Here is a 56492-nt window from a genome sequence, read left to right as displayed (position 1 = left end):
AACCAGCCTGCTGCGACAAAGACAGTTGCATGGAATCCAGCAGCTTTCAACACAGGATACGCATACTCCTTCAATGACTGATAGCAATCATCAAAAGTCAGTAAAACAGATTTTTCCGGTAATGGCTGCCCCTGCTCATAAAATGCACGAACCTCAGAAATACTTAAAGAATGGAATCCCTCTTGCTTTAGATAGTTTATTTGTTCCTGAAAAAGAGGTAAACTATCAAAAAGAGGTAACGGCAATGCATCTTCATAGCCGTCAGCGACAACGATTGGACGTTGCTGTCCATTCAGTTCTTCCACAGGACGAATCTCGTGGAATACAAGAGATCTAAACACTACTTTCACCTTACTTTCTTCAAATAATACAGCTATTAGTATATCATAAGTAGGAACACGAGGATATGCGACGAGGATCGCAGTAAGGACCTTCTATTCCTAAGGGTTATACTATTTAGAGATTGATGAGATCGGAATGAAATGAAGTGAGAAGTGTAGAAAAGCGCACCGCTTTAACCGCTTTTCATCGGGTATCGCAGAAGTCCAAGCATGAATGTTGAGAACCATAGATACAGCAGTAAGATGCTAAGGCAATCAATAACCAGATGAGTAAAATGAAGGTAACTACAGAAAATGTTGAATCAAAATGAAATATATAGAAACGACAAAGGCTTAAGCGAATCAATTGCTTAATCGAATAAAAGGAGAATAATCATGGGAATCAGTCTGGAAGATGTATCCTTCAGTTACGGAATGGAAAAAATCATTGAACATATAAACTTTACGTTTGAAAAGGGGAAAACATACGTGTTGTTGGGGTGTTCTGGTGTCGGGAAAAGCACGTTACTGTCTCTGTTAAAGGGTTTTAATCAACCAGAGGCTGGCCGTATCATCTATGAAGAGACAGCACAAGAGCAGGTAGAAGTTGTTTTTCAGGATCAACAGCTGTTTCCGTGGCAGACAGTTTTTCAGACGGTGGAGATGCCGTTGAGAATAAAAAAAATGCCAAAGAATGAACGCAAGACAAAGGTAGAAAATCTCTTGAAGGAGTTAGACTTGATAAACTCTTCCGCTAAATTTTCTGGTAAGCTGAGTGGTGGGCAAAAGCAGCGGACTGCAATGGCGAGAGGGTTAGTTACTGAACCAGATTTCCTCCTATTGGATGAACCGACTTCTTCTCTTGATCCACAGACGAAGGAACGGGCACAGGCATTGATCTTATCAGAGCAAAAGAGAAGAAAAAATACAGTGATCACCGTCACTCATGATGTTGAAGAATCCGCATTTTTAGGTGAAATTATTTTGATTATGACAGCAGCTGGTTTTTCTGTGCTTAAAAATCCGACAGTTCATTTGCCGGAGCGTCGAGAGTCTGTTGCGTTTTATGAATTTTGCATCGAGCTTAGAAGTCTTTTGAAAGAGGAGAATAGGTGATGAAGAGAAACAGAGTTGTATCATTGCTCGTGGGTCTGCTGTCACTGTTTCTTTTGTGGCAGCTATTGACGCTGGTGACGAATAATCGAGCTGTTCCCGATCCAATCAGTACCTTGCACCGGAGTTGGGAAATGAAAGAACTGTTGCTTCTGCATACTGGAGCCAGTACGTTGCGGATAGCAGCTTCATTAGTTCTTTCTTTACTCATTGGTGTTCCTCTAGGGATTATTTTCAGTCGTCATTCGTTCGCAGATAAACTTTTGGGGCCGTTGCTCTATTTCTTATATCCGCTACCTAAAGTGGCTTTTTTACCGGTCTTTATGATATTTTTCGGTTTGGGGAATGTTTCCAAAATTTTGCTGATTTTCTCAATTATTTCAATTCAGGTCATTGTATCGATTCGAGATAGTGTGAATAAAATACCGGAAGGCTATTATCGGGTAATGAAAAATTATGGCAGTAGTAAATTGCAGGAGCTGCAATTTTTGACGTTTCCGGCATTGCTCCCCGGCTTGCTGGCAAGTCTGCGAATCAGCACAGGGATCTCATTGGCCTCTCTTTTCTTTGCGGAAAATTATAATACCACTTACGGACTGGGCTATCTGATTTTGAGTGCGTGGTCAAAAATGGATTATGAAGAAATGTTTGCCGGTATTTTAATGATCGGTCTTTTAGGTTATCTGCTGTTTAGCGGTGTTGATTTTCTTGAAAAAAGATTTTGTCGATACCAGTAAAAAGGAAGAGGAATATGCATGAATCGAATTGAATTATCAAAGGGAGAAAATTCCTCGCGTGAGGTCGCTATGTCAAATGGACTGACAGCAGTGGTGATCACTACTTTTGGGCTAAGCGCTGTTTCTGTTGCAAAGACAGATACACAAAAGTCTTTGGCAGTATTTATACTGGAAAAGGATCAAAGTTATGTCGGACTTGGTGCAGTTGGGTTTTCTCTATCTGAGATGCCATGGAAATTAGAAACTTTTATTCAGGATAAGGAATTCTTCCTACAGGCTTTGGTGGGAATCAAGCAGGAAATTGGCTGGCAAACATTGAATTATGAGCCATCAAAAGATCTGCTCTTTCCGATAATCGATCAATTAACTGGTCTGGTCGGTGAACTGACAAAAGATAAAATTGATGAAGAAGCAGCGGCAGAATGGTTAGCTGCTGCTGAAGAGGATGACCCTGTAGTCGATGGTTTTCCAATGTGTGAAAAACATCGATTGCTCCTAAGTTTATTTGGCTGTCATGCATGCAATGATGAATAACGTATGGAATGTTGTATTGTTCAATGGATAAGCAAAAATTTTGATAAGGGGAATCAAGGCGGTTTTATTAGTCTCTGTGCTATAATTATAGTAGTGATTTTCAAGTAGGAAAGAAGGAATAAGAATGAAAAAAAGGGTTGTATTATTTGTTGGGTTAACATTGTTTTTGACAGGCTGTTCTCCATTAACAGGGGGATCAGGGGGTTCAGATTCGGAACAAAAAACAGAATCATTACTGGGTGCCTTTGATCAGGCTGTTGAAGAAGCGAAGAAGGATTCCAGTGAAGCAAAGGCGAAGGAATCAACAGCTACTTCAAGCAGCTCATCAACTGAAAAAGCATCAGAAAGCTCTGCACCGGCAGTAGAAGTACCAACAGAACCAACGATTGATAAAAGCAGTTATCCATTTGGGGTATCGATGATGGATATTGTGAATGTTGGGACATTTACAAAAACAGGAATGAATGTTCCGCAGACGATCATGGTATCATTTGTTACAGAATCCAACGGCTCCGTTGCACTTGTAAGTAATGGCGGTCGGACAGAATATTATACAGCACAGTATCGGCTGATACCGACAACCACTATTCGTGTATTTTCAGCAAATAGAACAGATAGCAATGATATTCGAACTGTGAATGTGAATACGGAAATTGTTATTGAGTATCTGACAGGTACAGGCGGTGCATATGATGCCGGCAATTTCTATGTGTTCACTAATTCTAGTGGTACGCTTTCGTTAGCTACACCGAACTATGCAGGGAATGTCATGGAATCTGAAAGTGATGTCATGTTGGAGTATCTGCCTTAAAAGTGAACAGAGCAGGAATGATTTTGTTTCTGCTCTGTTTTATTTATTGTGTTTCTCCATTGCTGACTTATTAATCGATGATTAGCATATCATTCTCGTCAAAGGACCAGTTTTTTCCGTAGGCAACTTCCCAGTAATACCCATCAGGATCTCTGAAATAGCCGCTGTAACCGTCCCATGCAGCTGGTTTTTCAGGCGGTTTGACGATTTCCCCGCCATGCTGTTCAACCAATGAAAAGAAGCGGTCAACCTCATCTGTCGATTTCATATTGATTGCCAGTGTGATACCGCTGAAGCCTCCGGAACTGAGAATGGGTGGATGGTCCTCGTTGATATCCTTTGCCAAAAATTCAAGTGGGAAAAGCTCCAATTTTGTTCCCTGATTATCAAAAAATACAATTGGCGGTGCGTCGTTTGTTTCATAGGTTTTGAAACCGATAGCGCGATAGAATTTCAATGATCGGGTCATATCTGTAACACCCAAACAAATAAGGTTGATTCTGTTCATGTAATTATCTCCTTCTTATTGCGTATTTTTGAAAGTGAACTACTGTGAGCTTGTGCTCATGATCAATTGTTGAGAGCGTATCTCCGTTTTATACACTAGTTGCATCGTTTAATTCAAATAGATTTCCTTCGGGATCTCTAAAATAAGCACAGGTCATGTACCAGTCTTCGATATACTGGGGCTCGCCTAAAAATTCTACACCAGCTGCTTTCAGCTTCTGGTAGTCTTCGTCTATATTATCTGAAGGAATAATACTAGCAACTGTATCTGATTGTGCGTGATCTACAGGCTGTTCATAGCCGGAATACATGGTCATGTTCTCCCCTAAAAAGATAGCGAAACAAGGTGGCGCATCGCTAGTTACCGAAAAAGAGGTATAGGGGCCGCTTCGATCGCCCCAAACAGGTACCAACCCTAATTTTTCAGTATAAAAGTCAAAACATGCCCCATAATTTTTTCTTACTAATATACGAGTAGTCATTCTATCAAGATGCATTCTCTTACCTCCATTTTTTATTAAAACCGACTTAGCAAAACGATACCTGAGAGTATTTTCCATAATAGCTTTTATTGAAACGTCCAGTTGTACTCAGTATCAGTGTTGAAAGCTCTTTCTTATATGCTAGCATACGGATAAACCCCTTAACAAGCGAACAGATGTAAAAAGAAAATTCCTTTATTAGAGCAGATTACCATCCAAAATGTCAGCGATACTTATGTACGGTGTTCTGAAACGTTAACATAATCTTAATAGCCGAAACTAGCTATTGCTTTCGTTTTCGTTACAAAGTAAAATTTATTAGAAAGAGGAGATTTAGTATTCTTTTATTCGTTTCATTTATAGATGAAGCAAGGGGGAAATGAGTTGTCAAAAGGGAAAAAAATAGCACTGATTATTGCAGGTATTATTACGGTTTTGGTTATAGGGACCATTGGATTAGCAGCTAAAATATATTCTGATATTTCTAGAACGGCTGCGAAAACATATGAAACAGTTGAAAGACAACAACCAGCAGAAACGAAACGAGAAGTAGCTGCTGATTTGAAGAAAAAGGAATCTTTCTCTATTCTTTTGATGGGGATCGATACAGGGACGGATGGACGTGTAGATCAGGGGAGATCAGACACAATGATGGTGGCGACGGTTAATGCCGAAGACAATCAGACGACGATTGTCAGCATTCCCAGAGACACATATACAGAAATTGTCGGATATGGAACAGAAGATAAGATCAATCATGCCTATGCATTTGGCGGCGCTGCGATGTCAATGGATACGGTAGAAAAAATGCTGGATATTCCAATCGATCACTATGTCTCTATCAATATGGAGGGACTGAAGGAGCTGGTAGATGCCGTTGGCGGAATCAGTGTCAGCAATACATTGGAGTTCACACAGGATGATTATACATTCAAAGTTGGAAAAGTCGATCTAGATGGAGATCAGGCGCTTTCTTATTCCCGTATGCGTTATGAGGACCCGAATGGTGATTATGGACGTCAAGAACGTCAGAGAAAAATTGTTGATGCTATCGTAAGAAAGATGCTGACGATGTCAGGGGTTTCCCAATATCAAGGTGTATTAGATACACTTAGTGAGCATATGAAAACGGATTTGAGTTTTGATGATTTGAAGACTATTGCTCTCGATTACCGTTCTGCTTTAGGAGCAGTAAAGCAGGATCAGCTGAAAGGCGAAGGCTTCATGCAGGATGGTGTTTCTTATCAGGGGATCAACGCTGAAGAGCTGCAAAGAGTTCAAACAGAATTGAAAGAACAGCTTGGTTTAGCTGAATAGGGAGTAAGAAGAATCAGGTGTTGACTCGTGTTTTATAAGACATGTGGTCGAGCCTGATTTTATTATAGGCTGCTTTTGTCTTTAAAGATTCATCACATGAAGGGTGACTTTTTCGCGAAGCGCATAACAAAGGAAGTATAAGCAATGGCTATTTTTTAGCAGGGTTCATCTATAGTAAAAGATCGAGGAAAGGGATGTGAGGGAATTGACGATACTGTTTGTTATTGAAGATGGCTTTCAAACGACATTTTACTTGTATTTGCTGCAGGGCGGAAAGAAAAAACTGCTGCGTTTTTCACCCGATCTCTTTTTGACAGATGGCGAGAGTCTGGCACAAAAATATATGCAGTTGTCGATCGATGATTTTCTAGTTTTACTTAAAGCAATGACTCATCTGGAAATCAAGGGGTATATCATTGGAGCAAAAGAAAAAATCATTGATTTTCTGTTGAAGGACAAAGAGCAGTTGAGTATTGATAACCCAAAAGCCTTTGTTTATGAAAAAGAGCATACTGTTTTTGAACAAGGAAAGCTGATGGTTGATAAAAAAATGCTCCGTGAATTTATTACTTATCAGTTGGATGCGGATAATGCATTGGGAATCTTTGAGAGACAAGAGTACGCATTGCGCTTGATTAGGAACGAACTGCTGAGTGATAAGCGCTTGACTGCGATGCCGAGAAAGTTCAGCCGTTTGAAAAAGAGCATTGAAACGAATCTAAAGCTTTCAGATTTGCTCAAATTTTTCTCAGCTTATAAGGAGCGTGGGGATGAGCGGACACAGCGTTTGACAGTACCGGATAGTCAGATAGGCGTGAAGGTAGATGAGCCGTCAGTTTGGCTCCAGCAAATCAAGCAGTTCTTATCATAGGGTGTGCCTGCGGAAACTAGCAGAAGATCGGTTGTTCCAGCCTGGTGATTTAAAAATAGACGAGAAATTATTAACTAAAAAGGAGTTGGTAAGATGGAGGGAAGAAATCGAAAGCTGTATGCTTTTTTGACCATTATAGTTATGGTGTTGGGGTTGCTGTCAAGGAAGGCCGCGTTTCTACTGCCGGATATTGTGACGATGTATTTGGGTGATGCACTATGGGCATTGATGATTTTCTTTGGTGCAGCTTTTCTGTTTCCAAAGCTGAAAACCAGTCGAATTTGGCTTTTATCATTGCTCTTTTGCTGGTTTATTGAAACGACTCAGCTGTATCATGCGCCATGGATCGATGCAATCAGGGCAACAACCCTAGGCGGGCTGATTCTAGGCTTCGGATTTCTTTGGTCAGATATCATCGCCTATACGATTGGCACTCTTGTTGGTGCGTTATTGGATTACTATTTGGTACGTAAAACAAGAAGCGGCAATTAAGCCGCAAAAGAGTTTGGAAATTGTTTTCTGTCCCGAACTCTTTTGCGGCTTATTTAAATTGAAATAGACTTATTTTATTTTTGTTGAAAGAATGGTCAGGATCATCGAAGCGATTTCCTTTGGTTCGATATAAGAATAGTTTTTTAGCCAGTTCTCAATCAAGCCAATCGTGCCATCAACAAAATAGGTAAAGTACAAATCTAATTTATCCGGCGACGAGTCTTCAAAAATCAAAGCGAAGTTTTCCAACGCTTCCGGCTTGACCCTGCTGAGCATCGAGCTGATCAAGCGACTTTCACTCTTACTGCTTAAGATGATATTGCTGGCATCCTTGTTTTCACTGAGGATGATCAGGATATTTACTAACCAGCTATCCAACTCTTTTTCCTGAATTTTGATATTCCCCATGATATCTTCCAGAAGATCGCTCTCGATTTTTTGAAACAGATCGTAAGGATCAGTATAATATTTATAGAAGGTGCCTCGATTGATGTCTGCCGCTTCACAGATTTCCTTTACAGTGATCCTGGCAAGCTCTTTTGTCTGTAAGATTTGCAGAAATTCTTCTCGTATGACTTTTTTTGTGTATAAGGTTCGACGATTATTTGGTATACCGACCATAACACTTCCACCCTTCATTTTTATTGATTGAACAGATCGTTTATTTATGTCTATTTAATGACAGAACAGAAAAAATTGAGGCTTGCTCGAAAGATACGCAATTAGTATACTAACATCATGTTAAAAAATCAACAGTATGTCTAGTTAATAAACATCGAAAGAGGGATCAAGATGAGTTACGTTGAAGTAAAAAATGAATATAGACGTTACAAGATGGGGGAAACCGAGATTGTAGCGAATAATGATATTTCTTTTTCGGTTGAAAAAGGAGAATTGGCGGTTATTCTAGGTCCGAGCGGCGCAGGAAAATCAACAGTTCTAAATATACTTGGAGGGATGGACTCTCCAGATGCCGGACAGGTGATTATTGACGGCACTGATATTGCTCAGTTTTCAGATAGAAATTTGACTGCTTACCGAAGAACAGATGTCGGTTTTGTATTCCAGTTCTATAATTTGGTGCCTAATCTAACAGCGAAAGAAAATGTTGAGCTGGCGACTGAAGTATCGCCAAATGCCTTAGATCCTGTAGAAGTGCTGACTCAGGTAGGGTTAGAGCACCGTCTGAATAACTTTCCATCTCAGCTTTCCGGTGGGGAGCAGCAACGGGTGTCGATTGCCAGAGCCTTGGCAAAGAATCCTAAGCTGCTGCTTTGTGATGAGCCGACTGGTGCACTGGATTTCGAAACGGGTAAGCAAGTATTGAAGCTGCTTCAGAATGCTAGTAGAGAACAAGGAAATACGGTATTGCTTATTACGCATAATTCTGCGATTGCGCCAATTGCTGACCGAGTGATCCATATCAATGATGCGAAGGTTCGTTCAATCGAAATCAATGAGTCACCGATGTCGATTGACGATATCGTATGGTAGGGAGTCGGTTGAATGAAGAATAAGACATACCTAAAAGCGAGTTTTCGCGAAATTTGGCAATCCAGAGGGCGATTTATTGCAATCATTTTGATCATCCTTTTGGGAACACTGTTGTTTGTCGGTGTAAAAACAACAGGTCCGGTTTTGAATACTTCTGGGAGTGACTATCTGGAAAAGCAAAATCTATCAGATTTACAAGTCATTTCTACTGGTGGTTTAACGGAAGTGGATGAGTCGCTGCTAAAAGAAATTCCGAATGTGGAAGTGGAATCCGGCTACCAATTCTATTATGCAGACGAAGAAAAAGGCGAAGTGGTACAGGTCTTTTCCTATGATGATGCACAAAAACAAAATCAACTAGTAGTTGAAAAGGGGTACCTGCCAAAAGCCGACAATGAGCTTGTCTTGGATGCTGCTGCTGAAAAGCTAGGGTATCAGATAGGCGATACCTTTACACTTGATGACTCAGATCAGTTGGATAAAAAGGAGTACGAAATCGTTGGTTTTGTAAACTCGCCTCTGTTTATCAGTAACAAGGATCGTGGAATGACAAATGTAGGAGATGGCAATGTTGATTATTTTGCCTATGTTCCAGTAAAGAATTTCACCTCTGATATCTTCGGTGTTTTGTATGTGACCTTTGATAATGTCAAGGGGCTCAATACCTATGGCTCTGAATATAAGGATTTGATGCAGAAAAACCAGGAGCTGGTGGAAGAAAAATTCGTTGATCGTCCGAAACAGCGACTGGCAGAGCTGAGAAGCATGATCGAAGATGAAATCGCACCAGCGAAAAAGGAAATTGCAGATGGCCAAACTCAGATTTCAGAGGCTAAAGAGCAATTAACTGCTGCACAGGAGGAGCTGGATGCTAATCGTCAACTGTTGGCTCAGCTTCCAGAAGCACAGGCAGCCGCCGCTTCAGCACAATTGGATGAAGTGCAAAAAGAGCTGGATGAGAACAAGCAGACACTGACTGAACAAGAGACAAAGCTGGAAGATGCAGAAACTGAAGTTAGTGATGCAGAGAAAGAAATGGCCGATTTAAAGATGCCAACCTATCTGTTCAATCAACGAACAGAGAACATCGGTTTTCAGGATTATGGTGATCTCTCTGATCGAATCGCAGCGATCGCCAATGTATTTCCGGTTTTCTTTTTCTTCATTGCAGCGTTGATCACGTTTACGACGATGACACGTATGGTGGAGGAAAATCGTAAGGAAATCGGTACGCTGAAAGCCTTAGGTTACAGCCGTGTTGAGATTTCCCAGAAGTATGTTATTTACGCAGTGCTTGCTGCGGTTATTGGTGTCGCTCTAGGTGTAGTCATTGGCACGAATACGATTCCTCGAATTGTCTTTGAGCTTTCAAGTGATCAATACAATTTCCAAAAAGTTAGTGTGTTCTATGAATGGGGGCCGATTATTCAAGCGGGAGTTGCCTTCTTGTTTGCTACATTGGGCTCAGTGATTATTGTGTTGATAAAAGAATTGACGGAAAAACCGTCTACTCTTTTACAGCCAAAGGCACCAAAACCAGGAAAACGAATATTCTTAGAATACATTACACCGCTATGGTCAAGAATGAGCTTCAATCAAAAGGTCAGCTACCGCAACTTGTTCCGTTACAAATCACGGATGATCATGGCAATCATTGGGATTGCAGGCTGTACAGGGTTGATGGTAGCAGGATTTGGGATCAAGAACTCTCTTGAGGCTGTGACAGATAAGCAGTTTGGACCAATCATCGATTATCAGGCAGTGGTTACTTTAGATGATGGAAGCTTTGATCAGACGGAAGAAATTCTTGAAAAAAATAGCCAGATAAATAGTACATTACCTGTCATAAATGAAGTGTTAGAGCTGAAAAAAGCAGGTCAGGCGACACAGAGTGTGACGATGACTGTTCCAAAGGATGTGAAGGATTTTTCTTCGTATTTACACTTAAGTTCGTTGGATGGCAAGTCTATCGATTTGACGAATGATGGTGCCGTGATTTCTGAGAAGCTTGCTGATTTATTTGATATTCAAGTCGGAGATGAGTTGACTTTCTATGATGAGGATCAAAATGAAGTTAAGATGAAGGTTCAGGAAATCGCACAGAACTACTTGGGTCACTTTGTTTATATCACAGCAGAGTATTATGAGAAAGTAACAGGGAAAGAGTACCAAAACAACTCATTCCTGCTTAAAACAGCGACGATGACGACGAAGGAAGAAAACAGTCTGGCAGAGCAGCTTCTGGCAACGGATGAAGTGAAGAATACCAGCTTCCTGTCTTCTCAAATTGAGACGCAGAAGGGTATGATCAACAACCTTGATCCAGTCGTATTGATCTTTGTTGTTCTATCAGGGTTACTGGCTTTTGTTGTTCTGTATAATCTGACAAATATCAATATTTCTGAACGAGTTAGAGAGTTGTCGACAATCAAGGTTCTAGGCTTCTTTGATAAGGAAGTGACGATGTACATTATTCGTGAGAATATTATCTTTACTTTGTTGGGGATTGTTGTAGGCTATGGTATTGGTTATGTTCTGACAGGGTTCATCGTTAGACAGGCATCGATGGAAAGCATCATATTCCCGTTGGTCATCCATTGGCCGGCCTATGTGATCTCAGCAGTATTGACCATTACGTTTACAATTATTGTTATGATTGTTACCCACTTCAAGCTGAAGCATATCGATATGATCGATTCACTGAAGGCGAATGAATGATAGGTATTTAAAAGGAGATTGGATATGTTTGCTGATTTAAATTTCAAATTAATTGTAATAGATGCTCTTTTAGAAAAAGATCCCGAGTTTTTACCAAAATTAAATGGTTTGAAAAGTACTTTTGTAGATAGCTACGAATGGTATTCTGAAACTAATCCTAAACCAATCCCTGAAATTTTGGAATTTCTAGAAAATGTTATCTTATTAAAAAATGATTTGGATAAAGTTGAAGAGCTTATTTTCGATGGAGGATCAGATATATACTCATTTTTAATTCCAGATTGGGATGGGGAGGATGGAATCTTTGACATTGCCTCAATTCAAGGGTTTGAACAACTTAGGAATTTGAAACGTGTGCACCACATTTCACTATGTCCACAACAGATACTACAACCTATGGTAAAAGTCGGTATTGAAATTTGTTGATTTCAATAAAACGTGTTTTAATATGGATAAATTGCTGTTATCTTGTCGATACTGATAGATAAGAGCAAGGGCTGTTTGTTGAAAGAGGTACTTACTCAAATATATTTGGGTAGTTTATACAAATTTTTACAAAGCTTCAAAATTAATCTTCCCTCTGACACGAGCAAATTGTCAGAGGGAAGGTTTTTTAAGATGTCAATCAAGCTGTTTTATAGGTTCCCTTATATAAGACCAATACAGCTGCTGTTATCAGGAATATACCCATAAAGGCAGGCGCACTGTGCCCTAGAGTGACATAAAGCTGACCACCGATGATTGGGCCGATGATTCTAGCCAGTGATTGTATCGACTGACTGCCTCCTTGGACACGTCCTTGCTCACTGGTATCAACAATTTTTGAGACCATTCCATTGAAGGAAGGGCCGAAGATCGAATCACCGAAACCGAAGACAAACATGCCAATAATGAAGAGTGGATAGAACGAAAGCAGAGAAGAAAGTGTGATAAGGAGGTAACCGATGATTTCTGAAACCATCCCAGTCATTGCAATTTGCTTATCGCTGAATCTCAATAAAAGTCTCGGCATGATCAAGCTTTGTGAGACGATGTCTTGAACGCCCATGATCGAGAATACAAGACCGATCAATGCTGGCTTCCAATTGAAGGAATCAATCGTAAATTGAGATAGAATTGCCTGCAAGGAACCATTGGGAACCCAAAGCAGGAAAGCTGAAATCAGTAACCTGTTCAGATTTTTTATTGATAAGATACTAGAAAGCTGACTAAAAGGATTTAGCTGTGTGATACTGATTTCTTTTAGCTTGTTCTCTTTTTCAAGGCTTTCCGGCATAAAGAAAAATCCGTAAATGACATTCAGTAAAGTGATGGCAGCACCGAAATATAATGGAGAGGCGTACCCGAATCTTGCAGCCAGCAAACCGCCAATTGTGGGACCCATTACGGAACCAGCACCGGCAATCGCACTGACCCAGCCGAAATATTTAGTCCGCTGCTCTCGTGGTGTAATATCAGCGAAGTAGGCAAAAATTGTGCTGATGCTGCCACCGGTGATACCTTCGATGATACGTCCGGCGAATAGAACCCAGAGAGCGCCGCCTAATCCAAAAATAAAGAATCCGACAGAAGCACCAATCAGGCTGATCAAAAGTAATGGTCGACGTCCGTACCTATCACTTAAAGCACCAAGCACTGGAGCTGAGAAAAACATGCAGAATGCATAGACTGAAATCAGCAGAGTAACGATGATTGCCTGATTCTGTGGATTGCTTATATAGGGTTGAACTAAGAAGGGGATGACTGGCGTAATGATGCTGAAGCCTATACCGATAAGGAATACAGAGATAAGACCGAATAATAAGGCGTGTCTATCTATGTTTGATTCTGGATTCAATTTTTTGGTTTGTTTCATTTGTGACATATATGTTCTCCTTTCAAGAGAGGGTTTTGGTTTCTTTGGAAACAAAAATATAATAACGCCATTTTGTTTCCTTGTCAACAAAAACAAGAAGAGAAAAGCAGCTCACGATTTTTATCGTGAGCTGCTTGCCTGTTATTGATGAATGATTCATTGATTTTTTTGTTTTTGTATTTCTTTATCTAAATGCTGATTGTAGCTTTCTATAAACTGAAGGATATTATCGAACTGTTCATCTGTTATCTGGTCAAATACGATTTTATCTCGATCGTGAAATTCCTGATGAAGCTCTTCATGTATGCTGTAAACTTCTTTTCCTTTTTTTGTCAGACGAAAGTAGATTTCCTTTTTATTATCCGGTTTCTGGTAGCTTTCGACAACGCCTTTTTTCATAAGCTTCTTTGTCATTTTGCTCATAGCGCCTCTAGTCATATAAAAGAAATCAGCTAGCTTTGTTACGTTTGGATCGACAGTATTTTCTATATATTCGAGACAATGGACTTCTGATGAGGTGTAGCCCTTGAGGCTGACTTCCATCTTTTTATTGATCCACCCCATTTTTTTATAGAGTTCTCTGGCTCCTGTTCGAAGTCGTTCTTCTTTATCCATGACCGCTCTCCTCTCGCTACTGTATATCAATATCAGTATAAAGAAAGATTGTTTCCGTTTCAACAATAAGATGATCAGAGTCCATACAGAATGGCTAATGAAGGAGCCGATAGTACTGAAATTCATATATGCTAGGTATCCTTATAATTTAAAAAAATGCGAGTAAAATCAGCAGTAAGGAAGTAACACAGGTTATCGCAATCATCATTTGCTCATCTTTCAATGTGCTTTGCTGCTGGTTTTTCTCAGCTCTGGCATCGATGATCGGTACTGTCGGATAGTTGCTGGCAAGAAGCTTTCGATAAGGAGCTGCTGCCGGCGTTAGAGCAATTGTCGTATTTATCGTTTTAGAGTCCAGTTTTTTCTTGAGATCATCGAGAGTGACAACCTCCCAATAGATTGTTGGATACTTCTGCATCAGTAATCGCAGGTCTTCATTTGTGTACGGCTGATATTCTGCATTGACTGGAGTATCCTTGATGGCTACACTTGGAGCTTCTGCCAGAACATAGCCTGTACTCATATTGAAAACAAAACCTCGAGGCGCCATTGCTTCCATGAATTGATCCGTGGGAAGAAAAATCATCTGTAAATCAGGTTTCCAGCGTTGTAGCTGTTTTACGAATTTTTGTGTCAAAGCCGTGCATGCGACCACTTGGTATTCCTGAATATTTTCTTCTGTCAGCTCAAAATAAGCTTTTTTCTCCCACGTGATGTCTCCATGTTCCAACATCAAATAGTTCCTCAGACGCGGTAAATAATTTTGATCCTGGAGTGTATACTGAATCGTGTTATTCTGTTGAACTGACATTGTTAAAATGATTCCTTTTTTCATAGTAACCCCTCCTACTAACCCATTAGCGCTGAATGATTGCATCTTGAAGGATAAACCCTACAATAATCAATACAAGAAAGCCTAAGCATAAATAAATGCCTGGATCAAACATGTTTACTCCTTGGCTATAGAGATTTGACAGTCGGTTTGTCCGTTTCAAGGAGAAGGCTGTAATCAAAAATCCGCCAATTGCGTAAAAGATCATGAAGCTGATTTTTTCTTCTCTCAAAATGATTTGCAGAACAATAGAAAGCAGCGACCAGTAAAATAATAGAAAGGCAAATTTTCGTGTTGGTGCAGGCTTTGGTTTAGGTACCATTGGCTGTTGTGTAGTCATCTCGACAGATTCTCCTTTCAATAATTCATCCAGTGTCGTTTTATACAATTCGCTGAGCATGATCAAATTTTCCAGATCCGGCTGATTCTTCCCATTTTCCCATCCGGAAATTGTCTGTCTGCTGACGTAAATTTTTTCAGCCAGCTGTTCTTGTGTTAGATGATGCTTCAAACGTTTTTCTTTTAAGCGAATCCCAATACTCATCCTCTTTCCTCCTTGAAATCAGTATACTAAATCCCGTTTCTTTTGTCGTGAAAAGAACGAGTAAATGTGGGTAAAAGCTACTTGACATGCTGCTGTATCAAGGTTTTATCTAGAGTTAGAAAAGGAAACCTGTGCTCTGTCAACTAACATAAGAGACGAAAAAAACTCAGCTGCGCTGCTGTGAAGCTAAACGGCTGAGTTGCTTTTTGACTCTGGCTTTACTCCCTTTTCCCATAAATACCATATAGAAACATATTCATGATTTCATCACTAAAAGGGAGGATGTCTTTATAGATTGCTTCATCTTGCATAGAGGTCGTCAACAATTGCATATACAACATCAATGCAGGCATAGAGAGCTCTTTGCTAATCATCCCTTCAGCTTTTCCTTGCTCAAATAGAACTTGATAAAGGATGATACCCTTTTTAAGAAAGGCAACCATGTGTTCATCAGGATGACTGTATTTCAGCATAAGTGCTTCATAAAAATCAGCATGAATATCCTTTGATACTTGCCCTTTCGTAAAAATAAGGTATTGCATTTTCTCTTCAAAGCTTTGCTCAGAATCGATCACCTGCTTAAAATCTTCATATGTACTATCGAAGTAAAGTGAGCAAGTCTGGTCAAGCAGCTTTTCTTTAGAACCAAAATAGTTGAAGACGGTGACAGGAGAGACCTGTGCCTGTTTAGCAATTGTTTGAATAGAAGTACTTTTGATCCCTTGGTGCATAAATAATGTCAGAGCGGTCTGAAGGATGCTCTGTTCTTTGGCTTTTCTTCTGCGGTCAAAACCATTCATAGCAGTCAGCGGCTCCTTTTCGATACATTTTTTTCTACATCTTAAATATATAGAAATCCCCTGAAAGAAACAAGGGAAAGCTCCATTTCTTATATTAGATTTTTATCGAATACTTCGCTAAATTTTTCAATCGATAGCACATATAAATTGTTTGCTTAAAGAAAGGAAAGGGGGTATATTATGAATTATAAAAATAGAAATAATTCATAATTTTTAAAAAATGTTAAGTAGTATCAAGAAGTGTATGCAGGAGGGAAAGAAAATGAATGTGATCGAGCTGAAGGGGATAGATAAGAACTTCGGGCATGTTGAGGCTTTAAAGTCTGTTGATTTGACAGTCAAACAAGGAGAGGTTTTTGGCTTTATCGGACCAAATGGCGCGGGAAAATCAACGACACTTAAGGTACTTTTAGGTATTTTGAAAGCTACCTCCGGAACAGCGACTGTTTTCGGTATGGATGCTTGGAAAGAAATCGTTGAAAGCCACAAAAGAATTGCCTATGTTCCAGGAGATGTGAATTTATGGCCGAACTTGACAGGCGGCGAAGTGATTGATCTATTCATGTCTCTGCAAGGGAAGCCGGATACATCAAAGCGAGAAGAGCTGATTCATCGCTTTGATCTCGATCCCACGAAGAAGTGCAGCAGCTACTCAAAGGGAAATCGCCAGAAGGTAGCATTGATTGCCGCATTTTCAAGTAAAGCAGACTTGTTTGTATTGGATGAGCCGACATCTGGATTGGACCCTTTGATGGAAAGGGTTTTTCAGGAATGCGTGGAAGAAGTAAAGGCACAGGGGAAAACCGTCCTGCTGTCCAGCCATATTCTTTCAGAAGTGGAACGTCTTTGTGACCGTATCACGATCATACGAAAAGGAAAAATCATTGAAACTGGTACATTGAGTGAGCTGAGACATTTGACTCGAACTTTGTTGTCTGTCACAACAAAAAATCCAGTGGAGGAGCTAGCTAAACAGGTTGGGGTCCACGATGTAACAGGAACAGCTACTGAGTTCAAATTTCAAGTGGATTCTGAAAAGATGGCTGAAGTCATCCAGTATCTTGCACCGTATGATGTATTGAAGTTGGAGAGTACTCCACCGACATTGGAAGACTTGTTCATGCAGCATTACGAGGGACAAGACGGAAATCTGGAAGGAGACGAGTAGCATGACTGTCTATTTTTCAGGGTGGCAAAAACTGCTGCGCTTAAATCTGCGCAGAGATCGCTGGCAAATCCTATTCTGGCTGATTGGAATTGCTGGGCTGTCGATTGCTGTTGCTGGGGCATTTCCTGAGCTGTTTCCGACTGCTCAGGAACGTCAGGTCATGGCAGAAACAGTAAAAAATCCGGCAATGATTGCAATGATTGGTCCCAGCAGCAGCTTGGATAACTATACGATAGGCGCGATGTTCGGTCATGAAATGACTTTGTTCATGGCTATTACGACAGCAGTCATGATGATTCTCTTAACTGCTCGTCATACCAGAGGAGATGAAGAAGACGGTCGATTGGAAATGATTCGAGCATTGTCTGTCGGACGTTTGGCACCGCTCATTGCAGTGCTTGTGGAAATGCTTCTTATCAGCGTGCTGATCATGCTGACCAACGGTATTGGCGTTGGCTTATTAGGAATAGAAACAATGCCGATGGGAGCATCTTTGTTATACGGTGCTGCATTAGGAAGTGCTGGTTTGGTTTTTACAGGTGTAACAGCTGTGTTTGCACAACTGGCAGAATCAAAAAGAGGAACCGTTGGATTTTCACTTAGCTTTTTAGGCGCCGCCTATTTATTTAGAGGGTTTACAGATTTGAATAATGAAAGTCTTTCATGGCTATCTCCACTTTCTTGGGTCTATAAAACAGAGGTTTTCGTGACTAATTCATGGTTTCCTATAATACTGAGCCTTGTCTTTTCTTTTATTTTGTTTGGTGTCAGTTTCTATTTAAACAGCATCCGTGATCTGGAAGCTGGATTCATTCCTCAGCGAAGCGGTAAAAGTCATGCTGGTTTTTTATTGAAGAAACCCTTGGGATTCAGCTTTCGCTTAGTAAAAACGACATTGATCAGTTGGCTGGTGGTAATGGTTGTCGCGGGAATCAGCTATGGTTCGGTGTTTGGCGATTTAGAAAATTTCTTCAAATCAAGTGATATCTTGACTATGCTTTTGCCGGAAAAAAGCAATTACTCACTGACTGAGCAATTTATGACAGTACTGATGGTGATTTTATCAATTTTAGGGACGATTCCGGTTTTAACAGTGGCATTAAAAGCATACTCCGAAGAAAAAAAGAGTCGTGTGGAGCAGTTGTTTTCCAAATCTGTTACACGAACTAAGCTGTTGGGTGCCTATCTGTTTATTGCTTTCTGTACATCAATCATTATGCTGATTGCATCGGTGCTTAGCTTGTATGCAGCATCAAGTAGTGTGATGGCTGAACCGATTGCTTTATCTATGATGTTGAAGTCAGGTCTGGCCTATTTGCCGGCTGTCTGGTTTGTGATGGGCGCGGGTTTCCTACTCGTAGGCTGGTTGCCTAAATGGAGTGGTGCAGTCTGGTTTTATCTAGTATTTTCTTTCTTTGTAGATTACTTAGGTAGCTTGCTGGATGTGCCTAAAGTGGTAAAAAATCTTTCTGTTTTCAGCTACATTCCTCGTATTCCGGTGGATTCCTTTGAGTGGCAGCCGTTACTTGTCATTACTGGACTGGCAGTTCTGCTTTTGATAGGCGGGTTCATTGGATACAGAAATCGGGATATTGCCGGTTGAGAGAAGAGTAGTCGGCAATCGAAAATTTTGGTTGCTCTCTTCCGGAGATAGATAAATGTTATTATAAAATGCTCAGTTGAGTCGTTTAGATAGAAGAGCCGTTCGAAACTTGCCCGCTTCGAATGGTTTTTTTGTGCACTTTACTAATTTTTAAACTTTGCGCTAAAAGTCATAAGATAGCATGTGTTTTCTAGTTTTTTAATCGTAAAACAATATAATTTTATCGATTATCGATAAAATTATATTGACTGTCAAAAAGCTCTGCCGTATGATGAATGTACTTGAAGGAGGGACCTAAATGAACTGGACAGGGAAACAGTCAACACGGCTGTCTGCATGGTGTATTTATATTTTAGCAGCGATGATGATTGCTGCAATGATTTTCATGTCAAGCTTCATCGAAGTTATTGTACCGCTGCACGCAGTTGCACCAACGAACAAGCATTTATTCATTTTCACATTGGAAAGCTGTCTGGGGGTAGGGCTAGTGATTCTATTTTTACTGCATCAACTGATCCAGAAGATTGATAATGAGGAAACATTCACTGAGCGAAACATAAAAAATTTGCGGCTGATCAGCTGGTTGTGTTTTCTAGAAGCAGTGATCCTGCTGGCTTCAGGTAGCTATTATTATCCATGGCTCTTTGTTGCAGGATTAGCAGCCTTTGTCGGTGTCATTGTAAGAATAATCAAAAATGTGTTTTGCCAGGCACTTTTGATTAAGGAAGAGAATGACTTTACGATTTAATGGCTATTGTTGTAAATATCGATGTCATGATGGCAAAGCGTAAGATGAGTGCAGGTGAACTGGCAGAAAAAATCAATCTAACACCAGCCAATCTTTCGATTTTGAAAAATAATAAGGCAAAGGCGATCCGCTTCAGTACTTTGGAAGCATTGTGTAAAGCATTGGATTGTCAGCCTGCGGATATTTTGGAGTATCGGGAGGAAGAGTAGATGATGGAAGCGAATCAGGAAAAGGACTTGCATAAGCATTGGGAAGAGAAACAACAGCCCTTGTTTGATGGAAAAGATTTGATATTCAGCTTGGCAAGTATTGTTGTGGCGTATTTTACAGTTCAAGGAGTTGCACAGGATCGTGGGGGATTTTGGACAACAGCATTAGCAGTAGGTTTCACTGGTTCAATCTACACGTATGCTAGAGTTAGAGGAGTAAAAATGAGCTGGTTTCATTACGGCTATTTGGCTTATGTTTTTGCATTGAGTCTTTCCTTCAGCTTGTTTGATAATACAATTTTAATGGGAACGAACTCGTTACTGCTGTTTTTCAGCTGTATGTACTGGGTATTAGTCGTTGCAGGTACTAGAAAAGAAAATCAGCTGAGCAGCTATGTTTTCTTTGATTTTATTGATGGATTCTTGGTTCGCCCCTTCAAAAATGTGACAGCAGGGTTATCAATTTACCGCTTAGTAGGTAAAAAGCATAAAAACGTGAAGCTGGTCATTCTTGGCGTAGTTATTTCGTTTCCAGTTGCTGCAATTGTCATCTCGTTATTGAGTAGTGCTGACAGCATGTTCGAGCGTTTGATTCATTCGGTTGCTGACATTGTCTCTGTTGGTTTTGCTGAGCAATTCATGATTCTGATCATCGCAATTCCGATGGGCATGTATTTGTTTCTATGTGTTTATAGAAACCTGGAAAAGAGTCCGGTCAGTCAACATGTTATCCCGACAGTCAAAGGCCCAGACGTATTCTTTCTAACTGTCCTGGTCATCTTCATTTCAATCTACTTGCTGTTTTTTGCAGCAGCAATTATGGGTTACATTGAATTTCGGAACGGTACAACAATCTATACATTATCAGCTTATGCACGTGAAGGATTCTTCCAGCTGCTGGCTGTATCATTGATCAATGTCTGTATCTTCTCTTTGATCAAGCTGTTCAGTCATAGTTCGAAGGGGATCAAGATCAGCTTAAGTATGATTGGTATCGAAACCTTGGCACTGATTATCCTGGGCTTCGCTAAAATGCAAGTATACATTGAAGCCTTTGGTCTGACGCCGCTGCGCTTCAATACCTCGTGGTTCATGGTTGTGTTGGCAATATGTGTCTGTGTTTTCATTGCTTCTCTGTGGAAATCCTTCAAGTATTTGAGAGCAATTGTTCTCATCGTAAGTATGAGTGTTCTATTCATGAGTTATCGTAATACAGGAAATAGCATTGTTTCTTATAATTACGAAAAATATCAGCAGGGTGAGCTGAGTGAATTGGATATTTCCATTTTTTATATGGTAGGTGTCGAGGGTGTGTCAACAGCTGTGAAAGCCTATGAAGAAACAAATGATACAGAAGATAAGGCGGCATTGGAAGGCTATCTTCAAATGATGCAGCAGCAAATCAACAGCAGCAATATCAGTAACTTGCAGCGTTCAAGAAGCGCTGAACAAATCAAAAAGACAATTGGATAGAAATAAAAGGGAAAAATAAAAAAGGTAATAATAGATATGAATACTGCGGATCAGCAGCAGAAATGACGGTTTCTACGGCATTATACAGCACTTTATAGGAGTAGTGTTTGTGTAATGATTGATTTGACAGGATTTATATAAAGGAAAATGAAAAAGGGTAAATGAAATAAAAGAGTGCAAGACAACAATCAAATTAGAAATTGTCCCACACACTAAGCACGAATAGACGGCGAGCCAAAAGCTGCTCCTTTGGAATTAAGCCGAAATTGCTTTAACACACAGCAACTACTACAGTAGTTCTGATGCGGCAAAGTACCTACTTGGATACTGAAAATAGGAAAAGCTATCTTCGTATATTTCTTCTTAATTCTTGGAGCAGCCCATTTTTGGCCAGCCTCTTTTTTGTTGTAAAGTTGATTTTGGGCTGAAAGAATATTCCTAGCTAACTTTATATTAAAGTTGGGGAAGATTATATTTCAGCTTATTTTTCTTTTTCAACAAATGCTGCGGATTGAACCCCAGCCTGTCTGCCGAATACGATGATTTCACCTACAGAGTTTCCGCCGATACGATTTTCTCCATGAAGACCACCGGTTACTTCACCTGCTGCGTAAAGTCCTGTAATAGCTTTACCATCTTTGTCTAATACTTGTGTTTCTTTGTTGATTTTCACTCCACCCATTGTATAGTGGATTCCCGGTGCGATTTTGATTGCATAGTAAGGTGCTTTTGATAAGTCGTTATCCATACCAGTTGTTCTGCTGAATTCAGTATCATCCTGAGCTTCGACGCTTGCGTTCCATGTTTTCAGTGTCTCTTCAAGGTTCTCCGCCGGCATGTCTAGTTCCTCAGCTAAAGCTTCAATACTTTTTCCTTCAACTACATAACCCTGCTGCTCATAAAATTCAATCGCTTTTGCGCGTTCCTTTACACCAGAATCGAAAATCAGATAAGCTGATTTTTCTGGAAGTGCAGTGATTGCAGCTGAAACTTTATCTCTCGTATCCAGTTCGTTTACAAAGCGAGTACCTTCTTGAGAAACTAGGATTCCGCCTTCTCCACGCACAACTTCACCAATCAATACGCCTTTGTCCTGTTGGACGGTTGGATGGATTTGGATTTGATCCATATCAACTGTTGTTCCACCGACTTCTTCAATCATCTTGATGCCGTCGCCGGTACTTCCTGATTGATTCGTTGTCACATAGCCCTTGAGATCAGGACGGTATTTTTCAATGATATCGCTGTTAGCACCATAACCACCAGTAGTTACGATAACTGCTTTAGAAGTGATATCTTTAGTTGTTTCATCATTGAAGGTTACAGAAACGCCAGTTACTGTACCATCTTTTTCATTGATTTTTGTAACATCCGCATTAACGAATAATGGAATATCATTTTTCTTCACATTTTGGAATAAGCCATCTACCAAGTATTCTCCAATTGCAGAACCGTCTTCTGGTCTATGTGTTCGTTTTTCGCTCATTCCGCCAGTGATCGTCAGGTTGTTCAGCTTGATATCGATAGAATCCAACCAATCGATTGCTGCAGCAGAGTTATCCACAAAGTAGCGTAAAAGCTCTTTATCATTGGTTCCATGTCCACCTTCCAGTGTTTCTTCATAGAACTTATCATTGCTGTCTTCAATGCCTTCTTCTTTTTGGAATGTTGTTTCTGATGCGTTCATCCCGCTTGAAGATTTCAAGGTATTCCCCCCTGCAACAGGCATTTTCTCAAAAATCACAGGATTCATACCCTTTTCTTTTGCTTCGATAGCGGCTGTCATTCCGGCGCCCCCAGCACCGACAATAATGATGTCATAATCGTCTTTCAGCTCTGAAATATCTGTGTAGACCTTTTCCGATGCGCCGGAAGCAACATCTGCTGAACTGCTTTCCCCAGTGGAAGAGGAAGAAGCGCTTGAGCCAGTTGTCTTATTGTCTGACCCGCAGCCGGAAGCGAAAGCCCCAAAAGCAAGTACCCAAGTTAGTAATACCATCGTTTTCTTTTTCATAAAAAAACCCTTTCCTGCTAATAGATTGTGTTGTAATTCACAATCATAGTATACGATTTTTCCCAGTGATTGAAAAACGTTTTATGGTTTAGATTAGAAAATATTGTGAAAGTTTTTAATGGAATCGATTTGTAATAAAAATTTTGATTTTTTCACTCGTAATATAACAGAACAAGAAGGATGGATGTCAGTGGATAGAAATTAATTTTAAGATGGGATCGACGTTTATTGTTAAGAAGGAATAAAGAAATAATTAAGGAATGGTAAAGGTTATTTTTCTTTTATTCATCCTTTTGTAAAAAGTTAGGTTAACCTAAAAACGATAACAGAGACGGTTTGTAAAAATAACGAACATTATTTTTTATTGATTGGCTGTGATTGTTTAATATTTGCTCTGTTGACTTCTACCCCCAGACACTTTATATTTTTGATGAATTGAATGACTTGTTAGGTGAGGCTCCTATGCAAACACAGGCTGCTGCTCAGATTTGTCGAAAGACAGTAATGGGTAGAACAGGGATTGTCGAATTAAGGCTTTTCAAAAAGCAGCTAAAAGCAAAGCTTTTTACGTTGTATAGTGCTAAAACTCAACGAAGAGAAAATCAAGTGTAGTTGAATGGCGGGCATCCAGCCTGTTCAGTCATGCCTTCATTTCCCCTAAGCACTTTCGTTGATCCTTCTCAATGAACGTGTTTTTTGTTTTATCAAAAGTCTTTTGGATAGAGGAGAAATGACTGGGGATTTTATCAAGAAAGAGGCTCTCTTTAGATTGTAGAACAGGTTTTTGATTCAGAGAAGGTGCATCAATAATTGAAAAGTGAGGGATTGGAAATGAACAAACGATGGAAATGGGTAGTGACAGGCTTACTTTCGTTCCTTTTGATCGGGATGACAATTTTTTGTTATTCGGTTGTAAGCTTTCACAAAGGGAAGAAACAGTCACAAGCACAGGTGAATACAAAGAAAAATGAAACTTTTACTGGTGATGAGCGACCGGAAACAGGAGAAATCACTGTTTTACTCATTGGCGATGACGGACGTGAGGATGATGATGACGGCGGTAGATCGGATACATTGATGGTTGTGAATTATGATACATCTGCCAAAGAGCCGAAGGTGATCTCAATCATGAGAGATGTCTATGTTTCAATACCCGACGTTGGCTTGGATAAAATCAATGCTGCGTATGCCTATGGTGGAGCAGCTTTGACTAAGGATGTTCTGAATGACAGCTTTGGGCTATCGATCAATTATTATGCTGCAATAGATTTTAAAGTGTTTACACAATTGATCGATGATTTTTTCCCGGAAGGTGTAGAGATCGACGCCGAAACAGCGCTCGAGCTGGATGGTGTGGAGATAGAACCGGGGGAACAAATCATGGATGGCAATACAGTATTGCAATATGCACGCTATCGAATGGATGGAGAAGGAGACTTTGGACGTGTTCGTCGTCAACAACAGGTAGCCGACAGCTTGATAAAGCAAGCGAAAAGCGGGCTTCCAATCGCACGACTTCCAAGACTATTAGGAGAAGCAGTAGGATATGTAGACACAGATCTTCCGTACGATGTGTTACTGGATGTCGGTACAAGCTTTTTGTTTGGGACGATCAAAGAGCTGCAGACGTTGTCTATTCCTGTTGAGGGAAGCTGGGACTTCAACGACTACACTCCGTCTGGTAGTGTTTTGGAAATCGATGAAGAAAAAAACCGAACCGCTATAGAAATGTTTTTAACTAATGGAGAAGTGCAATGAAGCGACAGATAAAGAGATTCTATTTGGATTGGACGTTGCTCCTGCCTTACTTGATATTGTGTATAACAGGAATAATCTTAGTTTATAGTGCCAGTTCTTATCAATTGTTGTTCAGTGAAGTTAGTACTGGAAGTAAGGGCTGGAAACAGCTTTCTTCGTTTGCTGTGAGTCTTGTTTGTTTATTGGGTGTCTATCGAATGAAATTGAAAATTTTTCGAAGCAAAGGGTTTCTTTTTCTACTGCTGACTTCAAATTTGATTCTCTTAGTCTACACGTTAAGTAAGGGGATCAATGCTGGTGGAGCATCCAGATGGATCAATGTAGGTTTCATGATTTTTCAACCTTCAGAGTTGGTTTCGCTGACCTTACTGCTGTATTTGAGTCGAATGACGTCCAATCGAGAGGCAAATTGTCCGTTTTCCTTTAGCTATTACAAGAAGGCGATGCTTCTCTGTTTCCTATTTATCGTCTTAGTAAGCCTACAGCCGAACTTAGCTGGTGGGGCAATGATCTTTTTATTTGTATTGATCATGCTGTTGGCGAGCGGCCTCTCCCCCTACTTTACGATTTTACCGATTATTGGTTTCATCGGTATCAGAGAGGGATTGAGCAGAGTATTGTTGAGCGGCTCAGTCGATTGGCTTCCAGATAAATTTGCCTATTTAGTCACACGTTTCAAGGTAATGGAGAATCCGTTCATCGATCCTACTGGTATTGGGCATCAGTCTGCCAGCGCCTATTATGCTATGTATAATGGCGGCATATTTGGGCGCGGGATTGGAAAGGGAATCCAAAAACAAGGCTTCTTACCTGCTTCTGATACAGATTATATTTTTGCAACAGCTATAGAAGAGCTAGGGTTGATTGGTGGAGTGGTTCTATTGTTACTGGTGTTCTTCATGGTCATAAGATTGTATCAGCTTTCTATACGTTCAAAAAACCTCTATTATTCTCAGCTTTTTCTTGGGTGCGGCACGATTTTGCTACTGCAAGTAACCGTCAATGTCAGTAGTTTGTTAGGGTATATTCCGCTGACAGGAGTCACCTTTCCATTTTTGAGCTATGGCGGTTCGAGTCTTTTGATACTGAGTATTGTTTTAGGGCTGGCTTTAAATGCACGAGCGACAGAATTACGGGAACCGATAACGGTGGAACAAAGGGAGGAATGAAATGGAGAAAGAACAGAAGGAACTTATGAATTATGCTCTGTTACTACCAGTTTTTCTATTGATCATAGTAGGATTTATTGTGCAATATGGAGCCTTTGAAGCAGATCCGACAGCTGTGGATACTGTTGGATTATTGAAGAAACAGCTTTTATGGACGGTCATAGGTACAATTGGAATGTTGATAACCTTGTTGATTCCCTTATCTGTCCTGTGGAAATCAGCACCGTTTATTTATGGATTCAGTTTGTTGTTTATGCTGTTGCTGGTTTGGTACTATGATCCAGTCATGGCATCGATCACTAGCACAAGAAGGTGGCTCAGGTTGGGTCCATTCAGCTTCCAGCCTTCTGAATTTATGAAGATCGGGTATATACTCGTGCTTGCAATGATTGTCACGACGGATCGAAGAAGGAATAATCCCTCTAAGTCTGTAGTCAAAAATGATATAAATTTACTGTTGAAAATGGCAGCAGTCAGTCTTCCAGTATGGGGATTGATGTTTTATCAGAAAGACTTCGGCACCAGCCTTGTTTTTCTATCTATTTTCATGGGAATGCTGATTGTCTCAGGGTGTTCCTGGAAAATTCTTGGGACAGGGGTTGGGTTGCTGAGTCTACTAGGCGGCAGTGCGATTTTACTGATCTTCACAGAATGGGGGCAGAAGCTTTTGAAGCTGCTTCATTTTCAAGCCTACCAATTTCAACGAATAGAAGTATGGCTGAATCCTTTTGATTATGCAGACAGTATTGGTTATCAACAGGCTAGGGGGATCACGGCGATCGGCTCCGGCGGGATGTTCGGCAAAGGGCTGACAAATCTTGAAGTTCATGTCCCAGTTCGTGAATCAGATATGATTTTTACTGTTGTTGGAGAAGCATACGGATTTGTAGGCTCTACATTCCTTTTGTTGCTGTTTTTCTATCTGATCTATCAAATGCTGATTTGCACAATGAATGCGAATAAAGAGTTTTATGCATATGTCACAACTGGTGTAATTATGTATTTTCTATTTCATATTATTGAAAATATCGGAGCAGCAGTTGGGCTTCTTCCTTTGACAGGAATCCCTCTTCCGTTTCTAAGCCAGGGAGGGACAGCGTATCTGGCTAATTTTATTGCTGTAGGTTTGGTTTTGTCGATGTACGACCAAAAGAAATGGCTTGAAAAATACCTTCCCTCTAAGCGGCAAAGCAATAAGAAACACATAGAGGATTAACTTGAATCTTGTTATAAAAAAGAGATGCCTTTAAGAAAGAATAGTTGATGAAGGCTCTTCTTTCGTCCATTTTCTTTCTCTATGTAAACATATCATTCGTGTTATTCATCTGCTTATTTTATAATGTTAAAAAAGAGATATGGGGAGTGGAAGAAGGTCATGGAAATCAAAGTAAGTGTACTGATTGAAGAAAGTAAGACGACGATTCAGTTTGGAAAAGATAATGGAACAATTGACATCATAAAAAAGACAAATAAGGAAATTGTTACGGAGCAGCCAGCTGTCTGTCTTACGCTAAAAGATCGAACCGTTGTTGGAATAGGACAGAGTGCTGATCAGAAGCTGACAGAAAATGAGGATGTTGATCATATTATAGCAATCACCCCTTCTTGGGAAATTGAATTGGCTTATTTAGAGCAGTTTCTATTGAGCGAAGCAGAAAAGAGCGGAAAGCTTATTGATACAGTGAGAACAGAGAAAATGAAAATTCCTGCCAATCGAAAAAAAGCAATTGCCGTTTATGGTGAGGAAATCCTTACTGTTTTGCATACCTTTGGTTATGAGCTGCATACCGAAGCACAGCCAGTCGAAGCAGAAGAAAAAAGCAAGCCGAAGCCTGCAAAAGCTAGACATCGTTGGAGTAAAGCGGTCAGCGAAATTGAATTCGTTGTAGATACGAGGGAAAGCAAGGCGACTGTTGTTTGGCAAAAAAGAAATGAAATGCTTTTGAAGGCTGGGGCAAAAATGATGCCATCTGCTCCTTTGAACAAGGATGGTTCATTGGGCTTCGCCGCAAAAATGGGCGAAAAAATCAGAGCAGATCATGCGGATCAAATAAAGAATTTCAAAACGACTGAGGATATCATTTTGAAAAGTGTGAACGAGGTTGGGCTATTCCTGTATTTTGGCGGCACGAACAGCTGGCTGGAAATGTTTGATAAGGATGGAAAGACGATTAATGAGTGGACAGTTGTTGAATGATTTTGTTCTTTATATAAAAAAGAGGCTGAGCCAAAAGCGGGATGCTCCGCGAATTAAGAAAAAATAGACGAAAATAGCTTTTTATATTTTCAACATCCAAGTAGGTACGTTGCCGCATCAGAACTACTGCAGTAGTTCTGATGCGGCAACGCAATTTCGGCTTAATTCTGAAGGAGCAGCTTTTGGTTCACTCTTTATTCATGTTTAGAGTGTGGGACAATTTCTAATTTGATTATTGTCTTACACTCTTTTTTGCTTACTTACTTGAATAGTATTAGGCTCAGCAATGCCAGGATAGCTGGACCACCTTGCTTCAAAATGATTGATTTAGAGCTGGTAAAACCGCCGTATAAAGCAACTACGACAATAATACTTAATAAGACAGCAGCCATTTCTATTGGTGCAGAGGCAAAAAAGAGTGTGTAGAGCAGTCCTAATGCCAGCATGCCGTTATAGACACCTTGGTTTTTCAAAAGGACATTTATCGTAGGCTCTTTCAGCTGTTGCGTTGAGACACCGAAAGTCTTTGATGTTTTCTCAGAAGAGGTCGCAATGGTTTCCAGATATAGGATGTATAAATGCTCCAGAGCAACAATTCCAATCAATAGTGACGTTATCAATGACAGAGACATAGGATCACTCCTTCCAGTTTATTTCCAAGTTGTGAAAGTTTCCGGATTTAAGCGGAAAGATTCATAGCCGGCATCTGCAGCCTTACCGATTGAAAGAATCAATACAGGAACATAACGCTCCGGATCAAGATCAAAGGCTTCTGCTAATTGATCTGCTTCGAAACCGCCAATAGCATTCGTATCATAACCATGGGCACGTGCCACCAACATCAGCTGCATAGCAAAAAGGCTGCTGTCGATTTTGATGACATCGTTCATTTTCTCTTTTGAAAAGCTTTGGTAGTAAGGCAGAATAGCAGCTAATTGCTGGTCTCTCACTTCCGGCGGCATTTTACCGACTTCTACAGCAGTGTTGTAAATTTCTTCGCCGTATTCATAGCAATTCAGATCTCCAAAAATCAGGATCATAGCAGAAGAAGTGTCATTTTGCGTTGTATTGAAGCGAATCAAAGGCTTCAATTTTTCTTTTCCTTCGTCAGATTCAACAATCACAAAGCGCCATGGCTGCATGTTGACAGAGGAAGGGGCAGTTGCAGCCTCAGTCAGCATTTGCTGCATTTCTTCTTTAGAAATTTTTACTGAGGGGTCGTAGGCACGCACGGAGCGGCGGTTGGTTAATAAATCTGAAAAATCATTATTTTTGAATGTCATTGGATCATATCCTTTCTTTTCTCGATTGTTTTAAAGACAGATTCAGCCTGTTGATTGAAATCTGTCAAAAATTGTTGGAGCAGCTGCAGCTGTTCGGTGGAATAGCCATTGAACAAGGTTTTGATCAATTCCGCTTTGCTGCCGTCACAGGATTGAAGGATATCCTTTCCTTGGTCGCTCAGATGAACGATGACCTCCCGTTTATTGTCAGCATTTCTTTCACGAATGATGTATCCCTTGTCCTCCAGAATTTTTAGATGTCTGGTAATGGCTGCCTGATCGATCTTCAGTTTCTCCTGAAGTGTTCGTTGAGTGACGTAATCTTGTTTTTTCAACTGGATCAGTAATTCATATCTAGTCAGACTAATATTCATTTGAGCCTCAAAAAGCTGTGTGATATGTAAATCTGCCTGCTTCAATAAGAAAAAAATATCACTGAAATTTGCAGCATCAGCCATGATGTTTCCTCCCTTCAATAAATGACTTATCAACAATTGATACGTCATATTATAGAACTGTCTTTCCTTTTGTCAAAGAAATACGCTTACTAAAAATAACTTGCTGTTATCATGGGTACCGTTGCTTGATTCTATAGATAGGAAGTGGCAAAGCAGTATTGTGTAAGAAGCGTCATCGTTTTGATGAAATAGGGGTATGAAAATAATAAAACAAAAAGATAACAGATGTTTTTCAGAAATTTTCCTTGACCTTTTCCATGTTTTTATCGTAGAATAGTTAGGCAACGAACTATTTGTGAGAGGGATTATTATGAGCAGAAAAACTGCACTGAGGATTAGGATGCTGTCAAACGAATTGAACAGAAAAGTGACAGAGGTTTTAAAAGAAGAAGAAGAGCCTTCTTCGGCAATTCAAATGCGTGTGCTGAATTTTATCCATCGGAGAAACAATGGAAATGAACCAATTTACCAAAAAGATATTGAACAAGAATTTGATATCCGTCGTTCAACTGCAACGGGCATTTTACAGAGGCTGGAAAAGCGCGAGCTGATCGAACGCACAAGCTGTAAGGAAGACAATCGCCTGAAGGCGATTTTTTTAACGCCGTCCGGCCAGCATCAAGTAAAAGAGAATATCAGTAAATTGGAAAATTTCGATAAGTTGTTGATTCAGGGGATTTCAGAGGGCGAGCTTGCAACATTTTTCAGATTATTGGATAAATTGTCTGAAAACAGTAAAAATATAGAAATAAACAAGGAAGGCAGGCGAGATGCATGATAAAAAAATTACTTGCTAATGTAGGTGAGTATAAAAAAGAAAGTCTGATCACTCCTCTATATGTAACTGGAGAAGTAGCATTAGACATTATTATTCCATTGATCATGGCAATGATGATCGATAAAGGGATAGAACCAGGCAATACCAATGCCATTCTGATGTACGGTGCTTTATTATTCGTCTGTGCAGTTATTGCATTATTTTTTGGTGCGATGTCCGGACGTTATGCGGCGGTGGCATCAGCTGGTTTTGCCAAAAATCTTAGAGGGAACCTATTTAAGAAGATACAGGGGTTTTCATTTTCAAATATTGACCGTTTTTCTACATCAAGTCTGATTACACGGATGACAACTGATGTAACAAATATCCAGAATGCCTATCAAATGATCATTCGTTTATTGGTTCGAAGCCCACTGATTTTTATTTTTTCATTGGCTATGGCATTCAAAATCAACAAAGATCTATCCATTATTTATTTAGCAGTTGTGCCGTTTTTATTGATTGGTCTGGCATTAGTCATTTATTTTGCTCATCCGATTTTTGAAAAAGTTTTTCGCATTTATGATAAGTTGAATAATGTGGTCCAGGAAAATCTACAAGGGGTTCGTGTTGTGAAATCCTACGTTAGAGAAGACTTTGAGGACGAAAAATTTAAGACAGTCTCTAAAGACATCTATAAAAATTTCTCTAAAGCGCAAAGTATCGTTGCCTTTAATAATCCAATTCTACAGTTCGCGATTTATACATGTATGCTGTTGATCTCTTGGCTGGGTGCAAAATTCGTTGTTGGCGGAACACTGACAACAGGTGAATTGATCAGTATGTTTACCTATACAATGCAAATTTTGATGAGCTTGAATATGCTTTCTATGGTTTTTGTAATGGTCATCATTGCACGGACTTCTGCTGAACGTGTGACGGAAGTATTATCAGAAGAAAGTGATCTGAAAAATAATGATCATCCATTATATGATGTACCAAACGGAACAGTAACCTTTAAGGATGTTTGCTTCAGCTATGCGAATGATCCGAATAAGCTGGCACTGATGCATGCAGATATGAGCATCAAGGCCGGAGAAGTAATTGGGATCGTCGGTGGAACAGGGAGCTCTAAATCAACAATGGTTCAGCTGATCCCTCGTCTGTACGATGTGACCGAAGGCGTCGTTGAGGTTGGCGGACATGATGTTCGGGACTATGACTTGAAAACATTGCGTGATCAAGTGAGTATGGTTCTTCAGAACAATGTGTTGTTTACAGGAACAATCAAGGAAAACTTGCGTTGGGGGAATGAAGACGCAACCGATGAAGATTTGATCCGGGTATGTAAAATCGCTCAGGCAGACAGCTTCATTCAGGAATTTCCTGATAAATATGACACGATGATTTCTCAAGGTGGGAACAATGTTTCCGGTGGACAGAAACAACGCCTATGTATTGCCAGAGCGCTATTGAAGCAGCCTAAGATCTTGATCATGGATGACTCAACAAGTGCAGTTGATACGAAAACAGATCGTTTGATTCGTGAAGGAATGAGAAAAGAAATTCCTGGTACAACTACCTTTATCATTGGTCAACGTGTTTCTTCTGTTCAGGATTCTGATCGAATCATCGTTATGGACAAAGGGATGATCAATGCTATCGGAACACATGAAGAACTATTGGCAACAAATGAGATCTATCAAGAAGTTTATGAATCTCAACAGAAAGGATTTGGTGAAGATGATGCGTAATGATCCGAAAAAAGGCGCTCGCGGGCCTCAAAATCCTTTGAAAACATTAGGTCGTCTGTTTTCTTATATGATAGTGAAATATAAGTTTCTGTTGGTTTTGGTAATGGCGTTTATTCTACTCAGCACGTATGCCAATGTGAGAGGCTCTCTGTTTCTTCAGGTAGTGATCGATGATCATATCACACCATTACTTGGACAGACAGATCCTAATTTCTCCAGTCTGTTGAAGGCAATTACAACGATGGCCTTTATCTACGCTATGGGGATCATTTCCAATCTCCTTTATAACCTGATCATGGTGCGTATCAGTGAAGGAACGCAAAAAGAAATTCGAGATCAGATGTTTACCCATATGGAAACTTTGCCGATTGGTTATTTTGATTCGAATTCTGATGGCGATATCATGAGTCACTTTACAAATGATACCGATACACTGCGTCAGATGATTTCTCAAAGTATTCCCAACTTACTGGCAGCAATTGTCAGCTTCATCAGTGTTTTCATTGCTATGTTTACCATCAGTGTTCCCTTAACTCTAATCGTGATCGTATCTGTAGGGATCATGATCCTGACCATTCGAACAATTGCAGGGCGAAGCGGAAAGTACTTTGGAAAACAGCAAAAAGATTTAGGACGAGTAAATGGTTATATTGAAGAAATGATGCACGGTCAAAAGGTCGTGAAGATTTTCAATCATGAGCCGACAGTTATCAATGAATTTGATGAAATCAATGAGTCGCTGCGTGACAGCGCGACACAGGCCAATAAATACGCTAATAGTTTGATGCCTATCATGATGAACCTGCTTAATATTCAATACGTTTTGCTGGCAATCATCGGCGGACTATTTTCTGTTTATGGCATTTCAGGACTGACGATCGGGATGATTGCTTCATTCCTGCAATTGAGTCGTTCATTGAATATGCCGATCAGTCAGGTTTCACAGCAAATCAACTTTGTGATCATGGCGTTGGCAGGAGCTGATCGAATTTTCAAGCTGATTGATGAAAAATCAGAGGTGGACGATGGCTACGTGACGCTTGTCAATGTCAACAAAGAGAATGGTCAGTTGGTGGAAAGTGAAGCACGTACAGGTCTTTGGGCATGGAAGCATCCCCATGAGGATGGAACAGTGACGTATACGGAGCTGACAGGAGATGTTCGCTTTGAGGATGTTTCCTTTGGCTATGTAGAGAACAAGAAAGTGCTGAAGGATATCCAATTGTATGCAGAGCCAGGGCAAAAGGTCGCTTTTGTTGGGGCAACAGGTGCCGGTAAAACAACGATCACGAACCTGATCAATCGTTTTTACGATATTCAGGAAGGGAAAATCCGTTATGACGGCATCAATGTGAAGAAGATCAAGAAGCATTCCTTGAGACGTTCACTGGGGATTGTATTACAGGATACGCATCTATTCACCGGTACGATTCGTGAAAATATCCGTTATGGGAAATTGGATGCCAGTGATGAAGATGTCATTCATGCAGCGCAGTTGGCGAATGCGGAAGTATTCATCAATAACCTGCCTGATAAATATGATACAGTAATCACCGGAGACGGCGAAGGACTATCACAAGGTCAACGGCAGTTATTGGCGATTGCCAGAGCAGCAATTGCTGATCCACCGGTAATGATCATGGATGAAGCAACATCCAGTATCGATACTCGGACTGAGAAACATGTTCAGGCTGGGATGGACCGTCTGATGAACGGCAGAACAGTATTTGTTATTGCCCATCGATTGTCAACAATCCAGAACTCTGATGTAATCATGGTCATGGATCATGGGCGCATCATCGAACGAGGCAACCACGATGATCTGTTAGCTGAAAAAGGCGTGTACTATCAGCTTTATACAGGAAAAGTCGAGTTGGATTAGATATAGAGCAAAAAATAAAAAAGCCAGTAGAGAGCTATAAAAGCGTCTCTGCTGGCTTTTTTATTAGTCCGGAAAATCAAATTTGGGATAAGTGATATTTCTGATTTCCTCATGAATACGAGTTTGCAGCTCCTTTTCTGTATCGTTGATAAAACCTTCAAACAATACTTTTTCTATGTCCTCGTTATTGAAAAAGTAATTTTCCTGAGAAGTTTGCCCTTGTGGGTATAAACAACCTGCATAATCAAAATAGCCAATCGCTCCTTGTTTATTATATAAAGGGAAACGAGACGTAATCATTAGCAGTTGTTCTTTTTCTCTACTTAATTGAATAATTGATCCTATTGGTAAAATAGTCATTTTCTTTCCTCCAGTTTTTTCTTTCCAATCTTTTTTAGTAATCTAGTCCTTCGCCTATAATCCACCATAAATAAGAAAAAGTAGAAAGTGGAGATGCTGATAGAAACTGATATAAGCATTTGAGCACTTTTATCTACATAAAACATTATTGAAGTACCTATTATTAAAAAAAATAGGAATAGTAAAAAGATTTTCCCTATAATCACAGACTTTTGCCCTTGGGTTGTATATTCTTCTAATTGGATAGGGGATAAGTCAATAGCTTTCAAAATCTTTCTTTTCTCAGAATGTATCATAATTAATTTTAAAATTATACATGCTAACAAACCTATAATGATGGCTACTATTAATTGAAAATTGTAGTCTACAGAAAAATATACTGATTTTAACGGGCGAGTCGTTACCATTAATAATACTGTGAGAAAATAAATACTGCTGCTAAGGTTTGCTGGTTGTCGTACTTCACTTAGCATGAAAGTATTTGTTTCTGTATCGAAATATAATGATGCTTTTTTGTCAATTTTATCTCCAACGAAAATATATTTTCGTTCTTTCAAAGTTATCGCCTCCTATCTAAATACACTACCTACCCAATTACTAACAGATTTCAAGCCGTTTCCAATCATACCAGGAATCTTATCTTTATTATCATAAATTCCATCAATCAGTGTATTCACTACAAAACCAACTACTACGCCAGCGCCTATAACTGCTACAATTGATGCTGTTGCTGGTAATACAGCAGTTACAGCAGCTCCTACAATCACACCTGAAACAGCATGAAGAACTGTTTTATTTGTTGCATCAATTAGATTCTCTCCATCATATACCTGAGTTCCAAAATCAATTACAGCGCCAATAAGTGGCATTGTTTTCCCCAAGTTCTTAGAAACTGTTCCGCCGATATGTAGTGCTGACCCGATTTCAGTTCCTACATTTTTTGCACTGGCATTATAGAAACTCATAGCTATTGATTGTCCGTGTTTGTTGAAATACTCTTCAATAGCTGACAAAGAAAAATCTTGAACTAGCCCCATGCCATTTTCTTTTAAAAATTACAGTAGAGATGAGTGTTATCATTCTCTGCTGTTTTTCTACTTGTTAATCTGGAAAATCAAATTTCGGATACGTAATATTTTTAATTTCCTCATGAATGCGTAGCTGTAACGCCTTCTCGGTTTCATTAATGAAACCCTCAAATAATACTTTCTCTATATCCTCAGTGTTGAAAAAGAAATTCTCTTGTGAAGTTTGTCCCTGTGGATATAGGCAGCCTGCATAATCAAAGTAGCCGATTTCTCCTTGTTTATTATATAAGGGGAAACGAGACGTAACCATTAGCAGCTGCTCTTTTTCTTTACTTAGTTGGATAATTGATCCTATTGGTAAAATTTTCATTTTTTTCTCTCTATCTCACTTCTATTTTTCAACATTCTAAAACACTGCTTTCTTCTTTTATGATCCATAAAATCTGACAATACAAAAAATAGTACGATACTTATAGGGATTAACAAGAAAGATTCTGCATTTTTGCTAAAATAAAACACTATGGGACAAACACACATTAATAACAATAAAAATATTTTTATTGCAACATCAGATTTCATCATCTTTTCAGATTCATTCACAATTCTCTCTACTTCATCATTTGAAACACTCACGCTTTTAAATGTTTGTTTTTCAATTGATTTTGTTATAGCTTTACTTCCTAAAACGCTCAATATTGCTCCTATTCCTGCACCGATACTTAACCATAGTATATAATTTTCTGAGATATAGATTTGTTTTAAGGGACGAAATAGAAAGCTTATTATAGCAGTACCCAAGATAGTTACTCCTACAAAATTTATATTCTTTTTATCTTGTCTGATCACAAATTTTTGCTTGATTAAGTCAAAAAATATAACTTCTGTCTTATTGTTTCTATGACCGATAAGCACGTATTGTTTCTCCGTCATGCTTCTTCCTCCTATTTAAATAGACCGCCAAAAAAATTACCAGCTGATTCCAAACCCTTTCCAATTATACTTGGAGCGTTATCATAAATTGTGTCAATTACTGTATTCGCAATAAAACCTACAGCAACTGTTGCAACCACACCTACCCATACAGGAGCTAATGAGATTGAAGTCCCTGCAATTACAGTCCCCACAATCACCCCCGAAACGGCATGGAGAATAGTTTTATTCGTTGCGTCAACTAGATTTTCTCCGTCATTTACTTGGCTGCCAAAGTCCAGAGCAGCCCCAATAAACGGCATTGCTTTTCCTAGATTTTTAGAGACAGACCCACCAATATGCAGTGCTGATCCAATTTCTGTACCTACATTTCTTGCGCTAGCACTATAAAACCTTGAGGCAATAGCCTCTCCGTGGTTATTGAAATATTCTTCAATTCCAGATAGTGACACATCTTGAACTATACCATTCCGTTTTCTGTAAAAAATGATTGAATAACATTCGCTTTTTCTTTCTCACTGGCATTTGCTAATTGAGCCTGCAATTCTGCTTTTTCCTGTTCAGAAAGCTTGTCCATATATTTTTCAAGTTCTTTTTCTTTGTTCTCTGCATGCTCTTTCCACTTCTCATTCAGCGGTTTAGTCCATGACAGATTGACTCTACTCATATCGAATGTCCCAGTGCTGGCATGCCATGCTTGGCTGTTCCCAACAGATGCTAGTCCTTGATTTACCATGTCCTGTAGCGACTCAACGTTTGAAAAAATTGAAGCAGATTTAGCGTTAAATTCTCTTAGATTTTTTAGCTTTTCTTCAAGCTTTGCAATAAGTGCTTGGGTTCTCATAATACTTTTTTCCATATGTGGGTCTGCTTCTTCTGCTTTTGCTAAGGCATCAATAGCTGCATATTGCGCTTTCAATACGTTACCACCATCAGCAATTTGTTGGATGAGTTTTTCTTCTTCAACATCACAGCTGTCCACCATAGATTCAAATTTTTCTGGGAAACTACGATGGGCCTCTGCCAATGCTTCACACATCATCTTTAATCCATTAACTAATGGGGGATAAACCGCATTAAAATAGCTTTTTGCAGATTCATATGTTTTTCCTGATAACGGGGCGTTGAGAAATGAATGGCAGCTGTCTGTTATAGAGCCAAGAGCACCATTATAAGCATTTGCCAGTTGAATCGCACTATTTGATTGACTCCTTACTTCCCCTAGATACATGTTAAGTGACATCCGTATTATTCCTTTTACTAGTTGATAATTTTGTTTTTTCTTTTTGTAACGCTTCTTCTTTCTCTACTAACTGTTCATATTCTTGTCGCAATTGCTGAGAGTATTCTTCTAATCGCTCATTACTGTATCGTTTAGATTCACGCTGATCTTCGTCCATTTCATTCAACATAGGTGCTAAGTCAGAATGGTGCCATGAATCAAAAATAAGAGATAGGAACTGTTCTTCCTTAAAATAGGCTTCATTTACCGAATCTTCCAGTTCTGTATAGTCTCGTAATTTCTTATCTATATCATCTAATTGTTCTTCTGTTATCCTCAAATCTCTCAGTATCTGAGACTCTTTCTCGAATTCTTCATTCCTCATGGCAACCGTAGGTCCTCTATTGGATTGAAGGTATTAGACTGTTCTTGATCGATTCTTGCAAACTCAGAAGCAACCGAAGTAATATTACTAATGTCTCCATTAAAGGAAGTAACGAGACTTTGAATTGCTTGTTGTGTTTTTTGAATCGTCTGACCAGCGTTTGTATTTCCAATAATTGTTGTTTGACTCGCCTCTGAACCAGAGGCTTGAATTGAAGCTAACTTGTTTGATGCTTGAGACATTCTGTCTGCCTGTTGCGAAGCAACAGATAATGTACTTTTTACTTGTCCCATATTTTTCCACCTTTCAATTCGTTTACTTTTTGTCAAAACAACCACAACAATAAGTTTATCATAGAGCTATTCCGATAACTATATTTTTCTAGGCAGAAAGAAATGAAAAGTAAGTCCTGCAGGAGTGTATACTTTCTCAAAAAGTTTTTACGGTGCTATAATTCCTTTGAAGAGAGTGGAGGAATCAGGTCATGACAGAGAATCAATCAAATGGTATGTTTGCCGTATTTGCTGCATTAGGTGCCAATATTCTGGTGGCCATCAGTAAATTTATCGGCTATGCATTGAGTGGAAGTGCGGCAATGCTTAATGAAAGTATCCATAGTGTGGTGGATTGCAGCAATCAAATCTTACTATTATTTGGTAACAAGCGTGCCGGACGCGGACAAAGCGAGCTTCATCAATTTGGTGAAGGACGAGCAAAGTATTTCTTTAGTACAATCGTGGCTACTATGCTGTTCTTTGGTGGTGGTGCGCTAGGTGTCATGGAAGCTATTGAAAAGCTGCTTCATCCATCCCATGATGTTGAGAATCCCTGGCTGGTTATTGGTATATTAATTTTTGGTATGATTGTTGAGGGCAGCTCGTTGCGCATTGCAATGAAGGAAATCAGGGTACTGAATACAGAAAAGCTATCTGTGATGAGATTTCTACGTGAAAGTCGTCATAGTGAGATTTTGATTATTTTTACAGAGGATTTCTGTGCTGTGATTGGTTTGCTAATTGCACTTTTAGGAACAGTTGCAACGATGGTTACAGGGATTGCGATGTTTGATGCGATTAGTGGTTTGTTGATTGGTTTATTATTGATGTTTGCAGCAGTTTTTCTGGCAAAGGAATTCTACAGTTTGATTATTGGAGAAAGTGTAACCGCCGGTGATTTAACCAAAATCAAGCAAGCGTTTATTCGTGATGAAGTCGATCGACTAATAGATGTTAAAACCGTTCACCTTAGCCCCTCTGAAATTCTTGTTGCTGCAAAAATCGATGTGGAGGATGTCTATGAAGATGTCGCCTATGATGTTGTAAACGCTATTGAGCGGGAGATTCGGCAGGCACTTCCCGATAAAAAGCTTTATATCTATATTGAAACAGATAAGTATGACCCCAATTATCGGCGAGTATAGAGATAATTTTCTGTGATATATTGTCAGTTTTCCTATCGTTGAAACAGTTCTTTCAATGATGGGAGGCTGTTTTTTTATTTTCTTAATAGTAAATAAACAGGTAGAGAGGCTTATCAATGAAAAACTCAGAGCTTAAACGATTTTCCTCTATTTTATAGTAAATTTAGCAAAGATTTTGAGAGAAACCGATTTCCAAAAGTATCAGTTATTTAATCACTTTTTCCAAAAAAGCAGTTGCTTTTATAAAAGAAAACGCTTACTATTGAATTAAGGAAACCGGTACCCAAGGAGTAGATGAAAGTGAAAGAAAATATTACGATTTCAGATGTTGCCGCAAGAGCAGGTGTTTCGAAGGCGACAATATCCAGATATCTGAATGGAAAATACAATCATATGTCTGAAAAGACAAAAAAGAAAGTGGAGCAGGTAATTGCAGAGCTTGATTATCGACCAAGCAAGCAGGCGCAACAGCTGAAATCAAAACGAAGCTCATTAATCGGTATCATTGTTGCCGATATAGAAAACTTATATTCCTCTTACCTTATCAAAGCTGTACAGGAGGTTTGCTTAGAAAAGGGCTACCAGATGATTATCATGAGTACCGATAACTCGCCGGAGGAAGAACAGCGCGCCTTGGTTCAGCTGTTGGATCAGAATGTGGAAGGAATTTTGCTGCAGCCGGTGGCGACTCAACTGGAAAGCTTCTCTATTTTATCAGAAGCGGGAATCCCAGTTGTGCTGTTGGATCGATCACTAAATACCTTCAAATGGACGACGGTTCGTTCAAATAACTATGGCATTACAAAACAGTTAGGTGAGCTGATAGCTGAAAAGGGCTATGAAAAAATCGTCCATGTGACTGAACCGTTGGATAATCTTAGTGTTCGTCTTGAAAGATATGAGGCAATGAAGCACAAAGCGATGGAACATGGCATGGAAATAGAAATTGTTGAAATACGTAAAAATGAGCAGCAGGTAGCAAACTATCTGCAAGGGCACTCGTTAGATAAAAAAACAGCGTTCTTCGCTGCAAACGGGAATGCCTTGTATGAAGTGATTGCAGCATTACAACAAGCAAATATTCGTTTTCCGAAGGAATGCGGTGTTTGCGGTTATGATGATTGGTTCTGGGCAGAGCTGATCACACCGGGAATCACGACGATCCATCAAGATCCCTTCAAGATTGGGAAACGTTCTGCTGAGATACTGTATGAAATCATTTCCGGCGAGCAGATTGAGGAGCAAATCGAGATTCCATCACAATTACATATTAGAGGTTCTTTATAAGAGCTTCTTTTTACAGTTTTTGGAAACCGGTTTCCAAAAAGAAACGGAGGACAACAAATGGCGAAGATTTTCATCAATACAATTGTAAAAGAAAACACACTTACTCAAAAAGAGTTTATTAGACAACTAGCTGAATTGCAGCTTCCAATCGATGGGATAGAGATCAGACGAGAGATGCTTTCGGAGCTTCCAAAAGAAAGGAAAAAGGAATTAATCGAAATTGCTGAACTGGCAAAAGAAAATAACTGGACGATGATGTACTCTGTACCGGAATCCTTATTCTTAACACAAGGAATCAATCCCGCTTTTGATGTGTGGGTAAAAGAGCTTCAGCTTTTTAATGGGGAATCAATGAAGGTAAATACAGGGGATGTTGCTAGTATCTTGTCAGTGGATGGAAAAAGGATAAAGGAGCTGATTGCTGAAGCTGGGATTCGAGTGACGATTGAAAACGATCAAACAGCGGAAAACGGAACCTTTGAGGCAACAAAGCAGGCACTGACCAATATCTCTGAGGCAAAACTGCCAATCGGCTATACCTTTGATGTTGGCAATTGGCTAGTAATGGGGGAATCTCCGGAAGCAGCGTATCGACAGTTACAGGAGACAATTGATGTTATCCATCTAAAGAATATGGATGAAGAGAGCAAATCCGTTCTTTTAGATGAAGGGATTGCTGAGTGGCCGTTATTTATCAAAGGTCAGGAAATTATCGTTCTGGAGTATCCGATGAAATTATCTGAGATAGCAAATGAAATCAAACGAGTCATAGAGGAGGAAAATTGAATGGGAAAGATCGTGATGATCGGAGAGCCGATGGCAATGTTCGTCGCAAAAACCTCCGGAAAATTAAAAGATGTACGGGACTTTCAGATGTTTACAGCCGGAGCGGAAGTCAACGTCTCGGTAGGGGCAGTTCGCTTGGGGCATGAGGTGGAATATATCACGCAGCTGGGAAAAGATCCTTTTGGTGAATACATCCAAGAATATTTGGAACAGGAGGGGATAGGTACTTCCTTTATTCAAACAACGGCTGATTTTCCGACGGGCTTCCAGCTAAAAAATAAAGTAGAAAAAAATGATCCGGAAGTCGTTTATTTCAGAAAAGGGTCTGCTGCGTCACATTTAGGTAAAGAGCTTCTGGAAAAAATTGATTTCTCCGATGCAGATATTTTTCATGTAACGGGTATTTTTATGGCATTGAATGATATGACCTATGAACTGATCAAAGCATTGATTGTCAAAGCAAAAGAACAAGGAGCATTGATTACCTTTGACCCAAATCTGCGACCAACCTTATGGGAAAGTCAAAAACTAATGGTTGAGCGTATAAATGAAATCGCTTCCTATGCGGATTATGTGCTTCCTGGTATTGGCGAAGGCTTTATTTTGACTGGCTATGCTGAAAAAGAAGAAATTGCTGATTTTTACTTAGAGAAGGGAGCGAAGGGGGTAATCATCAAAGCTGGCTCGAATGGTGCTTATGCTAAATGTCTTCTAGAGGATGGCGGTGTGTTCGAACAAAATATGTACGGCTTCAAGCTGGAGCAGGTAATAGATACAGTTGGAGCAGGTGATGGCTTTGCGGTGGGGGTAATTACCGGCTTATTGGAAAAACTATCGATGGAGGAAATCTTGACGCGAGCTAATGCTATAGGGGCCATTCAGGTAAGCCATATCAGTGATAATGAAAATCTTCCTACACAAGAAAAATTGACGGCATTTATTGACAGCTATAAAACTAATGGAGGTATGGAATGAACATTCAAGTAGCAATTGATCGAGTAACACTGGAGCGAGCGAAGGAATTGACGGAGGAACTAAATGACGCAGACATTATAGAAATTGGGACATCTTTGACGAAGGATTATGGATTAGCTTGTGTCCATGAATTGCTTCCCTATAAAGGCTCAGCAAAATTACTGGCAGATATTAAAACGATCGATGAGGGTGCGTATGAATTTCGCCAATATTTTGAAGCTGGTGCAGATATTCTGACCGTGATGGGGGCAAGCGCAGTAGCGACTTTGGATAGCTGTTATGAGGTAACACAGCAGTACGAAAAGGAAATGCTGATCGATCTGCTGGAATGTTCAGATGAGAAAATTGCTCAAGTCAGCCACTATCCACATGCCATTTATTCCCTGCATTTTTCCAGTGATGCAGGCGGCGAGCATGATGTAGTGAAGGAAGTTCAACACTTTATCAAAAAATTCCCTGAAATCCGGCGACTGGCATTAGCTGGCGGATTGACGGAGGAATCCCTGAAGGAATTGAAGAGTACACCATTAGAAATCGGCATCATTGGCGGTGCTGTAACTAAATCTGATGAGCCGAAAGAAGCACTGAAACGAATAATCGAGGTGATAAAAGCATGAGGGAAATGACACAGATTTTAGACGAGATACAAGAAGTGATCAGTCAAGTAGAGGAAGAGCAGTTGGTAACTGTCATTCAAAGTATCCAAAAAAATAAGCGCATCTTCATTCTTGGCGAGGGGCGCAGCGGCTTACAAGGAAAAGGCTTTGCTATGAGGCTGATGCATCTTGGCTATCAGGTGTATGTGATCGGAGAGACTATTACACCTTCCATTCAATCAGGGGATCTTCTGATCGCTAGCTCAGGCTCAGGAACGACAGGAAATATTGTTCAGCTAGTAGAGAATGCACAACGAAAAGGGATAGAGATCATTGGAATCACCAGTGAACCAGCATCTCCGTTGGCTCAGTCAGCAGAAAATCTGTTGATCATCCCTGGAGCGACTAAGACAGGGAGTGGTATCCAGTCGATCCAGCTGCTGAGCAGTTTGTTCGATCAGACACTGCATATCACACTTGATTATGTTTGTCTGATGATCAGTAAAAGAGACCATGTAAGTAATGAGGATGCGAAAAAGCAACATTCAAATATGGAATAAAGGAGCGAAAAAAATGGACTTTATTATCGGCGTTATCTTATTGATTACCTATTTTCTATTGATTCGTTTTGCTGCTAAGGGCGGAAACTTGATGGTTGGATTTTTTGTAATGGCAATTATTTGGGTATTTTTCAGTATTATTGGCGGTCAGTTGACCTGGGATCAAGCCATGGTCGATGTTTTTCAAGGGGGACCGGAAAGCTGGGGAGCTACCGCAGTTATCGTGATTTTCGGAAGCTGGTTTGGTCGAATTTTGATCGAAACAGAAATTGCGTCCAGTCTAATCAAAAAAACAGTTGAACTCAGTGGAGAAAATCCGCTGTTTACGACAATTCTGCTCTGTGTAGTGACTACGTTGATTTTTACTTCAACCTTTGGAGCGGGAGCTGTTGTTGCGATCGGTATTATTGTTCTGCCGATTCTAATGTCTCTGGGCGTACCGAAACCGCTGGCAGTGACCTCATATCTAATGAGTGTCGGCAGCGGAATGTATGTAAATATTGTGTTATTCAAGCAAATGCAGGGGATTTTTACAGAGTATCAGTATGACTGGAACTATTTACGCTTTGGTTTTACGGCTTTAGGTGTTCAGTTATTGATGGTCATCTTGATGCTGGTTTTCGGATTGAGAAAAAAACGTACCTATAACTGGGCAGCAGCTGCTGCGGATATTGAAGAGCCAAAGGATGTACCGATTTTTGCATTGATCACACCAGTGATTCCCGTGGTACTGGCAATCTTCTTCGGCTGGCAGCCGATTCCGGCGTTCATAGTGGCTTCGCTTTACGCTCTAGCTGTCTGCGGTAAGCTGCCGAATTATAAAGATGGTACACGATTGATCACACGAACATTTTATGAAGGAGTCGTCGATGTCGCTTCACTTTTAGGCTTCCTGTTCATTTTACCGATGTTCAACAAGGCTTCAGGAATTGCGGCTCCATTCTTCCAAGCGGTTATTGGTGATTTCATTCCGACAAGCACACTGGTATTGGCGATTGTCTTTGCCATTTTGATTCCATTCGGCTTGTTCCGCGGACCATTGACAATATTTGGTGCAGGAAGTGCGACAGTTGGGATTCTGATGGGCATGGGTGTTTTCCCAGTAGCATTACTTTTTCCGCTGATGTATATTCCAACGATTTCAATGAACCTGTCTACCTGTCCGACACAATCATGGAACCTGTGGGCGTTAAACTACTCTAAGGTAGGTGCCAAAGAATTCATGATGACCGGTGTTCCATGGGGCTGGCTGGCAGGGGCAATCAATGTCATGATCTGTTACTTCATGTTTGGCTGATATCAGAAATAAGGTGCTGATATAACTGGTAGTTGCCGCTTGAAAAGCAGCGGATAGCTGTGTACAAGTAGATTTGACTAAATAAAGGTAGAACATGAATGGACCAACTAGAATGAGGAGGAAGAAGGATGAACAGAGCAGTTCGAGTAGGAATAGACGTTGGCGGTACCCATACAAAGGCTGTTGCCATCGATAACGATACATTTGAAATTTTGGGAATCGGCTCAGTGAAGACAACACATGATGATGCACTCGGAGTTTCTGCCGGAGTGGTTCATGCATTTGAGAAATGTTTGAATGACAATGATATTGCACCGGAAGAAGTCATGTTTATCGCTCATAGTACGACACAGGCAACGAATGCCCTATTGGAGGGAGACGTGGCAGTTACTGGTGTCATCGGTATGGGCAGCAGTTTTTTAGCAAAAAGACAATCTGTGATTAAAGACATTATTTTAGATGAAACCGGAAAAAGAAAAATCGTGACACACAACAAATATATTCCGTTGAAAAAATTTGACCAGAGTATAGCAAAACGAACGATCGAAGAGCTGGTAGGTGAAGGAGCAGAAGTGATCGTAGCTTCTAAAGCCTTTGGTGTAGACAATAAGCGAGAGGAAGAGGCAGTTGCTGATATTGGCAAGAGCATGAATATCGAAGTTTCTCAGGCGAGTGATATCAGTAAAATGTATGGACTGTCCAAAAGAACACGAACAGCGGTGATCAATGCATCGATCCTGCCGAAAATGTTTGAAACAGCAGACAGTACTGAAAACAGCGTTCGTCAAGCTGGCATCAAGGTGCCCTTGATGATCATGCGTGGCGATGGCGGTGTAATGGACATTAATGAAATGCGTAAACGTCCGGTGCTTACGATGCTGTCAGGCCCAGCGGCTTCGACTGTCGGTGCATTGATGTATCTTAAGGCATCAAATGCAATTTTCTTTGAGGTTGGCGGCACGAGTACAGATATTGGCGTCATTAAAAATGGGCGTCCTATGATCGATTATTCAGTCGTCGGCGGGCATAAAACCTTGATCAGTTCATTGGATGTACACGTTTCAGGTGTTGCTGGTGGAAGCATGGTGCGGGCAGATAGTCATAATGTTGTTGCTGTAGGACCTCGCTCCGCCCATATTGCCAAATTACCTTATGCCGCTTTTTCTAAGCCGGAAGAAATCATTGATCCTAAGGTGGTTCGTATTCAGCCGTTAGAAAATGATCCATCTGACTATATTGCGATTGAAGGGGCGGATGGGAAACGCTTTGCCATCACTGTGACCTGTGCGGCCAACGCATTGAAGCTGGTAAAAGAAGGTGACTATTCATTTGGGAACTATGAAGCCAGCTATAAAGCGGTAAAGGCATTAGCAGATGAACTGAATCTATCTGTAGAGGAAACGGCAACACAAATCATGGACAAAGCTTCTGATGTAGTAATCAAGGTCATCAATTTTCTTGCAGATAAGCACAAGGTAGAACGCAGCCAGATATCACTTGTTGGCGGCGGCGGTGGAGCAACATCCCTACTGCCTTATACAGCGAAACGAATGAGGTTGGGCTATGATATTGCTCAGCATGCGGAGGTCATTTCCTCTATTGGCGTTGCTCTGGCGATGGTTCGAGATGTAGTGGAACGGGTGATACCGAATCCAAATGCACAGGATTTAGAGGATATTCGAAATGAAGCAATCCAGTCAGCGACAAAATCAGGCGCTTCTCCTGAAACAATTGAAGTGCAGATGGAAATTGATGCGCAGACCAATAAGGTGCGGGCGATTGCGACAGGATCGACAGAAGTGAAAACAACGGATCTGGTCGCTCAAGTGGATGAAGCAGAAGCAAAAACATTGGTGGCGAAATCAATGCAGGTCACTGAGGAGCAAGTGTATTTAGTTGAAGAAAATGAATTCTTCTACTGCTTCGGTACGATGAAAAATGAACAGCAGGAATTACGGATCATTGATAAAAAAGGCTTTATCAAAATTCAGCGTGGCGATGGAGAAGCTGTCAAAACAACAGTAGGAGGTATTCGCAATATTGTTGACAAGTATTGGGAAGATCTGGCTGTTTATAAAAGTGACATCAAGCTGGCTCCGGACATCTATCTCTGTATTGGTGCGAAAGTGGTCGACTATACTGGTATGCTTGAGCTTTCTCAACTCCATATGGTCATGGACACTGAATTAATGCAGCATGGCGGCAGAGAGGAAGTAATCGTAGTCGGCGCAAGGAATAATCTGTAATGAAGACGTATATAGAACGACTCAAACAAGCATCCCAGCAGCAGTTTATCACAATAGCATTCAATCGAGATAGGATCGGCAGACGCTTAACAGAAGCGCAGCAGGAAAACCTTTGTCAACTGGCGCAGGCTGAAGGAGAAAGGCTCGGAACACAGCTGCGACAGGATTTTCCTGAAATGCTTCCTAGTGAAATCGCAAAGATATTTGGCGTGGCTGTGACATATAAAGAATATACGATCCATGAAAGCTTCACATCCATCGGTTACTTTGAGATTCCCAATCAAATCGTCGTTAATCAAAAGCTGAAAGAGAAGGATAGCTATTTCAAGGAACAGGGCTTAACAGAGATGCAATTTGATCGATGGAAGGAAATCGTTATTGCCCATGAACTGTTTCACTATATTCAGGAGCAGACAGAAGAACTGTTTGTGAATCAATACCGTGTGGAGCTGTGGAAGCTGGGACCTTATCATCATCAAAGCAGTTTTTCGCTGTTGGGAGAGATCGCCGGAATGTCTTTTGCTAAATCATTGTTGTCATTGGATTATTATCCAGGGCTGATCGAATGGTATCTGTTGTATGCCTATTTTCCGGAAAAGATGAAACAGCAGTCAGAGCTGCTTTTTCCGGAAGCATAGTGAAGAAGAGTGGACTGTTTGATAGCTGATCAATATAAGATATGAGAAAAGAAGACGAATACAGTTCTCAGTGGATGATCGCTGGGAGCTGTCTTCTTAGTTGCTTAAGGTGTAGGAACAGGAGATAATGGTTCTATAAAAATATGTTTGGAAAGGGTGCAGCAATGTTTACAGCAAATGAGCAGCGATACGATGCAGTTGATTATCGAAGAAGCGGCAAGTCAGGTGTATTGCTTCCGCCAGTTTCTCTGGGATTATGGCGAGGACATGCGCTTTCAACGCATGAAAAAACAAGAGAATTGGTCTTATCAGCTTTTGATCAAGGGGTGATTCACTTTGATTTGGCAAATAATTATGGATTGAAACCAGGTGATTCAGAAAAGGTATTTGGAAAAATCATGATGGAGGATTTAGCTGCATATAGAGATGAACTGATTATTTCTACGAAAGCGGGCTTCCTCATGGGACCGGGTCCTTATGGCGAATGGGGTTCGAAGAAATACATCACTTCCAGTTTAGATAACAGCCTAAAACGGATGAATCTGGATTATGTCGATATATTTTATACCCATCGTCCTGATCCGAATACCCCTTTTGAGGAAACGGCAGAAGCACTGGATTTGATTGTTAGACAAGGGAAGGCCTACTACATTGGGATTTCTAATTATAATACGGCAGAGACAGAGGAAATGATTCGTTTATTTAAGGAACGACGCACCCCTTTTGTCATTCATCAGATGTCTTATAATATGTTAAATAGAGAACCAAGAGACAGCGGGCTATTAGAACTTTTGAAAGACTCTGGTGTTGGCGGCATTGCTTATGGACCACTAGCAGAAGGCTTGCTGACCGACAAATTTAGTCAGCATATTCCTGATGATTTTCCGATTCATCGAACCAATAAGCAGTTGTTGGCAGGAGCAGCAAGAGCAGGAACACAAGCACGTCTTGAGAAGCTTCGACAGTTGGCAAAACAGAGAGGGCAGACACTTTCTCAAATGGCGTTGGCTTGGCTGCTGTCACAAAAAGAAATCACATCAGTTGTCGTAGGGGCAACTCAGCTGCATCACTTTGAAGATAACCTGAAGGCCTTGGATGATCTTCATTTTTCCGAAGAAGAAACAGCCGCAATCAATACGATATTGAATACTTGAAACTGTAAAAACGAAACGGTGAGTGGGACAATAATCTGTTCCCGCTCTTTTTCATACCTTAAATTAGAATAGACGGTAAGTCAGAAGCAGCTCCTACGGCAATAAGCCGGAGTGCATAAAAACTTGTGCATTTCGGCTTATGGCGTTGAATCACTGTGATTACTTACAAAGTAAGCAGAGCAGATGCTGAAAAATACCTACCTGATGCTTATAGCTAAACACGTTTGTCTCGGTCTCTGTTTTTTTAATCATGTAAGGCGATTGTTTTTTCCATGACATCATAGCAGAGGAAATCCCCATCTTTTGCTGCCAGACAGTGTGAAGCAACTTCATGATAGCCTCTATTCAGATAAATCCGTTTAGACGGAAGTGAGGCATCTAAACGGATAGCATCGCTGTTTTTTGAGATCATTCTTTCGGAAAAGTCCAATAGGGCGCGACCATGTCCTTGACCTTGGCAGTCAGGTGCTACAAATAGTCGACAGATTTCAATACCTTTAAGGGTAACGGTTCCAAGAATCGCAGCTTCTTCAATCACGAAGACCTGTTCCTGTTCAATGTCTGTTTCAATCGTTTTTATACTGTGGTGTGCTAGAAAAAAATCAACGGCACCTTCAGGATAATAATGTGGATAAATGTGTTTGATCGTTTCGTGGACAAGTGCTTTTATCATAGGTGCTTCATTCAGTAATGCCAGTCGTATCTTCAAGCGAAATCCCCCCAATTTCTTATTATGGATGATTATAGCAAAGAAACACAGAGAAAGGGATAGAAAAACAGTTTATCGTCAAATAAAATTGATGACGATAAACTGTTTTTTTACTTTTCATTTGACTGTGCCATTACTCTTTGATCAACGTTTCAATATCTTCTTCCATCTTCAGAGGATTGGTTTGCGGTGCGTAGCGATTTGCTACCTCACCGTCCTTGTCGATTAGAAATTTTGTGAAGTTCCACTTGATCGAGCTGCCTAGTGCGCCTTTGGTCTGATCCTTTAAATACTTGAATAACGGCAAGGTTTCAGCTCCGTTGACATGACAAATCTGATGCATAGGGAAAGAAACTCCGTAAGTCATACGGCAGGATTCTGCTGCTTCCTCGCTGCTGCTGACTTCTTGCTTGAACTGATTGGAAGGAAAGCCGAGAATGATCAAGCCTCTATCTTTATACTCTTCATACAATTGCTCCAACTGCTCAAACTGTGGGGCAAGGCCGCATTTTGTTGCTGTGTTGACAATGACCATTACTTGACCTTTGTATTTATCTAAAGAGTAGGTTTCACCGTTTTCCAGTGTTGCTTCAAAATCATAGACTGACATGTTGTTCACTCCGTTCTTTTTTGTTTCTTATCATAAGTATAGTACGAAAAACCAATTTCTGCACTTTTTCAAATTCGAAATATAAAAAACACGAGACAGTATCACTTTTTTAGCTTAAAATAAATGTATAGTCTTTTAAGAACTGATAGAATCGGAGGATGAAGAAATGAGCAGTATATTACTAGGCAGTATTGAAGCAGGAGGAACCAAGTTTGTCTGTGCCGTTGGAGACATGGATTTCAAGGTTCAGGAACAAACGTCTTTCCCCACAGGAGATCCGGAGGAAACGATGAAAAAAGTGATTGATTTCTTCTCAGCATACGATATTTCCGCAATAGCGATTGGCTCCTTTGGACCGGTGGACATCGATCCGCATTCAGAAAACTATGGAAAAATCCTTGCAACTCCTAAGCTGGAATGGCGTGGGTTCGATATATTATCTGCATTGAAAAAGTATTTTGATCTTCCGATTTATTTAACAACAGATGTAAATGCCAGCGCTTTTGGTGAATACACGATGGGTGCAGCGAAAGATGCAAATTCCTGTGTCTACTTTACTGTTGGGACAGGTATCGGTGGTGGTGTGATTCAAAATGGCGAGTTTATCGGCGGCTTGACTCATTTAGAAATGGGACATACCTTTGTGAAGCGCCATCCTGATGATATTGATTTTGAAGGAGTCTGTCCTTATCATGGTGCAGATTGTCTGGAAGGAGCGGCCTCTGGTCCCAGCCTTCAAGCGAGAACAGGTCTACGTGGGGAAACGGTGACAGAGGAGCACGATGTCTGGGACATAGAAGCCTATTACATTGCACAACTGGCGCTGAATACAAGATTAAATTTTGCCCCTGAAAAAATTATTTTCGGTGGTGGTGTGATGCAGCAGGAGCACTTAATGAGCAAGGTTCGCTCAATCTTTACAGAACTGAATAATGGGTATGTTGAGGTTCCACCGCTAGAGGATTATATTGTTAATCCGGCGATTCCTGAAAATGGAAGTGCAACAGTTGGGAATTTCGCCTTGGCGTTAAGGGAATTGAATAAATAAAGAAATGTAGTAGCTGAACTTGTTCACTTGCTGTTACGAGAAATCAGCTGCATAAAAAGGAGCACTCTGTAAATGCTGAAATGGTTCAAAAAGAGAAATGAACAGACGATTATTTCAAAAAATAGTCGATTCTCTGTCCGACTTGATCGAGATAGTGTCTGCATGGGCGACGATGCAACAGATCATCGAGTGACAAGGGAATTTCCTCAGGATATGACGGTTTCCCAATTATTAAAACAGCTGGTTGAGTATATTCCGAGGATGAATAACACGGTTTGGCTGATTTTAGGCGAGGGAGAGACGTTAGGCTACATTACCTTTGATGCTAAAGGAAATGCTGAGTTGGAGGTAGAAGGAGCAGATGGCCCTTTGATAAAGAGATTTTTTTCTGTTGATCTGCCGTTGGTGACCTGTTTGTATTATTACCGCAGCAAATTTTCTTGGATCGATGAAGCCCCTGGCGATAGCTTGTTGGAGAAGGTCAAAGCTGCTCAAAAAGAGCGAAGTAGAAATAGGACGTCAAGACCATTGTAGGATTCAGATGTACATTCAATAAGCAGTTCTATGTGTAAAAAGCGAATTTTTCCTTTAATATAAACGAGAAATACAAATTATTACCCCATTTTTTTAACAGGAATGCATATATTTGTATATTCTCTAGCGTATCAGTCTGTAATTTGCTACAATGAGTGGAGATTATTTTTTTAGAAAAGAGGAATTTAGACAATGATTGCAATCAGTGATCTTAAATCAGGTATGACATTCGAACAAGACGGTAAGTTGATCAAAGTATTAGAAGCCAGCCACCACAAACCTGGTAAAGGAAATACAGTTATGCGTATGAAGCTGAAAGACGTGCGTACAGGCTCAACGACTGAAACAACAATGCGTCCGGATGATAAAGTAAAAAAGGCGCATATCGATACAAAGCCGGCACAATACCTTTACAGCCAAGACGATGTAGCAATTTTTATGGATATGGAAACATATGAACAATATGAAATCCCAACAGATACGATCGAAGAAGAGCTGAAGTACCTTTTGGAAAATATGGAAGTGAAGATCCAGTTTTACGGTTCAGAAGTGATTGGTATCACGCTGCCGACTACAGTGATCTTAACTGTTGCTGAAACACAGCCTTCTATCAAGGGTGCCACAGTGACTGGTTCTGGTAAGCCTGCAACAATGGAAACAGGATTAGTTGTAAACGTTCCTGACTTCATCGAAAGCGGCGAAAAACTTGAAATCAACACACAAGAAGGTACTTACCTGAAACGTGCGAAATAAAAGAATTGCTTGAAGTCAATCAATCGATTTGACGGATAAATAAACACCAGTGAAAGGATTGCTTACAATTCCTTCACTGGTGTTTTTACACTCTTTTAGCTCTTAATAGGCAATAAATGTTAAGATGTGTGCATGTCTTCTTCAAGAATGGCAATTCTTTCTTCAAAGCTCAGATTCTCGTAAATTTGATGCAGCATCCACATATACCCGTAAGGATCGACAAACAGGGCGTTGCGAACGGCTCCGTCCATCATTTCCGTGATTGGTTGAATTTCAGTACAGCCATTTTCAAGAGCGGTTTGATAGGTCTTTTCAATATCTTCCACTGATATGTTGAACCAGATCGTATTAGGGTGCTCCTTATCAGGTGCTTTGAGTCCGTAATCGGGATTTGCATCCAGCATGTGGAATCTGGTGTTGTAAAGAGTAAACACAGCCTCGTTGCTTCCTTCAGGATAATTAGTTGCTTCTACGACCTCAATTTCAAATATCTCCTTATACAGTTCCAATGCCTTCAAGCTGTTTTTTACGACAAAATCGATTTCTGTTCCTTTGATCATTTGTTGTTCCTCCTTCAATAGCTTTAATTGTTCTTTGATTTGTTTGATTTTCTGCTGTTCATTTTCAATAGCTGTAAGAGATTGCTCCATTTTTTTCTTCAAAAGCGATTCCAGAAATTCAGCATCGTTGATACGGGTTAAGGCATCAGTGATTTCTTCTACTTTGAAGCCTGAATCCCGCAGCAATATAATTTGGTTCAGATCTGGGATTTGATGGGGACTGTACATGCGGTATCCAGTATCCGGATCAACATGAGAGGGACTGAAGATCCCATGCTCATCATAATATCTCAACATTCGAGTGGAGACATTCACTAACTTTGAAAATCGACCAATTCTATACATCGTTTCACTCCGATATTATTTTTATCATTCGAATGACATCCTTATCATAAACCTTCACACTGTGTGAAGGTCAACAATAATAATTTAAAGGGATGATTGGGCTGTAACTTGTATTGTGATTCTTCTTATCTGAAAACGTAACATAGATAGGAAAAGGACACAACTATCTGCGAGCGATAGTTGTAACTTTTGATATCTCAAGGCGAGCTTTTAGTCAGTCAGGCAACTAGATCGCCTTTTTCCACCTGATTGTGCTATAGTAATGGGGAATTGGGAGAAGGGAGCTGAGTCAATGGTCAAATTACATCAGATAGAAGAAATCGATGCATTTATCCACACGCATGAATTTGCATTTGTATACATATCGCAACCTGATTGCTCGGTCTGTCATTCTGTTCTGCCAAAGCTTAAAGAATTGCTAAAAAGCTATCCGGATATTGTATTGGGAGAAGTAGATGGTGCAGAAATTCCGCAGGTGACAGCTGCTTACCAAGTCTTTTCAGCACCTACCTTATTGTTGTTTATCAATGGGAAAGAATATATACGAGAAGGTCGCTTTGTACAATTTCAGAAGCTGGCGTTCGATCTGGATCGCTTCTATACCGTTCTAAAGAAAGCATAGATAATCTAAAAAATCTCGTTGGAGGACCTCCTCTAACGAGATTTTTTTAATCGATAAATGGCTAATTTTTTTTAGGACGGACAGCTAAGATTTCAGCTGTCTGATCAAGCAGCGGACGCCATTTGCGGCGATCCATCTGCTGTTTTCCATAAAGTGATTCTTCATATATTTTCGTAAGTGCAATGAAGCTCCCATCAAATCGAGGATTGTCATCTTCAAAATGCTGTGCATAACGTGCTAGAGGCTCGTTCGCAGCTCTGGTATATTGCTTCTCTGCTTGCCTTAGAATCAATAAATAAGTGTTGTTGAAATCATTTGGTTTGATTCGTCGATAAAGTCGATAACGAAGCAAGAAGTAATTTTTTCTCAAGAAAAGAGCACCAATAACAGCGAGTAGGATTCCAATGAAGCTGCTGCTCCATTTTAATAAAGAGCGCCATTCAGTAGAACTGCTCTCTGTCTTTTCTACTGAACTACTTTCACTTGTATTGGCTGAACTACTTGAATCGTTTACTTCATTGCTTGAAGCGATAGTGCTTGATTCTAGCGTTTCAGAAGAATCGACGCTTTCTACGGCTGGTTCTGCAGGTGTGTCTGGATTATCAAAGCTTGGTGTTGGTTCAAAAGGAATCCAGCCATAGCCTTCAAAATAAACTTCAGGCCATGAATGGGCGTGGCTGTTCCTGATGGTGTATTCCAGAAGTCCATCCTGTTCACCAGTTACCTCTCCCGGCGCAAACCCCTTCGCCCAACGACTGGGGATTCCCTGCGCACGAAGCAAGACAACCATCGCAGTAGAAAAATTATCACAATAGCCGACCTTTGAGTCGAACAGGAAATGCTCGACATAATCCTGATCACTCGCTGGATACGTAGTATCAGTCTTCGAATAGCGAAACTCTTCATTGGTTTTCAAATACTGTTCTACAGCCTTTACTTTTCCGTATAGACTTGTTTCGTTGTGTGTCAGTTCGTTCGCCAGTGTGATGGTACGATCAGATACACTCGTTGGCAACTCGAAGTATTGAGAGGTCACACCGCTTTCTGCAGCTATCTGCCAATCATCTGAGTAAAAGCTGTAATCCGACAATAAAACATTCTGCAAATCGTCTTCTTCGTAAGCCAGCTCCTGCCAGTAAAGCTGGAATTCTTTAGGTGCTTCTTTTAAATTGATTCGATTTTTCTCACTGATCTCTTCGGCACCGCCGATTCCATTAAGGGGGAGCTGTACTCTGCCGTAAGGCTGAGGGAGATAGCTGACAGCGTCAGTGAATGCCAGCCTGATTACTGCTTCAGGTCCGAGCGGTCCGGAATATCCAACATCCTCAAGTATCAGGGTGTCTTGATTCCCGATAAAATGAAGTGAACTGTTAGAGTTTTCCCAACCCTTTCCAGTATAAGTATCTTTGGTTTCGATCCGCCAATAGTGTGGGTCTTGCTGGTAGGCAGTGAATACGACAGCAGCATCATCCAACAAGGGTCCGCCTAATTGCTGATCATCTTCGCTAAAGCCGCTTTTGGAAAGACCTGATTGCCCATATTGAGCAATGTGCTGATAAAGCCCCAGCTGATTGAAGTAATCACGAATTGAATCAGTTTGTATGAATAAGAAGCTCCGGGCTTGTGGGAACAGCTGCTGAAAAGAATAAGCTGCTCCCGCCAAAAGTGCAAACACCATCATGCTCAAGACAAAAGACTGGCTTCTTCGAGAACGGCTTATCGTGTCCGGCAGCTTTTTCAATTGATGAAAAAGCAATGCTGTACAAGTGATCAAAAGTAATGAGCCGCTCAATTCCAGCTGATTGAATGCCACTAATAACAGCTGGTAGCCAACAATCAGCAAATAGCTCAGCCATGGTCGCTCATAGTGGATCATCAAGACTGCCAAGGCAATCAGGAAGAAGAGAATGAT

At 40.3% G+C, this 56492-nt stretch carries 62 protein-coding genes, 1 pseudogene and 1 riboswitch (2 of these 64 cut by a window edge); of the genes and pseudogenes, 36 read left to right on the top strand and 27 right to left on the bottom strand.

Going from position 1 to position 56492, the window contains the following annotated elements; translation table 11 throughout:
- Positions 1-341 carry the 5' portion of a polysaccharide deacetylase family protein gene (locus I6N96_RS07340; RefSeq protein ID WP_209556915.1) on the bottom strand. 409 nt of this gene lie to the left of the window's left edge, so only the first 341 of its 750 coding nucleotides appear in the window; the start codon lies at positions 339-341; the stop codon falls past the left edge of the window.
- Between the two features lie 375 nt (positions 342-716).
- Here I6N96_RS07340 and I6N96_RS07335 point away from each other — a divergent pair, with 375 nt between their 5' ends.
- From I6N96_RS07335 to I6N96_RS07320, 4 genes are all read left to right on the top strand, one after another.
- Positions 717-1436 carry an ABC transporter ATP-binding protein gene (locus tag I6N96_RS07335; RefSeq protein ID WP_209556914.1) on the top strand — a complete coding sequence of 240 codons (720 nt, stop codon included), beginning with the start codon at positions 717-719 and terminating at the stop codon, positions 1434-1436.
- Positions 1436-2170, top strand: a complete 735-nt coding sequence (locus I6N96_RS07330) for an ABC transporter permease (RefSeq protein WP_209556913.1) — start codon at positions 1436-1438, stop codon at positions 2168-2170. Before I6N96_RS07335 ends, I6N96_RS07330 begins: the two co-directional genes overlap by 1 nt.
- A gap of 18 nt (positions 2171-2188) precedes the next feature.
- Positions 2189-2704 carry a hypothetical protein gene (locus tag I6N96_RS07325; protein WP_209556912.1) on the top strand — a complete coding sequence of 172 codons (516 nt, stop codon included), beginning with the start codon at positions 2189-2191 and terminating at the stop codon, positions 2702-2704.
- Positions 2705-2828: 124 nt separating this feature from the next.
- Positions 2829-3515, top strand: a complete 687-nt coding sequence (locus tag I6N96_RS07320; protein WP_209556911.1) for a hypothetical protein — start codon at positions 2829-2831, stop codon at positions 3513-3515.
- A gap of 70 nt (positions 3516-3585) precedes the next feature.
- On the opposite strand, the gene I6N96_RS07315 is transcribed toward I6N96_RS07320, so the two are convergent.
- Together I6N96_RS07315 and I6N96_RS07310 are read right to left on the bottom strand one after the other, a co-directional pair.
- A complete protein-coding gene (locus I6N96_RS07315) occupies positions 3586-4023 on the bottom strand; it encodes a VOC family protein (protein ID WP_209556910.1) in 438 nt (145 codons plus the stop codon).
- Between the two features lie 88 nt (positions 4024-4111).
- Positions 4112-4519, bottom strand: a complete 408-nt coding sequence (locus I6N96_RS07310) for a VOC family protein (protein WP_209556909.1) — start codon at positions 4517-4519, stop codon at positions 4112-4114.
- A gap of 369 nt (positions 4520-4888) precedes the next feature.
- Between I6N96_RS07310 and I6N96_RS07305 the strand changes: the two genes are divergently transcribed.
- The 3 genes from I6N96_RS07305 (at position 4889) to I6N96_RS07295 (ending at position 7184) form a co-directional block, all read left to right on the top strand.
- Positions 4889-5821, top strand: a complete 933-nt coding sequence (locus tag I6N96_RS07305; protein WP_245186879.1) for an LCP family glycopolymer transferase — start codon at positions 4889-4891, stop codon at positions 5819-5821.
- 196 nt (positions 5822-6017) lie between these two features.
- Entirely contained in the window at positions 6018-6692 is a 675-nt protein-coding gene (locus I6N96_RS07300; protein WP_209556907.1) for an LCP family glycopolymer transferase, read from the top strand.
- A 93-nt stretch (positions 6693-6785) separates the two neighbouring features.
- Positions 6786-7184, top strand: coding sequence for a ribosomal maturation YjgA family protein (locus I6N96_RS07295; protein WP_209556906.1), 399 nt, complete (start codon positions 6786-6788; stop codon positions 7182-7184).
- A 69-nt stretch (positions 7185-7253) separates the two neighbouring features.
- Here the strand turns inward: I6N96_RS07295 and I6N96_RS07290 are convergent, their stop codons facing one another.
- The gene (locus I6N96_RS07290; protein ID WP_209556905.1) at positions 7254-7805 is read right to left on the bottom strand and encodes a TetR/AcrR family transcriptional regulator; all 552 of its coding nucleotides are present in this window, start codon (positions 7803-7805) and stop codon (positions 7254-7256) included.
- Positions 7806-7976: 171 nt separating this feature from the next.
- On the opposite strand from I6N96_RS07290, the gene I6N96_RS07285 reads away from it, so the two are divergent.
- Genes I6N96_RS07285 through I6N96_RS07275 form a run of 3 tightly spaced genes read left to right on the top strand, consistent with a single transcriptional unit; the run spans position 7977 to position 11822 of the window.
- A complete protein-coding gene (locus I6N96_RS07285; protein ID WP_209556904.1) occupies positions 7977-8678 on the top strand; it encodes an ABC transporter ATP-binding protein in 702 nt (233 codons plus the stop codon).
- A 12-nt stretch (positions 8679-8690) separates the two neighbouring features.
- Entirely contained in the window at positions 8691-11396 is a 2706-nt protein-coding gene (locus tag I6N96_RS07280) for an ABC transporter permease (RefSeq protein ID WP_209556903.1), read from the top strand.
- A gap of 24 nt (positions 11397-11420) precedes the next feature.
- Positions 11421-11822, top strand: coding sequence for a DUF6892 domain-containing protein (locus I6N96_RS07275; RefSeq protein ID WP_209556902.1), 402 nt, complete (start codon positions 11421-11423; stop codon positions 11820-11822).
- Between the two features lie 199 nt (positions 11823-12021).
- Here the strand turns inward: I6N96_RS07275 and I6N96_RS07270 are convergent, their stop codons facing one another.
- From I6N96_RS07270 to I6N96_RS07250, 5 genes are all read right to left on the bottom strand, one after another.
- Positions 12022-13260: an MFS transporter gene (locus I6N96_RS07270; RefSeq protein ID WP_209556901.1), complete on the bottom strand. Its 1239-nt coding sequence runs from the start codon at positions 13258-13260 to the stop codon at positions 12022-12024.
- Positions 13261-13407: 147 nt separating this feature from the next.
- Positions 13408-13866: a MarR family transcriptional regulator gene (locus I6N96_RS07265; RefSeq protein ID WP_209556900.1), complete on the bottom strand. Its 459-nt coding sequence runs from the start codon at positions 13864-13866 to the stop codon at positions 13408-13410.
- A gap of 148 nt (positions 13867-14014) precedes the next feature.
- Positions 14015-14701, bottom strand: a complete 687-nt coding sequence (locus tag I6N96_RS07260; RefSeq protein WP_209556899.1) for a hypothetical protein — start codon at positions 14699-14701, stop codon at positions 14015-14017.
- A 22-nt stretch (positions 14702-14723) separates the two neighbouring features.
- A complete protein-coding gene (locus tag I6N96_RS07255; protein WP_245186878.1) occupies positions 14724-15242 on the bottom strand; it encodes a helix-turn-helix domain-containing protein in 519 nt (172 codons plus the stop codon).
- A gap of 218 nt (positions 15243-15460) precedes the next feature.
- Complete coding sequence (locus I6N96_RS07250) at positions 15461-16042, bottom strand: TetR/AcrR family transcriptional regulator (RefSeq protein ID WP_209556898.1); 582 nt, start codon at positions 16040-16042, stop codon at positions 15461-15463.
- 262 nt (positions 16043-16304) lie between these two features.
- Between I6N96_RS07250 and I6N96_RS07245 the strand changes: the two genes are divergently transcribed.
- From I6N96_RS07245 to I6N96_RS07225, 5 genes are all read left to right on the top strand, one after another.
- The gene (locus tag I6N96_RS07245) at positions 16305-17210 is read left to right on the top strand and encodes an ABC transporter ATP-binding protein (protein ID WP_209556897.1); all 906 of its coding nucleotides are present in this window, start codon (positions 16305-16307) and stop codon (positions 17208-17210) included.
- A 1-nt stretch (position 17211) separates the two neighbouring features.
- The gene (locus tag I6N96_RS07240) at positions 17212-18813 is read left to right on the top strand and encodes an ABC transporter permease (RefSeq protein ID WP_209556896.1); all 1602 of its coding nucleotides are present in this window, start codon (positions 17212-17214) and stop codon (positions 18811-18813) included.
- A 298-nt stretch (positions 18814-19111) separates the two neighbouring features.
- Positions 19112-19561: a DUF2975 domain-containing protein gene (locus I6N96_RS07235; RefSeq protein ID WP_209556895.1), complete on the top strand. Its 450-nt coding sequence runs from the start codon at positions 19112-19114 to the stop codon at positions 19559-19561.
- Positions 19561-19770 carry a helix-turn-helix domain-containing protein gene (locus I6N96_RS07230; protein WP_202060374.1) on the top strand — a complete coding sequence of 70 codons (210 nt, stop codon included), beginning with the start codon at positions 19561-19563 and terminating at the stop codon, positions 19768-19770. The genes I6N96_RS07235 and I6N96_RS07230 overlap by 1 nt, the downstream gene beginning before the upstream one ends.
- On the top strand, positions 19771-21243 hold the full coding sequence (locus tag I6N96_RS07225) for a DUF4153 domain-containing protein (protein ID WP_209556894.1): 1473 nt from the start codon (positions 19771-19773) through the stop codon (positions 21241-21243).
- A gap of 481 nt (positions 21244-21724) precedes the next feature.
- Here the strand turns inward: I6N96_RS07225 and I6N96_RS07220 are convergent, their stop codons facing one another.
- Entirely contained in the window at positions 21725-23257 is a 1533-nt protein-coding gene (locus I6N96_RS07220) for a flavocytochrome c (protein WP_209556893.1), read from the bottom strand.
- Between the two features lie 436 nt (positions 23258-23693).
- Positions 23694-23862, top strand: a riboswitch (M-box (ykoK) riboswitch).
- Between the two features lie 226 nt (positions 23863-24088).
- Between I6N96_RS07220 and I6N96_RS07215 the strand changes: the two genes are divergently transcribed.
- The 4 genes from I6N96_RS07215 to I6N96_RS07200 all read left to right on the top strand — a co-directional run bounded on the left by I6N96_RS07215 (position 24089) and on the right by I6N96_RS07200 (position 28381).
- Positions 24089-25015, top strand: coding sequence for an LCP family protein (locus I6N96_RS07215; RefSeq protein WP_209556892.1), 927 nt, complete (start codon positions 24089-24091; stop codon positions 25013-25015).
- Positions 25012-26184 carry an FtsW/RodA/SpoVE family cell cycle protein gene (locus I6N96_RS07210; protein ID WP_209556891.1) on the top strand — a complete coding sequence of 391 codons (1173 nt, stop codon included), beginning with the start codon at positions 25012-25014 and terminating at the stop codon, positions 26182-26184. Before I6N96_RS07215 ends, I6N96_RS07210 begins: the two co-directional genes overlap by 4 nt.
- A 1-nt stretch (position 26185) precedes the next feature.
- Entirely contained in the window at positions 26186-27400 is a 1215-nt protein-coding gene (locus I6N96_RS07205) for an FtsW/RodA/SpoVE family cell cycle protein (protein WP_209556890.1), read from the top strand.
- A gap of 159 nt (positions 27401-27559) precedes the next feature.
- Positions 27560-28381, top strand: a complete 822-nt coding sequence (locus tag I6N96_RS07200; protein ID WP_209556889.1) for a hypothetical protein — start codon at positions 27560-27562, stop codon at positions 28379-28381.
- Between the two features lie 260 nt (positions 28382-28641).
- On the opposite strand, the gene I6N96_RS07195 is transcribed toward I6N96_RS07200, so the two are convergent.
- The 3 genes from I6N96_RS07195 to I6N96_RS07185 are packed head-to-tail and all read right to left on the bottom strand — an operon-like array spanning position 28642 to position 30122.
- Positions 28642-29007 carry a DUF1304 domain-containing protein gene (locus I6N96_RS07195; RefSeq protein WP_209557144.1) on the bottom strand — a complete coding sequence of 122 codons (366 nt, stop codon included), beginning with the start codon at positions 29005-29007 and terminating at the stop codon, positions 28642-28644.
- A 24-nt stretch (positions 29008-29031) separates the two neighbouring features.
- Positions 29032-29664 (bottom strand): nitroreductase family protein, encoded by a 633-nt coding sequence (locus tag I6N96_RS07190; RefSeq protein WP_209556888.1) that lies wholly within the window; start codon positions 29662-29664, stop codon positions 29032-29034.
- A complete protein-coding gene (locus tag I6N96_RS07185; protein WP_209556887.1) occupies positions 29661-30122 on the bottom strand; it encodes a MarR family winged helix-turn-helix transcriptional regulator in 462 nt (153 codons plus the stop codon). Before I6N96_RS07185 ends, I6N96_RS07190 begins: the two co-directional genes overlap by 4 nt.
- 310 nt (positions 30123-30432) lie before the next feature.
- Between I6N96_RS07185 and I6N96_RS07180 the strand changes: the two genes are divergently transcribed.
- From I6N96_RS07180 to I6N96_RS07170, 3 genes are read left to right on the top strand one after another with little or no spacing between them, the layout of a single operon-like run.
- Positions 30433-30900 carry a MarR family winged helix-turn-helix transcriptional regulator gene (locus I6N96_RS07180; protein WP_209556886.1) on the top strand — a complete coding sequence of 156 codons (468 nt, stop codon included), beginning with the start codon at positions 30433-30435 and terminating at the stop codon, positions 30898-30900.
- Positions 30897-32633 carry an ABC transporter ATP-binding protein gene (locus tag I6N96_RS07175; protein ID WP_209556885.1) on the top strand — a complete coding sequence of 579 codons (1737 nt, stop codon included), beginning with the start codon at positions 30897-30899 and terminating at the stop codon, positions 32631-32633. The genes I6N96_RS07180 and I6N96_RS07175 overlap by 4 nt, the downstream gene beginning before the upstream one ends.
- Complete coding sequence (locus I6N96_RS07170) at positions 32623-34515, top strand: ABC transporter ATP-binding protein (RefSeq protein WP_209556884.1); 1893 nt, start codon at positions 32623-32625, stop codon at positions 34513-34515. Before I6N96_RS07175 ends, I6N96_RS07170 begins: the two co-directional genes overlap by 11 nt.
- 63 nt (positions 34516-34578) lie before the next feature.
- On the opposite strand, the gene I6N96_RS07165 is transcribed toward I6N96_RS07170, so the two are convergent.
- The 9 genes from I6N96_RS07165 to I6N96_RS07125 form a co-directional block, all read right to left on the bottom strand.
- Positions 34579-34875 carry a DUF4176 domain-containing protein gene (locus tag I6N96_RS07165; protein ID WP_209556883.1) on the bottom strand — a complete coding sequence of 99 codons (297 nt, stop codon included), beginning with the start codon at positions 34873-34875 and terminating at the stop codon, positions 34579-34581.
- On the bottom strand, positions 34872-35432 hold the full coding sequence (locus I6N96_RS07160) for a hypothetical protein (RefSeq protein WP_209556882.1): 561 nt from the start codon (positions 35430-35432) through the stop codon (positions 34872-34874). Before I6N96_RS07160 ends, I6N96_RS07165 begins: the two co-directional genes overlap by 4 nt.
- A 12-nt stretch (positions 35433-35444) precedes the next feature.
- Positions 35445-35912: a hypothetical protein gene (locus I6N96_RS07155; protein WP_209556881.1), complete on the bottom strand. Its 468-nt coding sequence runs from the start codon at positions 35910-35912 to the stop codon at positions 35445-35447.
- 64 nt (positions 35913-35976) lie between these two features.
- Positions 35977-36273 carry a DUF4176 domain-containing protein gene (locus I6N96_RS07150; protein WP_209556880.1) on the bottom strand — a complete coding sequence of 99 codons (297 nt, stop codon included), beginning with the start codon at positions 36271-36273 and terminating at the stop codon, positions 35977-35979.
- Positions 36270-36833, bottom strand: a complete 564-nt coding sequence (locus I6N96_RS07145) for a hypothetical protein (RefSeq protein WP_209556879.1) — start codon at positions 36831-36833, stop codon at positions 36270-36272. Before I6N96_RS07145 ends, I6N96_RS07150 begins: the two co-directional genes overlap by 4 nt.
- 11 nt (positions 36834-36844) lie before the next feature.
- Positions 36845-37135 carry a hypothetical protein gene (locus I6N96_RS07140; RefSeq protein WP_209556878.1) on the bottom strand — a complete coding sequence of 97 codons (291 nt, stop codon included), beginning with the start codon at positions 37133-37135 and terminating at the stop codon, positions 36845-36847.
- Positions 37136-37293: 158 nt separating this feature from the next.
- Positions 37294-38064 carry a T7SS effector LXG polymorphic toxin gene (locus I6N96_RS07135; RefSeq protein ID WP_209556877.1) on the bottom strand — a complete coding sequence of 257 codons (771 nt, stop codon included), beginning with the start codon at positions 38062-38064 and terminating at the stop codon, positions 37294-37296.
- A gap of 1 nt (position 38065) precedes the next feature.
- The gene (locus tag I6N96_RS07130; RefSeq protein WP_209556876.1) at positions 38066-38440 is read right to left on the bottom strand and encodes a DUF3958 family protein; all 375 of its coding nucleotides are present in this window, start codon (positions 38438-38440) and stop codon (positions 38066-38068) included.
- Positions 38437-38733 carry a TIGR04197 family type VII secretion effector gene (locus tag I6N96_RS07125; protein WP_209556875.1) on the bottom strand — a complete coding sequence of 99 codons (297 nt, stop codon included), beginning with the start codon at positions 38731-38733 and terminating at the stop codon, positions 38437-38439. The genes I6N96_RS07130 and I6N96_RS07125 overlap by 4 nt, the downstream gene beginning before the upstream one ends.
- 191 nt (positions 38734-38924) lie before the next feature.
- Between I6N96_RS07125 and I6N96_RS07120 the strand changes: the two genes are divergently transcribed.
- From I6N96_RS07120 to I6N96_RS07075, 10 genes are all read left to right on the top strand, one after another.
- Positions 38925-39860: a cation diffusion facilitator family transporter gene (locus I6N96_RS07120; protein WP_209556874.1), complete on the top strand. Its 936-nt coding sequence runs from the start codon at positions 38925-38927 to the stop codon at positions 39858-39860.
- Positions 39861-40160: 300 nt separating this feature from the next.
- Entirely contained in the window at positions 40161-41147 is a 987-nt protein-coding gene (locus I6N96_RS07115) for a LacI family DNA-binding transcriptional regulator (RefSeq protein WP_209556873.1), read from the top strand.
- Positions 41148-41204: 57 nt separating this feature from the next.
- Positions 41205-41933 carry a sugar phosphate isomerase/epimerase family protein gene (locus I6N96_RS07110; RefSeq protein WP_209556872.1) on the top strand — a complete coding sequence of 243 codons (729 nt, stop codon included), beginning with the start codon at positions 41205-41207 and terminating at the stop codon, positions 41931-41933.
- On the top strand, positions 41934-42908 hold the full coding sequence (locus I6N96_RS07105) for a sugar kinase (RefSeq protein ID WP_209556871.1): 975 nt from the start codon (positions 41934-41936) through the stop codon (positions 42906-42908). It abuts the gene before it with no gap.
- Positions 42905-43525 (top strand): orotidine 5'-phosphate decarboxylase / HUMPS family protein, encoded by a 621-nt coding sequence (locus tag I6N96_RS07100; protein WP_209556870.1) that lies wholly within the window; start codon positions 42905-42907, stop codon positions 43523-43525. Before I6N96_RS07105 ends, I6N96_RS07100 begins: the two co-directional genes overlap by 4 nt.
- The gene (hxlB, locus tag I6N96_RS07095; RefSeq protein ID WP_209556869.1) at positions 43522-44064 is read left to right on the top strand and encodes a 6-phospho-3-hexuloisomerase; all 543 of its coding nucleotides are present in this window, start codon (positions 43522-43524) and stop codon (positions 44062-44064) included. Before I6N96_RS07100 ends, hxlB begins: the two co-directional genes overlap by 4 nt.
- A 13-nt stretch (positions 44065-44077) precedes the next feature.
- Positions 44078-45361: a gluconate:proton symporter gene (locus tag I6N96_RS07090; RefSeq protein WP_209556868.1), complete on the top strand. Its 1284-nt coding sequence runs from the start codon at positions 44078-44080 to the stop codon at positions 45359-45361.
- Positions 45362-45489: 128 nt separating this feature from the next.
- Positions 45490-47607, top strand: coding sequence for a hydantoinase/oxoprolinase family protein (locus I6N96_RS07085; RefSeq protein WP_209556867.1), 2118 nt, complete (start codon positions 45490-45492; stop codon positions 47605-47607).
- The gene (locus tag I6N96_RS07080) at positions 47607-48245 is read left to right on the top strand and encodes a hypothetical protein (protein ID WP_209556866.1); all 639 of its coding nucleotides are present in this window, start codon (positions 47607-47609) and stop codon (positions 48243-48245) included. Before I6N96_RS07085 ends, I6N96_RS07080 begins: the two co-directional genes overlap by 1 nt.
- 164 nt (positions 48246-48409) lie before the next feature.
- Positions 48410-49399, top strand: coding sequence for an aldo/keto reductase (locus I6N96_RS07075; protein WP_209556865.1), 990 nt, complete (start codon positions 48410-48412; stop codon positions 49397-49399).
- A gap of 244 nt (positions 49400-49643) precedes the next feature.
- Here I6N96_RS07075 and I6N96_RS07070 read toward each other — a convergent pair whose 3' ends face one another.
- On the bottom strand, positions 49644-50108 hold the full coding sequence (locus I6N96_RS07070) for a GNAT family N-acetyltransferase (protein WP_209556864.1): 465 nt from the start codon (positions 50106-50108) through the stop codon (positions 49644-49646).
- A 133-nt stretch (positions 50109-50241) separates the two neighbouring features.
- Complete coding sequence (locus I6N96_RS07065) at positions 50242-50718, bottom strand: glutathione peroxidase (protein WP_209556863.1); 477 nt, start codon at positions 50716-50718, stop codon at positions 50242-50244.
- 166 nt (positions 50719-50884) lie between these two features.
- Here I6N96_RS07065 and scrK point away from each other — a divergent pair, with 166 nt between their 5' ends.
- From scrK to efp, 3 genes are all read left to right on the top strand, one after another.
- On the top strand, positions 50885-51766 hold the full coding sequence (gene scrK, locus I6N96_RS07060; protein WP_209556862.1) for a fructokinase ScrK: 882 nt from the start codon (positions 50885-50887) through the stop codon (positions 51764-51766).
- Positions 51767-51838: 72 nt separating this feature from the next.
- Positions 51839-52300 (top strand): hypothetical protein, encoded by a 462-nt coding sequence (locus I6N96_RS07055; RefSeq protein ID WP_209556861.1) that lies wholly within the window; start codon positions 51839-51841, stop codon positions 52298-52300.
- 192 nt (positions 52301-52492) lie between these two features.
- Positions 52493-53053 carry an elongation factor P gene (efp, locus tag I6N96_RS07050; protein ID WP_209556860.1) on the top strand — a complete coding sequence of 187 codons (561 nt, stop codon included), beginning with the start codon at positions 52493-52495 and terminating at the stop codon, positions 53051-53053.
- 119 nt (positions 53054-53172) lie between these two features.
- Here efp and I6N96_RS19725 read toward each other — a convergent pair whose 3' ends face one another.
- Both I6N96_RS19725 and I6N96_RS19880 read right to left on the bottom strand, forming a co-directional pair.
- A complete protein-coding gene (locus I6N96_RS19725) occupies positions 53173-53613 on the bottom strand; it encodes a VOC family protein (RefSeq protein WP_245186890.1) in 441 nt (146 codons plus the stop codon).
- Positions 53614-53760: 147 nt separating this feature from the next.
- Positions 53761-53958 (bottom strand): annotated as a pseudogene (locus I6N96_RS19880) (MerR family transcriptional regulator); the annotation flags it as partial.
- A 292-nt stretch (positions 53959-54250) separates the two neighbouring features.
- Here I6N96_RS19880 and I6N96_RS07040 point away from each other — a divergent pair.
- On the top strand, positions 54251-54580 hold the full coding sequence (locus I6N96_RS07040; RefSeq protein WP_209556858.1) for a thioredoxin family protein: 330 nt from the start codon (positions 54251-54253) through the stop codon (positions 54578-54580).
- Positions 54581-54641: 61 nt separating this feature from the next.
- Here the strand turns inward: I6N96_RS07040 and I6N96_RS07035 are convergent, their stop codons facing one another.
- Positions 54642-56492, bottom strand: partial view of a transglutaminaseTgpA domain-containing protein gene (locus tag I6N96_RS07035; protein ID WP_209556857.1) — the 3' portion only. Its footprint extends 342 nt past the window's final position; only the last 1851 of its 2193 coding nucleotides appear in the window; its start codon lies beyond the right edge, outside the window; the stop codon is at positions 54642-54644.

The sequence above is a fragment of the Enterococcus larvae genome, from assembly GCF_017830045.1.
Lineage (GTDB): Bacteria > Bacillota > Bacilli > Lactobacillales > Enterococcaceae > Enterococcus_L > Enterococcus_L larvae.
The sequence above is the reverse complement of the archived record's forward strand: the minus strand, read 5'-3'. Positions and strand labels throughout refer to the sequence as shown.

Bases quoted from the DNA above. Each gene is read 5' to 3' on its own strand.
- I6N96_RS07250 (WP_209556898.1), bottom strand. From the start codon at position 16,042: ATGAATGGTTTTGACCGCAGAAGAAAAGCCAAAGAACAGAGCATCCTT.
- I6N96_RS07185 (WP_209556887.1), bottom strand. From the start codon at position 30,122: ATGGCTGATGCTGCAAATTTCAGTGATATTTTTTTCTTATTGAAGCAG.
- I6N96_RS07335 (WP_209556914.1), top strand. From the start codon at position 717: ATGGGAATCAGTCTGGAAGATGTATCCTTCAGTTACGGAATGGAAAAA.
- I6N96_RS07210 (WP_209556891.1), top strand. From the start codon at position 25,012: ATGAAGCGACAGATAAAGAGATTCTATTTGGATTGGACGTTGCTCCTG.
- I6N96_RS07315 (WP_209556910.1), bottom strand. From the start codon at position 4,023: ATGAACAGAATCAACCTTATTTGTTTGGGTGTTACAGATATGACCCGA.
- I6N96_RS07155 (WP_209556881.1), bottom strand. From the start codon at position 35,912: ATGGGGCTAGTTCAAGATTTTTCTTTGTCAGCTATTGAAGAGTATTTC.
- I6N96_RS07260 (WP_209556899.1), bottom strand. From the start codon at position 14,701: ATGAAAAAAGGAATCATTTTAACAATGTCAGTTCAACAGAATAACACG.
- I6N96_RS07100 (WP_209556870.1), top strand. From the start codon at position 42,905: ATGAACATTCAAGTAGCAATTGATCGAGTAACACTGGAGCGAGCGAAG.
- efp (WP_209556860.1), top strand. From the start codon at position 52,493: ATGATTGCAATCAGTGATCTTAAATCAGGTATGACATTCGAACAAGAC.
- I6N96_RS07085 (WP_209556867.1), top strand. From the start codon at position 45,490: ATGAACAGAGCAGTTCGAGTAGGAATAGACGTTGGCGGTACCCATACA.
- I6N96_RS07150 (WP_209556880.1), bottom strand. From the start codon at position 36,273: ATGAAAATTTTACCAATAGGATCAATTATCCAACTAAGTAAAGAAAAA.
- I6N96_RS07105 (WP_209556871.1), top strand. From the start codon at position 41,934: ATGGGAAAGATCGTGATGATCGGAGAGCCGATGGCAATGTTCGTCGCA.
- I6N96_RS07325 (WP_209556912.1), top strand. From the start codon at position 2,189: ATGAATCGAATTGAATTATCAAAGGGAGAAAATTCCTCGCGTGAGGTC.
- I6N96_RS07175 (WP_209556885.1), top strand. From the start codon at position 30,897: ATGATAAAAAAATTACTTGCTAATGTAGGTGAGTATAAAAAAGAAAGT.
- I6N96_RS07230 (WP_202060374.1), top strand. From the start codon at position 19,561: ATGGCTATTGTTGTAAATATCGATGTCATGATGGCAAAGCGTAAGATG.
- I6N96_RS07075 (WP_209556865.1), top strand. From the start codon at position 48,410: ATGTTTACAGCAAATGAGCAGCGATACGATGCAGTTGATTATCGAAGA.
- I6N96_RS07200 (WP_209556889.1), top strand. From the start codon at position 27,560: ATGGAAATCAAAGTAAGTGTACTGATTGAAGAAAGTAAGACGACGATT.
- I6N96_RS07205 (WP_209556890.1), top strand. From the start codon at position 26,186: ATGGAGAAAGAACAGAAGGAACTTATGAATTATGCTCTGTTACTACCA.
- I6N96_RS07055 (WP_209556861.1), top strand. From the start codon at position 51,839: ATGCTGAAATGGTTCAAAAAGAGAAATGAACAGACGATTATTTCAAAA.
- I6N96_RS07290 (WP_209556905.1), bottom strand. From the start codon at position 7,805: ATGGTCGGTATACCAAATAATCGTCGAACCTTATACACAAAAAAAGTC.
- I6N96_RS07110 (WP_209556872.1), top strand. From the start codon at position 41,205: ATGGCGAAGATTTTCATCAATACAATTGTAAAAGAAAACACACTTACT.
- I6N96_RS07120 (WP_209556874.1), top strand. From the start codon at position 38,925: ATGACAGAGAATCAATCAAATGGTATGTTTGCCGTATTTGCTGCATTA.
- I6N96_RS07145 (WP_209556879.1), bottom strand. From the start codon at position 36,833: ATGACGGAGAAACAATACGTGCTTATCGGTCATAGAAACAATAAGACA.
- I6N96_RS07320 (WP_209556911.1), top strand. From the start codon at position 2,829: ATGAAAAAAAGGGTTGTATTATTTGTTGGGTTAACATTGTTTTTGACA.
- I6N96_RS07275 (WP_209556902.1), top strand. From the start codon at position 11,421: ATGTTTGCTGATTTAAATTTCAAATTAATTGTAATAGATGCTCTTTTA.
- I6N96_RS07270 (WP_209556901.1), bottom strand. From the start codon at position 13,260: ATGTCACAAATGAAACAAACCAAAAAATTGAATCCAGAATCAAACATA.
- I6N96_RS07040 (WP_209556858.1), top strand. From the start codon at position 54,251: ATGGTCAAATTACATCAGATAGAAGAAATCGATGCATTTATCCACACG.
- I6N96_RS07265 (WP_209556900.1), bottom strand. From the start codon at position 13,866: ATGGATAAAGAAGAACGACTTCGAACAGGAGCCAGAGAACTCTATAAA.
- I6N96_RS07165 (WP_209556883.1), bottom strand. From the start codon at position 34,875: ATGACTATTTTACCAATAGGATCAATTATTCAATTAAGTAGAGAAAAA.
- I6N96_RS07295 (WP_209556906.1), top strand. From the start codon at position 6,786: ATGGAGGGAAGAAATCGAAAGCTGTATGCTTTTTTGACCATTATAGTT.
- I6N96_RS07090 (WP_209556868.1), top strand. From the start codon at position 44,078: ATGGACTTTATTATCGGCGTTATCTTATTGATTACCTATTTTCTATTG.
- I6N96_RS07225 (WP_209556894.1), top strand. From the start codon at position 19,771: ATGATGGAAGCGAATCAGGAAAAGGACTTGCATAAGCATTGGGAAGAG.
- scrK (WP_209556862.1), top strand. From the start codon at position 50,885: ATGAGCAGTATATTACTAGGCAGTATTGAAGCAGGAGGAACCAAGTTT.
- I6N96_RS19725 (WP_245186890.1), bottom strand. From the start codon at position 53,613: ATGATCAAAGGAACAGAAATCGATTTTGTCGTAAAAAACAGCTTGAAG.
- I6N96_RS07170 (WP_209556884.1), top strand. From the start codon at position 32,623: ATGATGCGTAATGATCCGAAAAAAGGCGCTCGCGGGCCTCAAAATCCT.
- I6N96_RS07240 (WP_209556896.1), top strand. From the start codon at position 17,212: ATGACTGTCTATTTTTCAGGGTGGCAAAAACTGCTGCGCTTAAATCTG.
- I6N96_RS07310 (WP_209556909.1), bottom strand. From the start codon at position 4,519: ATGCATCTTGATAGAATGACTACTCGTATATTAGTAAGAAAAAATTAT.
- I6N96_RS07135 (WP_209556877.1), bottom strand. From the start codon at position 38,064: ATGTATCTAGGGGAAGTAAGGAGTCAATCAAATAGTGCGATTCAACTG.
- I6N96_RS07190 (WP_209556888.1), bottom strand. From the start codon at position 29,664: ATGACATTCAAAAATAATGATTTTTCAGATTTATTAACCAACCGCCGC.
- I6N96_RS07130 (WP_209556876.1), bottom strand. From the start codon at position 38,440: ATGAGGAATGAAGAATTCGAGAAAGAGTCTCAGATACTGAGAGATTTG.
- I6N96_RS07245 (WP_209556897.1), top strand. From the start codon at position 16,305: ATGAATGTGATCGAGCTGAAGGGGATAGATAAGAACTTCGGGCATGTT.
- I6N96_RS07125 (WP_209556875.1), bottom strand. From the start codon at position 38,733: ATGGGACAAGTAAAAAGTACATTATCTGTTGCTTCGCAACAGGCAGAC.
- I6N96_RS07330 (WP_209556913.1), top strand. From the start codon at position 1,436: ATGAAGAGAAACAGAGTTGTATCATTGCTCGTGGGTCTGCTGTCACTG.
- I6N96_RS07280 (WP_209556903.1), top strand. From the start codon at position 8,691: ATGAAGAATAAGACATACCTAAAAGCGAGTTTTCGCGAAATTTGGCAA.
- I6N96_RS07285 (WP_209556904.1), top strand. From the start codon at position 7,977: ATGAGTTACGTTGAAGTAAAAAATGAATATAGACGTTACAAGATGGGG.
- I6N96_RS07235 (WP_209556895.1), top strand. From the start codon at position 19,112: ATGAACTGGACAGGGAAACAGTCAACACGGCTGTCTGCATGGTGTATT.
- I6N96_RS07220 (WP_209556893.1), bottom strand. From the start codon at position 23,257: ATGAAAAAGAAAACGATGGTATTACTAACTTGGGTACTTGCTTTTGGG.
- hxlB (WP_209556869.1), top strand. From the start codon at position 43,522: ATGAGGGAAATGACACAGATTTTAGACGAGATACAAGAAGTGATCAGT.
- I6N96_RS07140 (WP_209556878.1), bottom strand. From the start codon at position 37,135: ATGCCGTTTATTGGGGCTGCTCTGGACTTTGGCAGCCAAGTAAATGAC.
- I6N96_RS07215 (WP_209556892.1), top strand. From the start codon at position 24,089: ATGAACAAACGATGGAAATGGGTAGTGACAGGCTTACTTTCGTTCCTT.
- I6N96_RS07065 (WP_209556863.1), bottom strand. From the start codon at position 50,718: ATGTCAGTCTATGATTTTGAAGCAACACTGGAAAACGGTGAAACCTAC.
- I6N96_RS07080 (WP_209556866.1), top strand. From the start codon at position 47,607: ATGAAGACGTATATAGAACGACTCAAACAAGCATCCCAGCAGCAGTTT.
- I6N96_RS07180 (WP_209556886.1), top strand. From the start codon at position 30,433: ATGAGCAGAAAAACTGCACTGAGGATTAGGATGCTGTCAAACGAATTG.
- I6N96_RS07255 (WP_245186878.1), bottom strand. From the start codon at position 15,242: ATGAGTATTGGGATTCGCTTAAAAGAAAAACGTTTGAAGCATCATCTA.